Source organism: Kitasatospora sp. NPDC059408 (assembly GCF_042751525.1).
Classification (GTDB): domain Bacteria; phylum Actinomycetota; class Actinomycetes; order Streptomycetales; family Streptomycetaceae; genus Kitasatospora.
This window is the reverse complement of the sequence record NZ_JBHYWI010000075.1, coordinates 1-46,509: the sequence shown is the minus strand read 5'-3', so window position 1 is coordinate 46,509 and position 46,509 is coordinate 1. Positions and strand designations below refer to the sequence as shown.

Annotated in this window: 46 protein-coding genes, 1 pseudogene and 1 riboswitch; of the genes and pseudogenes, 40 read left to right on the top strand and 7 right to left on the bottom strand. The window is 72.8% G+C overall.

What is annotated here, in order from left to right:
- A partial coding sequence (locus tag ACFXDE_RS34765) for a replication-associated recombination protein A (RefSeq protein ID WP_380498465.1) occupies window positions 1–905 on the top strand: 905 nt, incomplete at its 5' end.
- Window positions 906–1,227: 322 nt separating this feature from the next.
- A complete protein-coding gene (gene rpsD / locus ACFXDE_RS34760; RefSeq protein ID WP_030240707.1) occupies window positions 1,228–1,842 on the top strand; it encodes a 30S ribosomal protein S4 in 615 nt (204 codons plus the stop codon).
- Between the two features lie 107 nt (window positions 1,843–1,949).
- On the opposite strand, the gene ACFXDE_RS34755 is transcribed toward rpsD, so the two are convergent.
- Window positions 1,950–2,276, bottom strand: a complete 327-nt coding sequence (locus ACFXDE_RS34755) for a tetratricopeptide repeat protein (RefSeq protein WP_380437977.1) — start codon at window positions 2,274–2,276, stop codon at window positions 1,950–1,952.
- A gap of 49 nt (window positions 2,277–2,325) precedes the next feature.
- On the bottom strand, window positions 2,326–4,554 hold the full coding sequence (locus ACFXDE_RS34750; protein ID WP_380498464.1) for an ATP-binding protein: 2,229 nt from the start codon (window positions 4,552–4,554) through the stop codon (window positions 2,326–2,328).
- A 340-nt stretch (window positions 4,555–4,894) separates the two neighbouring features.
- Between ACFXDE_RS34750 and ACFXDE_RS34745 the strand changes: the two genes are divergently transcribed.
- The 14 genes from ACFXDE_RS34745 to ACFXDE_RS34680 all read left to right on the top strand — a co-directional run bounded on the left by ACFXDE_RS34745 (window position 4,895) and on the right by ACFXDE_RS34680 (window position 20,634).
- Window positions 4,895–5,374 (top strand): DUF948 domain-containing protein, encoded by a 480-nt coding sequence (locus tag ACFXDE_RS34745; RefSeq protein ID WP_359973189.1) that lies wholly within the window; start codon window positions 4,895–4,897, stop codon window positions 5,372–5,374.
- 4 nt (window positions 5,375–5,378) lie between these two features.
- The gene (locus ACFXDE_RS34740; RefSeq protein ID WP_380498463.1) at window positions 5,379–5,852 is read left to right on the top strand and encodes a DUF6167 family protein; all 474 of its coding nucleotides are present in this window, start codon (window positions 5,379–5,381) and stop codon (window positions 5,850–5,852) included.
- A complete protein-coding gene (gene alaS / locus ACFXDE_RS34735; RefSeq protein WP_380498462.1) occupies window positions 5,852–8,521 on the top strand; it encodes an alanine--tRNA ligase in 2,670 nt (889 codons plus the stop codon). Before ACFXDE_RS34740 ends, alaS begins: the two co-directional genes overlap by 1 nt.
- On the top strand, window positions 8,521–9,000 hold the full coding sequence (gene ruvX / locus ACFXDE_RS34730) for a Holliday junction resolvase RuvX (RefSeq protein ID WP_359973184.1): 480 nt from the start codon (window positions 8,521–8,523) through the stop codon (window positions 8,998–9,000). The genes alaS and ruvX overlap by 1 nt, the downstream gene beginning before the upstream one ends.
- A 94-nt stretch (window positions 9,001–9,094) precedes the next feature.
- Window positions 9,095–10,348 carry an endolytic transglycosylase MltG gene (gene mltG, locus ACFXDE_RS34725; protein ID WP_380498461.1) on the top strand — a complete coding sequence of 418 codons (1,254 nt, stop codon included), beginning with the start codon at window positions 9,095–9,097 and terminating at the stop codon, window positions 10,346–10,348.
- 150 nt (window positions 10,349–10,498) lie between these two features.
- Window positions 10,499–12,385 carry an endolytic transglycosylase MltG gene (gene mltG / locus ACFXDE_RS34720; RefSeq protein WP_380498460.1) on the top strand — a complete coding sequence of 629 codons (1,887 nt, stop codon included), beginning with the start codon at window positions 10,499–10,501 and terminating at the stop codon, window positions 12,383–12,385.
- Between the two features lie 34 nt (window positions 12,386–12,419).
- Window positions 12,420–13,250: a shikimate dehydrogenase gene (locus ACFXDE_RS34715; RefSeq protein ID WP_380498459.1), complete on the top strand. Its 831-nt coding sequence runs from the start codon at window positions 12,420–12,422 to the stop codon at window positions 13,248–13,250.
- A 210-nt stretch (window positions 13,251–13,460) separates the two neighbouring features.
- On the top strand, window positions 13,461–14,645 hold the full coding sequence (gene aroC, locus ACFXDE_RS34710; protein ID WP_380498458.1) for a chorismate synthase: 1,185 nt from the start codon (window positions 13,461–13,463) through the stop codon (window positions 14,643–14,645).
- Entirely contained in the window at window positions 14,642–15,163 is a 522-nt protein-coding gene (locus ACFXDE_RS34705) for a shikimate kinase (protein ID WP_380498457.1), read from the top strand. The genes aroC and ACFXDE_RS34705 overlap by 4 nt, the downstream gene beginning before the upstream one ends.
- Window positions 15,156–16,244, top strand: coding sequence for a 3-dehydroquinate synthase (gene aroB / locus ACFXDE_RS34700; protein ID WP_380448936.1), 1,089 nt, complete (start codon window positions 15,156–15,158; stop codon window positions 16,242–16,244). Before ACFXDE_RS34705 ends, aroB begins: the two co-directional genes overlap by 8 nt.
- A gap of 8 nt (window positions 16,245–16,252) precedes the next feature.
- On the top strand, window positions 16,253–16,681 hold the full coding sequence (gene aroQ, locus ACFXDE_RS34695) for a type II 3-dehydroquinate dehydratase (RefSeq protein ID WP_380498466.1): 429 nt from the start codon (window positions 16,253–16,255) through the stop codon (window positions 16,679–16,681).
- A gap of 325 nt (window positions 16,682–17,006) precedes the next feature.
- The gene (locus tag ACFXDE_RS34690; protein ID WP_380498456.1) at window positions 17,007–17,666 is read left to right on the top strand and encodes an AAA family ATPase; all 660 of its coding nucleotides are present in this window, start codon (window positions 17,007–17,009) and stop codon (window positions 17,664–17,666) included.
- A 96-nt stretch (window positions 17,667–17,762) separates the two neighbouring features.
- The gene (locus ACFXDE_RS34685; protein WP_380498455.1) at window positions 17,763–18,572 is read left to right on the top strand and encodes an Fpg/Nei family DNA glycosylase; all 810 of its coding nucleotides are present in this window, start codon (window positions 17,763–17,765) and stop codon (window positions 18,570–18,572) included.
- 67 nt (window positions 18,573–18,639) lie between these two features.
- Complete coding sequence (locus tag ACFXDE_RS34680; protein WP_380498454.1) at window positions 18,640–20,634, top strand: AAA family ATPase; 1,995 nt, start codon at window positions 18,640–18,642, stop codon at window positions 20,632–20,634.
- A gap of 23 nt (window positions 20,635–20,657) precedes the next feature.
- Here ACFXDE_RS34680 and ACFXDE_RS34675 read toward each other — a convergent pair whose 3' ends face one another.
- The gene (locus ACFXDE_RS34675) at window positions 20,658–22,331 is read right to left on the bottom strand and encodes a hypothetical protein (protein ID WP_380498453.1); all 1,674 of its coding nucleotides are present in this window, start codon (window positions 22,329–22,331) and stop codon (window positions 20,658–20,660) included.
- Window positions 22,332–22,384: 53 nt separating this feature from the next.
- Entirely contained in the window at window positions 22,385–22,768 is a 384-nt protein-coding gene (locus tag ACFXDE_RS34670) for an ArsR/SmtB family transcription factor (protein WP_380446292.1), read from the bottom strand.
- An 82-nt stretch (window positions 22,769–22,850) separates the two neighbouring features.
- Window positions 22,851–23,043: riboswitch (cobalamin riboswitch) on the top strand.
- Between the two features lie 32 nt (window positions 23,044–23,075).
- On the opposite strand from ACFXDE_RS34670, the gene ACFXDE_RS34665 reads away from it, so the two are divergent.
- Window positions 23,076–24,185, top strand: a complete 1,110-nt coding sequence (locus ACFXDE_RS34665; RefSeq protein WP_380446293.1) for a HoxN/HupN/NixA family nickel/cobalt transporter — start codon at window positions 23,076–23,078, stop codon at window positions 24,183–24,185.
- Window positions 24,186–24,281: 96 nt separating this feature from the next.
- On the opposite strand, the gene ACFXDE_RS34660 is transcribed toward ACFXDE_RS34665, so the two are convergent.
- Complete coding sequence (locus ACFXDE_RS34660; protein ID WP_380446294.1) at window positions 24,282–24,533, bottom strand: type B 50S ribosomal protein L31; 252 nt, start codon at window positions 24,531–24,533, stop codon at window positions 24,282–24,284.
- Window positions 24,534–24,600: 67 nt separating this feature from the next.
- Window positions 24,601–24,765, bottom strand: coding sequence for a 50S ribosomal protein L33 (gene rpmG, locus ACFXDE_RS34655; RefSeq protein ID WP_363648209.1), 165 nt, complete (start codon window positions 24,763–24,765; stop codon window positions 24,601–24,603).
- A gap of 134 nt (window positions 24,766–24,899) precedes the next feature.
- On the opposite strand from rpmG, the gene rpmB reads away from it, so the two are divergent.
- The 10 genes and pseudogenes from rpmB to ACFXDE_RS34605 all read left to right on the top strand — a co-directional run bounded on the left by rpmB (window position 24,900) and on the right by ACFXDE_RS34605 (window position 30,939).
- Window positions 24,900–25,136 (top strand): 50S ribosomal protein L28, encoded by a 237-nt coding sequence (gene rpmB / locus ACFXDE_RS34650; protein ID WP_380446295.1) that lies wholly within the window; start codon window positions 24,900–24,902, stop codon window positions 25,134–25,136.
- On the top strand, window positions 25,136–25,441 hold the full coding sequence (gene rpsN / locus ACFXDE_RS34645) for a 30S ribosomal protein S14 (protein ID WP_380498452.1): 306 nt from the start codon (window positions 25,136–25,138) through the stop codon (window positions 25,439–25,441). Before rpmB ends, rpsN begins: the two co-directional genes overlap by 1 nt.
- Window positions 25,438–26,090, top strand: a pseudogene (locus ACFXDE_RS34640) (hypothetical protein). Before rpsN ends, ACFXDE_RS34640 begins: the two are co-directional and overlap by 4 nt.
- A 5-nt stretch (window positions 26,091–26,095) precedes the next feature.
- The gene (rpsR, locus tag ACFXDE_RS34635) at window positions 26,096–26,329 is read left to right on the top strand and encodes a 30S ribosomal protein S18 (RefSeq protein ID WP_380446315.1); all 234 of its coding nucleotides are present in this window, start codon (window positions 26,096–26,098) and stop codon (window positions 26,327–26,329) included.
- Between the two features lie 9 nt (window positions 26,330–26,338).
- Window positions 26,339–26,512 (top strand): 50S ribosomal protein L32, encoded by a 174-nt coding sequence (gene rpmF / locus ACFXDE_RS34630; protein ID WP_380446297.1) that lies wholly within the window; start codon window positions 26,339–26,341, stop codon window positions 26,510–26,512.
- A gap of 92 nt (window positions 26,513–26,604) precedes the next feature.
- Window positions 26,605–27,711, top strand: a complete 1,107-nt coding sequence (locus ACFXDE_RS34625) for a M24 family metallopeptidase (RefSeq protein WP_380446298.1) — start codon at window positions 26,605–26,607, stop codon at window positions 27,709–27,711.
- A gap of 75 nt (window positions 27,712–27,786) precedes the next feature.
- A complete protein-coding gene (gene efp / locus ACFXDE_RS34620; protein ID WP_380446299.1) occupies window positions 27,787–28,350 on the top strand; it encodes an elongation factor P in 564 nt (187 codons plus the stop codon).
- A gap of 4 nt (window positions 28,351–28,354) precedes the next feature.
- A complete protein-coding gene (gene nusB, locus ACFXDE_RS34615; RefSeq protein ID WP_380446300.1) occupies window positions 28,355–28,792 on the top strand; it encodes a transcription antitermination factor NusB in 438 nt (145 codons plus the stop codon).
- 179 nt (window positions 28,793–28,971) lie between these two features.
- Window positions 28,972–29,799, top strand: coding sequence for a thioesterase family protein (locus ACFXDE_RS34610; protein ID WP_380498451.1), 828 nt, complete (start codon window positions 28,972–28,974; stop codon window positions 29,797–29,799).
- A gap of 222 nt (window positions 29,800–30,021) precedes the next feature.
- On the top strand, window positions 30,022–30,939 hold the full coding sequence (locus tag ACFXDE_RS34605) for a hypothetical protein (RefSeq protein ID WP_380446302.1): 918 nt from the start codon (window positions 30,022–30,024) through the stop codon (window positions 30,937–30,939).
- A gap of 204 nt (window positions 30,940–31,143) precedes the next feature.
- Here ACFXDE_RS34605 and ACFXDE_RS34600 read toward each other — a convergent pair whose 3' ends face one another.
- Entirely contained in the window at window positions 31,144–31,647 is a 504-nt protein-coding gene (locus ACFXDE_RS34600) for a transcriptional regulator (protein WP_031072501.1), read from the bottom strand.
- 329 nt (window positions 31,648–31,976) lie between these two features.
- Between ACFXDE_RS34600 and pyrR the strand changes: the two genes are divergently transcribed.
- The 13 genes from pyrR (at window position 31,977) to metK (ending at window position 46,402) form a co-directional block, all read left to right on the top strand.
- The gene (gene pyrR, locus ACFXDE_RS34595) at window positions 31,977–32,588 is read left to right on the top strand and encodes a bifunctional pyr operon transcriptional regulator/uracil phosphoribosyltransferase PyrR (RefSeq protein ID WP_380498450.1); all 612 of its coding nucleotides are present in this window, start codon (window positions 31,977–31,979) and stop codon (window positions 32,586–32,588) included.
- Window positions 32,589–32,593: 5 nt separating this feature from the next.
- On the top strand, window positions 32,594–33,583 hold the full coding sequence (locus ACFXDE_RS34590) for an aspartate carbamoyltransferase catalytic subunit (RefSeq protein WP_380446304.1): 990 nt from the start codon (window positions 32,594–32,596) through the stop codon (window positions 33,581–33,583).
- A complete protein-coding gene (locus tag ACFXDE_RS34585; RefSeq protein WP_380498449.1) occupies window positions 33,580–34,884 on the top strand; it encodes a dihydroorotase in 1,305 nt (434 codons plus the stop codon). The genes ACFXDE_RS34590 and ACFXDE_RS34585 overlap by 4 nt, the downstream gene beginning before the upstream one ends.
- Window positions 34,881–35,474 carry a hypothetical protein gene (locus tag ACFXDE_RS34580; RefSeq protein ID WP_380498448.1) on the top strand — a complete coding sequence of 198 codons (594 nt, stop codon included), beginning with the start codon at window positions 34,881–34,883 and terminating at the stop codon, window positions 35,472–35,474. The genes ACFXDE_RS34585 and ACFXDE_RS34580 overlap by 4 nt, the downstream gene beginning before the upstream one ends.
- Window positions 35,471–36,628: a glutamine-hydrolyzing carbamoyl-phosphate synthase small subunit gene (carA, locus tag ACFXDE_RS34575; protein ID WP_380446307.1), complete on the top strand. Its 1,158-nt coding sequence runs from the start codon at window positions 35,471–35,473 to the stop codon at window positions 36,626–36,628. The genes ACFXDE_RS34580 and carA overlap by 4 nt, the downstream gene beginning before the upstream one ends.
- Window positions 36,621–39,929: a carbamoyl-phosphate synthase large subunit gene (gene carB, locus ACFXDE_RS34570; protein WP_380498447.1), complete on the top strand. Its 3,309-nt coding sequence runs from the start codon at window positions 36,621–36,623 to the stop codon at window positions 39,927–39,929. Before carA ends, carB begins: the two co-directional genes overlap by 8 nt.
- A 111-nt stretch (window positions 39,930–40,040) precedes the next feature.
- Window positions 40,041–41,144, top strand: coding sequence for a quinone-dependent dihydroorotate dehydrogenase (locus ACFXDE_RS34565; protein WP_380498446.1), 1,104 nt, complete (start codon window positions 40,041–40,043; stop codon window positions 41,142–41,144).
- Window positions 41,145–41,179: 35 nt separating this feature from the next.
- On the top strand, window positions 41,180–42,013 hold the full coding sequence (pyrF, locus tag ACFXDE_RS34560; RefSeq protein WP_380446310.1) for an orotidine-5'-phosphate decarboxylase: 834 nt from the start codon (window positions 41,180–41,182) through the stop codon (window positions 42,011–42,013).
- Between the two features lie 376 nt (window positions 42,014–42,389).
- On the top strand, window positions 42,390–42,716 hold the full coding sequence (mihF, locus tag ACFXDE_RS34555; RefSeq protein ID WP_030056187.1) for an integration host factor, actinobacterial type: 327 nt from the start codon (window positions 42,390–42,392) through the stop codon (window positions 42,714–42,716).
- Window positions 42,717–42,765: 49 nt separating this feature from the next.
- On the top strand, window positions 42,766–43,323 hold the full coding sequence (gmk, locus tag ACFXDE_RS34550; RefSeq protein ID WP_380446311.1) for a guanylate kinase: 558 nt from the start codon (window positions 42,766–42,768) through the stop codon (window positions 43,321–43,323).
- A gap of 37 nt (window positions 43,324–43,360) precedes the next feature.
- Window positions 43,361–43,627 (top strand): DNA-directed RNA polymerase subunit omega, encoded by a 267-nt coding sequence (rpoZ, locus tag ACFXDE_RS34545; RefSeq protein ID WP_359967357.1) that lies wholly within the window; start codon window positions 43,361–43,363, stop codon window positions 43,625–43,627.
- 149 nt (window positions 43,628–43,776) lie between these two features.
- Window positions 43,777–45,036, top strand: a complete 1,260-nt coding sequence (coaBC, locus tag ACFXDE_RS34540; protein ID WP_380498445.1) for a bifunctional phosphopantothenoylcysteine decarboxylase/phosphopantothenate--cysteine ligase CoaBC — start codon at window positions 43,777–43,779, stop codon at window positions 45,034–45,036.
- Window positions 45,037–45,193: 157 nt separating this feature from the next.
- A complete protein-coding gene (metK, locus tag ACFXDE_RS34535; protein ID WP_380446313.1) occupies window positions 45,194–46,402 on the top strand; it encodes a methionine adenosyltransferase in 1,209 nt (402 codons plus the stop codon).
- Window positions 46,403–46,509 lie beyond the last annotated feature (107 nt).

The following is a 46,509-nucleotide window of genomic DNA, read 5'->3' as shown; positions in this document are numbered from 1 at the left end:
CCCTGATCGCGGCGACCACCGAGAACCCGTACTTCTCGGTGATCTCGCCACTGCTGTCGCGCTCGCTGCTGCTCACCCTGGAGTCGCTCACCGACGACGAAGTCCGCGCGCTGCTGCGCCGAGCGGTGGCCGACGAGCGCGGCCTGGAGGGTGCGCTGGAGCTGACCGAGGAGGCCGAGGACCACCTCGTGCGGCTGGCCGGCGGGGACGCCCGGCGGGCGCTCACGACGCTGGAGGCGGCGGCCGGGGCGGCGCTGGACAAGGGCGAGCCGAGCATCACGCTGGCCACCACCGAGACGGCCGTCAACCAGGCGGCGGTGCGCTACGACAAGGACGGCGACCAGCACTACGACGTGGCGAGCGCGCTGATCAAGTCGATCCGCGGCAGCGACGTGGACGCCACGCTGCACTACCTGGCCCGGATGATCGAGGCGGGGGAGGACCCGCGCTTCATCGCCCGGCGGCTGATGATCTCGGCCAGCGAGGACGTCGGCCTGGCGGACCCGACGGCGCTGGCGACGGCCGTCGCGGCGGCCCAGGCGGTGGCGCTGATCGGCTTCCCGGAGGCGCGGATCATCCTGTCCCAGGCGGCGATCGCGCTGGCCCTGGCGCCCAAGTCGAACGCGGCCTACCTGGCGATCGACGCGGCGCTGGCGGACGTCCGGCAGGGCCTCGCGGGCGCGGTGCCGCCGCACCTGCGGGACGCGCACTACGGCGGCGCGGGCAAGCTCGGCCACGGCCAGGGCTACCAGTACCCGCACGACCTGCCGGAGGGCATCGCGGCCCAGCAGTACGCGCCGGACGCGGTGCACGGCAAGGACTACTACCAGCCGACCCGGCGCGGCGGCGAGGCCCGCTACGCGGACGTCGTGGAGTGGACGAGGGGCCGGCTCAGGGGCGAGTGAACGGTATGCACGCGCCCCGGTATACTCGATCGGAGTGCCACGTCCCGGGACGGCGGCGGGGGAGACCCCACCGACCGGCCACACCAGCGGGACGCCGGCCGTAGGCCCCTTCCGAGGGGTCCGCACCAGGAGCGTCGCGCACCGTCTCGGTGTCGCGGGCGGCCCAGTCCACTGGATCGTCCGTGCGACAAGCACATCCGTGCCCGGCTCCGGAGAGCGGCTGATCCCACCGCGCAGGCGGCGGGGTTTTCTCCGGGTCGCGACTTGCGACCTCCGTCAACACCTGGTGAAGCCGTATTCGAAAGCAAGGAAGGTTTGGTTCATGGCGAACCAGAAGCGCCCCAAGGTCAAGATCGCGCGTGCGCTCGGCGTGCCGCTGACCCCGAAGTCCGTCAAGTACTTCGAGGCCCGCCCGTACCCGCCCGGCCAGCACGGCCGTGGTCGCAAGCAGAACTCGGACTACAAGGTCCGTCTGCTCGAGAAGCAGCGTCTGCGCGCCCAGTACGACCTGAGCGAGAAGCAGATGGCGCGCGCGTTCGACCGCGCGAAGAAGGCCGAGGGCAAGACCGGTGAGGCGCTCGTCGCCGACCTGGAGACCCGTCTGGACTCCCTGGTCCTGCGTTCGGGCATCGCCCGCACCATCTACCAGGCCCGCCAGATGGTCGTCCACGGCCACATCGAGGTCAACGGCGGCAAGGTCAACAAGCCGTCGTTCCAGATGAAGCCGGGCTTCGTGGTGACCGTCCGCGAGCGCTCCAAGGAGAAGGTCCCCTTCCAGGTCGCCCGTGAGGGTGGCTACGCGGGTGAGGGCCAGACCCCGAAGTACCTCGAGGTCAACCTGAAGGCCCTGGCCTTCCGCCTGGACCGTGCGCCGCAGCGCAAGGAGGTCCCGGTGATCTGTGACGAGCAGCTGGTCGTCGAGTACTACTCGCGCTGACCCGCGGCTGGTCCTGCACTTCGCGGAACCACAGCGAGCCCCCACCGCCCCTCGGGGTGGTGGGGGCTCGCCCCTTTTTCGGCGCCCGTCCGGAACCGGTGCCCGGCTCAGGCGCTCTCGCCGGCCATCGCGGCGGCCAGCCGCAGGTGCGGGCGGGCCTCCGCGGCGCGGCCCTGGCGCTCCAGGGTGCGGCCGAGCATCAGCCGGGCGTAGTCCTCGGCCGGGTCGGCCTCCAGGATCCGGATCAACTCGGCCTCGGCGTTGCGGAGTTGGGCGGAGTGGTAGTAGCTGCGGGCGAGCAGCAGGCGGACCGAGAGGTTGGCCGGCTCCTCGGCGAGCACGCCCGCCAGGATGTGGGCGGCCTCGCTGTACGCCTTGGACTCGAAGTGCAGCTTCGCCCGGCGGTACTCGTCGGCGGCGGTGTGGACGGCCACGGTGGCTCCTTCCGGCTTGGTACTTGCCTCCTCAAGCAATCCGCAAGCTTCAGCTATTCCGCACCGGCGCGGGCGCCGGGGCCGGCGGGACGGAGTACGGGCCCGGCCCCGGCCCGGGCCCGCCCGGGGAGCCGCCGGTGCCGAGGGCCCGGGACACCGCCGCGTCGAGGCCGAGCCGGGCGCCCGCCGCGTAGCAGTCCTCGTACTCCTGCTCGGTGAGCCCGGCGCGGGCCCGTTCGGCGCACTGCCGGTGCGGGCCGAAGAAGAACCGCGAGCCGAGGAAGGGCGTGCCGACCGTGCGCCAGATCCGGTGCGCCGCGCCCTGGAGCAGCCGGGCCTCGTGCAGGTCGCCCGGGACGTCCGGTCCTGCGGGCTCGGTCTCCAGCAGGGCCAGCAGGTCGATGCCGAGGACGATGCCCAGCAGGTCGTGGAACAGGTGGTTGAGCCGCACGCTCTCCCGGGCGAGGACCCGGGCCGGGCGGACGTCGCCGTCCATCCAGTGCGAGAAGGCCATCGCGTACAGCACGTACGCGTACGCCCACTGCTCGCCGTGCTCCTCGCACACCTCGCGGGCCTGGCCGAACCACAGCTCGCCGCTCTCCCGGTCGCCCTGGAAGACGTAGGCGAGGCCCAGTTCGAGCATGGCCATCAGGACGTTGCTGTTGAGCTCGCCGATCGTCCGGTAGTGCCACAGCGCCTCCTCGAACAGCTCGGCGGCGCGGTCGGGTTCGTCGCCGATCAGGGCCGCGCAGCCCTGCCGGTGGACGGCGTAGGCGAGCGCGCGGTCGTCGCCGGTGGCCAGGGCCTGGCGGCGGCACTCCTCCAGGGCCGGACGGGCGGCGGGCAGGTCGCCCTGGAGCGTCGCCATGTAGCCGGTCACCCAGAGCGCCTTGGCGCGCGCCTCGGTCGGCTCGCCGGCCAGGGCGAGGGCGCGGTCCAGCCAGTGCCGTCCCTCGCCGAGGTGGCCGCTGCCGACCCAGTAGAACCAGAGCGTGCCGGCCATCAGCAGGGCGAGCTGCTCCTCGCCGGGCTCGGAGAGGCAGAACTCCAGCGCGGCCCGGAGGTTGGTGTGGGCGAGCCCGGTGCGTTCGGCGGTCTCCGCCTGCCGGGGGCCGAACCACTCGACCTCGCCCCAGGTGGCGACCCCCAGGTACCAGTCCCGGTGGCGGCGCAGCAGCCGCTGCTCGTCGCCGGCGGCGCGCAGCCAGGTGCCGCCGTACTCGCGCAGGGTGTCGAGCAGCCGGAAGCGGACGCCGTAGGCGGTGTCCTCGCGCAGGACGACGGACTTGGCGACGAGTTCGGAGAGCAGGTCGAGGACGTCCTCGGCGTCGATGCCCTCGGCGGCGCACACGTACTCGGCGGCCTCCAGGTCGAAGCCGCCGGCGAAGACCGAGAGGCGGGCCCAGAGTAAACGTTCCTGCACCGTGCAGAGCTCGTGACTCCAGCCGATCGTCGTGCGCATCGTCTGGTGCCTGGGCAGGGCCGTTCTCGCACCGCCGGTCAGCAGCCGGAAGCGGTCGTCCAGCCGGGCCGTGATCTGCTCGACGGACAGCGCACGCAGCCGCCCGGCCGCCAGCTCGACGGCGAGCGGGATGCCGTCCAGCCGGCGGCACAGCAGGCCCACCGCCTCGGCGTTCGCCTCCGTCACGGCGAAGGAGGGCAGCACGGCGCGCGCCCGCTCGGCGAACAGCTGCACCGCGTCCGGCAGCGTGCCCGGCCCCGTCCGCCCGTCCGCCAGCGGGCCGACCGGCAGCGGCGCCACGGTGTACAGGTGCTCGCCGCCGGCCCGCAGCGGCGCCCGGCTGGTGGCCAGCACGCGCAGGCCGGGCACCGCCCGCAGGAGGGTGTCCGCCAGCTCCGCGCAGGCCTCCGCCAGGTGCTCGCAGCCGTCCAGGAGGAGCAGCGGCCGGCGGCCGGCCAGCTGCTCGGTCAGCACCTCCAGCGGCGGCCGGGCGGTGCCGTGCGGCAGCCGCAGCGCCTCCAGGACGGCGTGGCCGAGCAGGAGCGGGTCCTGCACGGGGGCGACGTCGACCAGCCAGGTGCCGTCCGGGAACGCGCCCGTCGCCCGCGCCGCCGCGCGCAGCGCCAGCCGGCTCTTGCCGACCCCGCCCGGCCCGGTGACCGTCACCAGCCGGGCGTTCGCCAGCAGCCCGGCCAGCTCGGTCAGCTCCCGCCGACGGCCGACGAAGCCGGTGACCTCGGCCGGCAGCCGACCGGGCTGCGCCGCGCGCCGGCGCGGACCGGCCTCCCGAGGCTGTGCTGTCCAGTCGCCGGCCAAGCGCTGCTCCCCGTGCTCCGGGCCCGGACCGTACCGGCCCGGACGTGCGTCGGGCCGTACGGGCGACGACCCGCCTGGCAGAACGAGGTGACCGGCCGGTAGGTTACGCGGGCGGTTCGCACACCCGACCGGATCACGGGCCCGTCTTCGGACGCCCGTCGTCCGCCCGGAGGGCGGGCGCGGCGCGTCCCCAGGCGACGGCACGCGGGAGGGAGCCTGGATACGGGCCCCCGGGCCCGCTGCGCCACCGCCCACCCGGTCCGGAAACCGGGCGTGGGCGCGATAGGGTTCCGTTTTGGAGAACAGCAAGGCGAACAGCAAGGCGAGGGAGCGCGCAAAGGTGTCCGTGGGAGAGCTGGCCGGGTTGCTCGTCGCCGTGTTCTGGGCGGTCCTGGTCACCCTGCTCGCCGTGGTGCTGGTCCGCCTCTCGCGGGTGCTCAAGGAGGCCACCGTCCTGGTCTCCGCCGTCACCGAGCAGGCCGTGCCGCTGCTGACCGAGGCGGGCGCCGCCGTGCGCAGCGCCAACGAGCAGCTGGAGCGGGTCGACGAGATCACCGCGAACGTCCAGGACGCCGCCGCCAACGCCAACGCGCTCTCCTCCACCGTCGCGGCCACCCTGGGCGGGCCGCTGGTGAAGGTCGCGGCCTTCAGCTACGGCGTCCGCAAGGCGGTCGCCAGGCAGCAGGGCGGCAACCCGTCCGTGCCCGCCCAGCCGGGCGAGCGCGAGGAGCTGGCCCGGCTGATCCGGGCCGAGGTGCGCGCCGCGACCGCCCCGCGCGGCGGCCTGCTGTCCCGGGTCCGGCGCGCGGTGAGGGGCTGACGCCGTGGTGCGACGCATCTTCTGGATGGCGGTCGGCGCCGGCGCCACCGTCTGGGCCATGAACAAGGCCAACGAGGCCGTGCACCGGCTCACCCCGGACAGCCTCTCCGGCACCGCCGCGCGCGGCGCGCTGCACCTGGGCGACCTGGCCAAGCAGTTCGCCCAGGACGTGAAGGCCGGCATGGCCGAGCGCGAGGACCAGCTGCGCGACGACCTCGGACTCCACGGCACCGCCGTCGTCGAGCCCCGGCGCGAGCGCCGGTCCCGCCCGTCGCCCGCCACCACCCTTCCAGGGAAGCGCTCCGCGCTACCCCCCTCAAGCGAACCGCAGTACCGAGCTATCTCGGCGGCGCCCGGCAGTCCGGCCGCCGCCCTGCCTCCGTCCAGCAGTGCCCGCAAGACCCCCAGAGCCATTGAAGAAACGCCCCGCCGCGCCCTGCCGCCGCGGGGTGGCACCCCGAACCGGAAGGACCACTAATGGAGTCGGCTGAGATCCGCCGCCGCTGGCTGCGCTTCTTCGAGGAGCGCGGCCACACCGTCGTTCCGTCGGCGTCCCTGGTCGCCGACGACCCCACCCTGCTGCTGGTCAACGCCGGCATGGTGCCGTTCAAGCCCTACTTCCTGGGCGAGGTCAAGCCGCAGTTCTCGCGCGCCACCAGCGTCCAGAAGTGCGTGCGCACCCTGGACATCGAGGAGGTCGGGAAGACCACCCGGCACGGCTCCTTCTTCCAGATGTGCGGCAACTTCTCCTTCGGCGACTACTTCAAGGAAGGAGCCATCAAGTTCGCGTGGGACCTGCTCACCACCCCCGTCGCGGACGGCGGCTACGGCCTGGAGAAGGAGAAGCTCTGGATCACCGTCTACAAGGACGACGACGAGGCCGAGCAGATCTGGCGTGACGTCATCGGCGTGCCCTCGGAGCGCATCCAGCGCCTGGGCATGAAGGACAACTTCTGGTCGATGGGCGTCCCCGGCCCGTGCGGCCCGTGCTCGGAGATCAACTACGACCGCGGCCCCGCGTACGGCGAGGAGGGCGGCCCGGCGGTCAACGGCGAGCGCTACCTGGAGATCTGGAACCTGGTCTTCATGCAGTACGAGCGCGGCCACGGCGACGGCAAGGACGGCTTCGAGATCCTCGGCGACCTGCCGAGCAAGAACATCGACACCGGCCTCGGCCTGGAGCGCCTCGCCGCCATCCTGCAGGACGTCGACAACCTCTTCGAGATCGACACCAGCCGGATGATCCTCGACCGCGCCGCCGAGCTCACCGGCCACACCTACGGCGCCGACCGCAAGTCGGACGTGTCGCTGCGCGTGGTCACCGACCACATCCGCACCGGCCTGATGCTGGTCGGCGACGGCGTCACCCCCGGCAACGAGGGCCGCGGCTACGTGCTGCGCCGCATCCTGCGCCGCGCCATCCGCAACATGCGCCTGCTGGGTGCCACCGGTCCGGTCGCCAAGGACCTGATCGACATCGCGATCAAGGCGATGGCCCCGCAGTACCCGGAGCTGGAGGCCGACCGCAAGCGCATCGAGACGGTCGTCGTCGGCGAGGAGTCGGCGTTCCTGCAGACCCTGAAGGCCGGCACCAGCCTGCTGGACGCCGCGGTCACCGAGACCAAGCAGGCCGGCGGCGCCGTCCTCTCCGGCGGCCAGGCCTTCAAGCTGCACGACACCTACGGCTTCCCGATCGACCTGACCCTGGAGATGGCCGAGGAGCAGGGCCTCCAGGTCGACGAGGCCGGCTTCCGCCGCCTGATGCAGGAGCAGCGGGACCGCGCCAAGGCGGACGCCAAGGCCAAGAAGATGGGCCACGCCGACGTCGCCGCGTACCGCGAGGTCGCCGACAAGTCCGGCGCGAGCCTGTTCACCGGCTACACCCTCACCGAGGGCGAGGCCACCGTGGTCGGCCTGCTGGTGGACGGCGTCCCGTCGCCGGCCGCCTCCGAGGGCGACGAGGTCGAGATCATCCTCGACCGCACCCCGTTCTACGCCGAGGGCGGCGGCCAGCTCGCCGACCACGGCCGGATCCGGCTGGAGTCCGGCGCGGTCGTCGAGATCCGCGACGTGCAGCAGCCCGTCCCGGGCGTGATCGTCCACTCCGGCGGGGTGCTGTTCGGCGAGGTCGTGCTCGGCGCGTCCGCGTACGCCACGATCGACACCGACCGCCGCCGCGCGATCGCCCGCGCCCACTCGGCCACCCACCTGACCCACCAGGCGCTGCGCGACGCGCTCGGCCCGACGGCCGCCCAGGCCGGCTCCGAGAACGCCCCGGGCCGCTTCCGCTTCGACTTCGGCTCGCCGGCCGCCGTGCCGGGCAGCGTGCTGACCGACGTCGAGCAGAAGATCAACGACGTGCTGACCCGCGAGCTGGAGGTCACCGCCGAGGTCATGACGATGGACCAGGCCCGCAAGGCCGGCGCCATCGCGATGTTCGGCGAGAAGTACGGCGACGAGGTCCGGGTCGTCACCATCGGCGACTTCTCCAAGGAGCTGTGCGGTGGCACCCACGTCGGCAACACCGCCCAGCTGGGCCTGGTGAAGCTGCTCGGCGAGTCCTCGATCGGCTCCGGCGTGCGCCGCGTCGAGGCGCTGGTCGGCGTCGACGCGTACAAGTTCCTGGCCCGCGAGCACACCGTGGTCTCCCAGCTCACCGAGCTGGTCAAGGGCCGCCCGGAGGAGCTGCCGGAGAAGATCTCGGGCATGCTCACCAAGCTCAAGGACGCCGAGAAGGAGATCGAGCGCTTCCGCGCCGAGAAGGTGCTGGCCGCCGCGGCGGGCCTGGCCGACTCGGCCGAGGACGTGCACGGCATCTCCGTGGTGGCCGCCCGGGTCGCCGACGGGGTCGGCGCGGACGAGCTGCGCAAGCTGGTCCTGGACGTGCGCGGCCGCCTCGGCTCGCGCCCGGCCGTGGTCGCCGCCTTCACCGTGGCGAACGACCGCCCGCTGACCGTGATCGCCACCAACGAGGACGCCCGCGGCCGCGGCATCAAGGCCGGCGAGCTCGTCCGCGTCGCCGCCAAGACCCTCGGCGGCGGCGGTGGCGGCAAGGACGACGTCGCCCAGGGCGGCGGGTCCAACCCGGCCGCGGTCGGCGAGGCCATCGCCGCGGTGCGCGGCCTGGTCGCGGAGCGCGCCTCCTGATGGAGTTCGAGGAGAGGCCCTTCAGGCGTGGGCGGCGGATCGCCGTCGACGTCGGTGACGCCCGGATCGGGGTCGCGTCCTGCGACCCCGACGGGGTGCTCGCCACCCCGGTGGAGACCGTCCCGGCCGGCGTGAAGTCGCAGGCCAGGATCGCCGCGATCGTCGACGAGTACGGCGCGATCGAGGTGGTCGTCGGGCTGCCGCGCTCGCTCAGCGGCAAGGAGGGCCCGGCGGCGGAGAAGGTCCGCGCGTACGCGGCGCGGCTGGCCAACCGGGTCTACCCGGTGCCGGTCCGGCTGGTCGACGAGCGGATGTCCACCGTCACCGCGACCCACGGGCTGCGGGCCTCCGGCGTCAAGGCGAAGAAGGGCCGCTCGGTGGTCGACCAGGCCGCCGCGGTGGTGATCCTCCAGTCCGCCCTTGAGTCCGAACGGGTGAGCGGACGCCCACCCGGTGAGAGCGTCGAGGCGGCGGGCTGACCGGCCTGCTCTAACGTCCCGGAAAGGGGTCCGTGCGGACGCGTCCGCCCGGACCCCTCTCGTTTCTTCCGGGACCGACGAGGGGGCGCGCGCCATGACCGACCAGGACTTCCACCCGGGTCTCACGCCCGGCCATCTCGGTGCGCCGGTGCTGGAACCGGAGGGCCGTCCGCCGGGCGCGCCCCGTCCGCGCCCCGATGCACCGGATCCCCACCGATGGCGTAACGGACTGGCCTGCGGGCTCACCGCGCTCGCCCTGGTCGCCGTCTTCGGCGGGGCCGGGCTCGCCGGGTGGACCTGGGTGCAGGGCCAGCGCAAGCCGCCGGCCGCCGCCGACTACGCGGGGCAGGGCGCCGGGGACGTCCAGGTCTCGGTGCCGGAGGGCGCGGGCCTGTCGCAGATCGCGTCGGCGCTGGTGCGCAACGGCGTCGTCGCCAGCTCGCTGGCCTTCACCCGGGCGGCCAAGGGCAGCGCGGCGGCGGCGGGGCGGATCCAGCCGGGCACGTACACGCTGAAGCAGAAGATGTCGGCCGCGGCGGCGCTGGCGATCCTGATCGACCCGGCCAACGCCAACGGCCTCACCATTCCCGAGGGCTGGCGCGGCTACCAGATCTTCACGGCGATCGACAAGAAGCTGAACCTCCCGGCCGGCACCACCCAGCGCACCGCGCAGGAGCAGGGCGCCGAGCTGGGCCTGCCGGACTTCGCCAACGGCAGCCCGGAGGGCTACCTCTTCCCCGCGACGTACAGCGTCACGGACGGGACCACCGCCGTCGACCTGCTGAAGCAGATGGTCGACCGGGCCGGCAAGGAGTACTCCCGGGACGACGCCAACGTTGTCGCCCAGACCCTCGGCCAGAGCCTGTACGGCCTGGTCACGGTGGCGAGCATGGTCCAGGGCGAGGCCGACAACTCCGAGGACATGAGCAAGGTCGCGCGGGTGATCTACAACCGGCTGGCCAGGAACATGCCGCTCCAGCTCGACTCGACGATCAACTACGCGCTCGGCCGCTCCACCCTGAACACCACGGTGACCGACACCCGGCTGGACTCGCCCTACAACACCTACCTGCACGCCGGGCTGCCGCCGTCGCCGATCTCCAACCCCGGGCGCCAGGCCGTCATGGCCGCGCTGGACCCGGCACCGGGCGACTGGCTGTACTTCGTCACCGTGAAGCCGGGCGACACCCGCTTCACCGACAGCTTCGACGTCCAGCAGCGCAACGTGGCGGACTTCAACGCCTACCGGGCGGCGCAGTCGAGCGCCTCGGCCGCGGCCTCCGGCACGCCCTCCCCGGCGACGGCCTCCCAGCCGGGCGGAGCCCCGGCAGGTCAGGGCGGGCACTGACGGAGGTTTCGCCTTTACGGCGGTATGTCTGCGGTACGGTAACGTCTCCTCCCAGGCGTTGCGCTAGCACGCCGGTTCGAGAATCAGCCGGGACGCCGTCCCGCGCGGCCGGTCCGATCCGCCGGTCGTCTCCGTCGGGTAAGGGGATCAATGACCGATCTGGGTCGGGGCTACGGCCCCCAGGGCGCCGAGCCGTGGCACCCCGGTGATCCCGCCTACGGCGGACAGCAGGACGGCCAGTGGCAGCAGACGGCCCAGCAGCACATGGGCCAGCAGGGCTACCCGCAGCAGGAGCAGTACCAGCAGCAGATGGCCCAGCAGGGCATGGGTCAGCAGGGCATGGGCCAGCAGGGTTTCCAGGACCCGCAGGGCTTCCAGCAGCAGGGGTACGGCCAGGGCTACCCGGGCGGCCAGGAGCAGTACCAGCAGCAGGGCCAGTACCCCCAGCAGGGGCAGTACCAGCAGCAGATGGGTCAGCAGGGCTTCCCGCAGCAGGGTGTCCCGCAACAGGGGCAGTATCCGCAGCAGCAGGGGCAGTATCCCCAGCAGGGCCAGCACCCCCAGCAGGGGCAGTACCAGCAGCAGATGCCGCAGGCCCCGATGCAGCAGGCCCCGGTGCAGCAGCAGACGCCCCCGCAGCAGATGCGGCCCCAGGCTCCGCAGCGGGCGGCGCAGCCCGTACCGCAGCAGGCCGAGCCCGTCTCCGGGCCCGGGCCGGACGGGATCGACTGGGAGGCCGAGGCCGCCGCGCTGGAGGCCGGTGCCGCTCCGGCGGCGGGGCACGAGCCCGCCGGGGAGGAGTGGGACGACCACTTCGAGGAGGGCCACTCCGACGACGGCCACCACGGGGACGGCGCGTACCCCGAGGAGGACGGCGAGATCGGGCAGGCCGGCTTCCTCGGCGAGGAGGACGTCTCCCGGGAGGCGCAGAAGAAGCGCAAGGAGAAGGGCAAGAAGTCGGGCCGCCGCAACAGCGGCGCCTGCCTGGTGGTGGCGCTGGTGCTGGTCGGCGCCATGGCCGGGGCCGGCTGGTGGGGCTACGGCTTCTACAAGGACCACTTCGGTCCGCCGCCGGACTTCACGGGCGACGGCACCGGCTCCGTCCAGGTGGAGGTCAAGCCCGGCGCGGTGGGTGCGCAGGTCGGCCTCGTGCTGAAGAACGCCGGCGTGGTCAAGAGCGTCGACGCGTACAGCAAGGCCTGTGACGCCGAGCCGAAGTGCACGACCGTGCAGCCGGGCTTCTACACGCTGAAGAAGGAGATGCCGGCCGCCGACGCGCTCAAGGAACTCCTCGCGCAGGCGGGCGGCGCGGCGATCGTGTTCCCGGAGGGCAAGAACTCCTCCGAGATCTACACCATGATCGACACCAAGCTGAAGCTGGCGCCGGGCACCACGGCGAACGTGGCCAAGGCCCAGGTCAACACCCTCGGGCTGCCCGCGTACGCGCAGGGCAACGTCGAGGGCTTCCTGTGGCCGACGCGCTACAACATCGCCGACGGCATGAAGCCCGAGGACCTGCTCAAGCAGATGGTGAAGACCGCCACCGACAAGTACGCCAACCTGGACGGCCAGGCCGCCTCGGTGGGGCTGAAGAACGGCTACGAGGTGCTCATCGAGGCGAGCATCCTGCAGCGCGAGGGCAACAACCCGGCGGACTTCGCGAAGATGGCCAAGACCATCCAGAACCGCCTGGCCAACGAGCCCGAGACGCACCACCGCCTCGGCATGGACACCACGCTGCAGTACTCGCTGGGCCGCAAGGACCTCGGCAAGGCGGACATGGACAACGCGTCCAACAAGTACAACACCTACCTCAACCCCGGCCTGCCGCCGACGCCGATCTCCAACCCAGGCGACGACGCGATCAACGCGGTGCTGCACCCGGCGGACGGCAAGTGGCTGTACTTCATCGCGATGTCCCCGACCGAGACCCGCTTCGCCGAGACGGCCAAGGAGCACTACGCCAACGTGAAGGAGTACTGCCAGTCGGCCGGCCAGAACTTCGACGAGGCCCGCGGCCACTGCACCACCAAGTAGCCCGCACCGGTAACCCGCCCACGGAGAAGCTGCGTTGACCACCAAGCACCGGGCCGCCGTCCTCGGCTCGCCGATCGCCCACTCGCTCTCGCCGGACCTGCACCGGGCCGCCTTCGCGGCGCTCGGGCTGGACGGCTGGCGCTACGACCGGTTCGAGCTGGACGAGGCCGCCCTGCCCGGCTTCGTCGCCGGGCTGGACGAGGCCGAGTGGGCGGGCCTGTCGCTGACCATGCCGCTGAAGCGGGCGGTCATCCCGCTGCTCGACGAGGTCAGCGCGACGGCGCGCGCGGTAGACGCGGTGAACACGGTGGTGTTCACCGCCGACGGACGGCGCACCGGCGACAACACCGACGTCCGCGGCCTGGTGAACGCGCTGCGCGAGCGCGGCATCACCGAGGTGCCCGGCGCGGCGGTGCTGGGCGCGGGGGCCACGGCGTCCTCCGCGCTGGCCGCGCTGGCGCAGATCTGCACCGGCGAGGTGACGGTCTACGTGCGCAGTGCCGAGCGGGCCCGGGAGATGGCCGAGCTCGGCGAGCGGCTCGGCGTCGTCGTGCGCACGGCCGACTGGGAGCGCGGTGCCGAGGCGCTGGCGCAGCCGCTCACCGTCTCCACGACGCCGGCCGGCGCCACGGACGGGTTCGCGGCGGCCCTGCCCGCCGAGCCCGGGGCGCTGTTCGACGTGCTGTACCACCCCTGGCCGACGGCGCTGGCGGCCGCGTGCGCCGGACGCGGGGCCACCGTCCTGGGCGGGCTCGACCTGCTCGTGCACCAGGCGGTGCTGCAGAGCGAGGCGTTCACGGGGCGGACGCCCGGCCCGCTCGCGGCGATGCGCGAGGCGGGGGAGAAGGCGCTCGCCGGGCGCTGAGGCGGCGGGTACGAGGCCGCCGCCCGGCTTGTCCCGGCCTGATCCGAAAGACACGCCCTCGTCCCGGTCGGTCCCGTCCGTCCCGCTGGGCGGCCGGTCGCCGTCCGTCACGCGGACCGCGCCCCCGGGTGACCTCGGGACATGAAAGGATTCGGTCAGAAGGCACGCCCGGGGCGGCCCGTGGGCCGGCCCGCTGATGAAGGAGCTCCGTTGGGTACGTTGCGCTGGCTGACGGCGGGGGAGTCGCACGGCCCCGCACTGGTCGCGACGCTGGAGGGCCTGCCCGCTGGTGTACCGGTCACCACCGCCGTGGTGGCCGACGCGCTGGCGCGCCGCCGGCTCGGTTACGGTCGCGGCGCGCGCATGAAGTTCGAGCAGGACGAGGTGACCTTCCTCGGCGGTGTCCGACACGGCCTGACCATGGGCAGCCCGGTGGCGGTCATGGTCGGCAACACGGAGTGGCCGAAGTGGGAGCAGGTCATGTCGGCCGACCCGGTCGACCCCGAGGTGCTGGCGGGGCTGGCCCGCAACGAGGCGCTGACCCGTCCGCGTCCGGGCCACGCCGACCTGGCGGGCATGCAGAAGTACTCGATCGAGGAGGCCCGTCCGATCCTGGAGCGGGCGAGCGCCCGTGAGACGGCGGCCCGGGTCGCGCTGGGCGCCGTCGCCCGCGCGTACCTGAAGGAGACCTGCGGGATCGAGATCGTCAGCCACGTCGTGGAGCTGGCCGCCGCGAAGGCGCCCGCCGGCGTGCTGCCGCTGCCCTCGGACGAGGCCCGGCTGGACGCGGACCCGGTGCGGTGCCTGGACGCGGATGCGTCGAAGGCGATGGTCGCGGAGATCGACCAGGCGCACAAGGACGGCGACACGCTCGGCGGCGTCGTCGAGGTGCTGGCGTACGGGGTGCCGGTGGGCCTGGGCTCGCACGTGCACTGGGACCGGCGGCTGGACGCGCGGCTCGCGGCTGCGCTGATGGGGATCCAGGCGATCAAGGGCGTCGAGGTCGGGGACGGCTTCGAGCTGGCCCGGGTGCCGGGCTCGAAGGCGCACGACGAGATCGTCCCGACCGCCGACGGCGTGAAGCGCACCTCCGGCCGCTCCGGCGGCACGGAGGGCGGGTTGTCGACGGGTGAGCTGTTGCGGGTCCGTGCGGCGATGAAGCCGATCGCGACGGTGCCGCGGGCGTTGCAGACGCTGGACGTGCGTACGGGCGAGCCGGCCAAGGCGCATCACCAGCGTTCCGACGTCTGCGCGGTGCCCGCCGCGGGGATCGTGGCGGAGGCGATGGTGGCGCTGGTGCTGGCCGACGCGGTCAACGAGAAGTTCGGCGGCGACCACGTCTCCGAGACGCGCCGCAACGTGCAGGGCTACCTCGACCACCTGATCATCAAATGAGCAGGCCCGTGGTTGTGCTGGTGGGCCCGCCCGGCAGCGGCAAGTCCACGGTCGGGCGGGCCCTGGCCGAGCGCCTGGGCGTCGGCTTCCGCGACACCGACGCCGACATCGAGGTGCTGGCCGGCAAGCCGATCCCCGAGATCTTCATCGACGAGGGCGAGCCGCATTTCCGCGAGCTGGAGGGCCGCGCGGTGCGCGCGGCCGCCGAGGGCCACGACGGGGTGCTCGCGCTCGGCGGCGGCGCGGTGATGGCCGAGGCCACCCGCGCGCTGCTGCGCGAGCTGCCCGTGGTGTTCCTGGAGGTCCCGCTGGGCGACGCCGTCAAGCGGGTCGGGCTGGACGCCCCGCGGCCGCTGCTGGCCGTCAACCCGCGGGCCCGCTGGCGCGAGCTGATGGACGCCCGCCGCCCCCTCTACCTGGAGGTGGCCACCGCGGTCGTCGACACCGCGGGCCGCACCCCCGAGCAAGTCGCGGACGCCGTACTGGAAGCACTGGAGCTGAAGACCACCCATGACTGACATCGTCAGGATTCACGTCGGCGGCAGCGCCGGCCACGACCCGTACGACGTGCTGATCGGGCACCAGCTGCTCGGCGAGCTGGCGCCGCTGATCGGACCCCGGGCCAAGCGGGTCGCGCTCATCCACCCCGAGGCGCTGGCCGCCACCGCCGACGCCGTCCGCGAGGACCTGGCGGCCGAGGGCTACGAGGCGATCGCGCTCCAGGTGCCCAACGCCGAGGAGGCGAAGAGCGCCGAGGTCGCCGCGTACTGCTGGTCGGTGCTCGGACAGACCGGGTTCACCCGCAGCGACGTCGTCGTCGGCCTCGGCGGCGGCGCCACCACCGACCTGGCCGGCTTCGTCGCCGCGACCTGGCTGCGCGGCGTGCGCTGGGTGTCGATGCCGACCACGCTGCTCGGCATGGTCGACGCGGCCGTCGGCGGCAAGACCGGCATCAACATCGCCGAGGGCAAGAACATGGTCGGCGCCTTCCACCCGCCGGTGGGCGTCCTGGCCGACCTCGGCACGCTGGAGACCGTGCCCAAGCACGACTACGTCTCCGGCCTCGCCGAGGTCATCAAGTGCGGCTTCATCGCGGACCCGGCGATCCTCGACCTGATCGAGGCCGACCCGGAGGGCGCCAAGACGCCGGCCGGACCGCACACCGTCGAGCTGATCCGGCGCGCCATCCAGGTCAAGGCCGACGTGGTCTCCGGCGACCTCAAGGAGTCCGGTCAGCGGGAGATCCTCAACTACGGCCACACCCTCGGCCACGCCATCGAGCGCAACGAGCGCTACAAGTGGCGGCACGGCGCCGCGATCTCCATCGGCATGGTCTACGCCGCCGAACTCGGCCGCCTGGCCGGGCGGCTGGACGACGAGACGGCCGACCGGCACCGCGCCGTGCTGGCCTCCGTCGGCCTGCCGCTGACCTACCGGGCGGACGCCTGGCCGAAGCTGCTGGACGCCATGAAGATCGACAAGAAGTCGCGCGGCGACCTGATCCGCTTCATCGTCCTGGACGGCCTCGGCAAGACCTCCGTCCTGGAGGGCCCCGACCCGTCCCTGCTCGTCGCCGCCTACGCGGAGGTCTCGGCGTGACCAGGGTCATGGTGCTCAACGGCCCCAACCTCGGACGCCTCGGCAGCCGTGAGCCGGACGTCTACGGTGCCACCTCGTACGCCGGGCTGGTCGAGCGCTGCACGGCGCTCGGCGCGGAGTTCGGCTTCGAGGTCGAGGTCCACGAGACCAACTCCGAGCAGCGGATGGTCGAGTGGCTGCACGAGGCGGCCGACGGCAAGGTGCCCGTGGTGATCAACCCGGGCGCGTTCACGCACTACTCGTACGCCATGCGGGACGCGGCCGCGCAGCGCACCGCGCCGCTCATCGAGGTGCACATCTCCAACCCGTACGCGCGCGAGACCTTCCGGCACACCTCGGTCATCGCCGCCGTCGCCTCCGGCACCATCGCCGGGTTCGGGCTCGGCTCGTACGAACTCGCCCTGCGCGCCCTGGCGGAGCAGCTCACCACGCGCTGACGGCCGGTCGGACGGGCCGGGCCGGTGCCGTGCGTTCCGGCCGGCCCGAGGGCGGGCGGCGGCCCGGCGGCGGACTGTGCCCGTCGCCGGGCCGCCGTGTAGTGTCCCCGCTGGGAGAAGTCGGGAGGTGACCGTGACGCAGTACGCCGGGGGCGGGCAGGTGCCCCCTCATCCCGTCGCTCCGCCGGTCCGGCCGGCCGCCGGGGCCGTGACGGCCGTTTCGTCCCCCGGACCGGTGCCGTTCGGCGGGCGCGTCCCGCCACCGATTCCGCCCGCGCCGGTGCCCGCGGCTCCCGCGCCAGCCCCGGCCCCGGCGCCGGCTCCCATGCCCACCGCGCCGATGCCGGCCGGGGCCACCGGGCACTTCGTCCTGCCCTCCGGCGCGCCCGTCCAGCTCCCGGCCCACCCGCCGCAGCGGCACGCGCCCGCCGGGCCGATCGCGGTCCTGCTGATCGGACCCGCCGGCGCCGGCAAGACCACCGTCGCCCGGTACTGGGCCGAGCGGCGGCACACCCCGACCGCGCACATCAGCCTGGACGACGTCCGGGAGTGGGTGCAGTCCGGCTTCGCCAACCCGCAGTCCGGCTGGAACAACGCCTCCGAGGCCCAGTACCGGCTGGCCCGCCGCACCTGCGGCTTCGCCTGCCGCAACTACCTCGCCAACGGCATCTCCTGCATCATCGACGACGCCGTCTTCCCCGACCGCCCGGCCATCGGCCTCGGCGGCTGGAAGCGGCACATCGGCCCCGGCATGCTGCCCGTCGTGCTGCTGCCCAGCCTCGACTCGGTGCTCGGCCGCAACGCCCGGCGCAGCGGCAACCGCCGGCTGGGCGACGAGGAGGTCGCCCGCATCCACGGGCGGATGGCCGGCTGGTACAACTCCGGGCTGCCGATCATCGACAACTCGCACCTGGACGTCGCCGCGACGGCCGCCGAGCTGGACCGGGTGATCCTGGCCCGGCTCACGGGGATGCCGGTCCGCTGAGCCGGCCGGGCCGCCGACCTGCGGGATCGCGGGGATGTCGGGGGCGGCTGCGATGATGGACGGGTCGAGTTGATCCGTCCCAGGGGAGCCGAGCCCGTGCCGGAAGGCCACATCATCCACCGCCTCGCGGCCGAGAACACCACGGCCTTCGGCGGCCGTCCCGTCCGGGTGTCCAGCCCGCAGGGCCGCTTCGCCGACGACGCCAAGCTGATCGACGGGCAGGTCCTGGTCGGGGCGGAGGCCGTCGGCAAGCACCTCTTCCTCGGCTTCGAGGAGGGCGCGTGGGTCCACGTGCACCTCGGCCTCTACGGCGGCTTCGCCTTCGGCGCCGGGCCCGCCCCGGAGCCCGTCGGGCTGATCCGGCTGCGCCTGGAGAACGACGACGCCCACGCCGACCTGCGCGGCCCCAACACCTGCGCGCTGGTCACCGGCGCGGAGAAGGCCGCCGTCGCCGCGCGCCTCGGCCCGGACCCGCTGCGCGCCGACGCCGATCCGGACGCCGCCTGGCGCCGGATATCGGCCAGCCGGACGACGGTCGCGGCCCTGCTGATGGACCAGAAGGTGCTGGCCGGGGTGGGCAACGTCTACCGCGCCGAGGTGCTCTTCCGGCACGGCATCGCCCCGCACCGGGCCGGCCGGGACCTCACCCGGGCCGAGTGGGACGCGATCTGGGCGGACCTCGTCGGGCTGATGCGCGAGGGCGTCGGCGCGGGCCGCATCGACACCGTCCGGCCCGAGCACACCCCCGAGGCGATGGGCCGGCCGCCGCGCGTGGACGACCACGGCGGCGAGGTCTACGTCTACCGCCGCGCCGCGATGCCCTGCCTGGTCTGCGGCACGGACGTGCGGACGGAGTCGCACGCGGCGCGCAACCTGTTCTGGTGCCCGACCTGCCAGGCGGCCTGAGCCGGATTCAGGTGGCGGGGGCCGGCACGCCGTAGGCTGGGCCCGGGCCGGCGGAGGGAGCGGACGGGTGGACGGCTTCGAGGTGTCCAACAGGGTTTCGGGCACGGTGCACGGGAACGTGATCCAGGGCGGAAACGTCACGGTCCACCTGGAGCCGCAGCGCCGGATCCCGCATCAGGTGCGACCGCCCCGCCGGACCTTCGTCAACCGCGAGCGCGAACTCGCCGCTCTCACGGGTGCGCTGGGCCGGGCCGGGCGGGACGGGCCGGCGATCGTCGTCTTCACCGGGCTGGCCGGCGTCGGCAAGACGGAGCTGGTGGCGAAGTTCGCCACCGAACAGGCGGCGCAGTTCCCGGGCGGTGTCCTGTACGCCGACCTCAAGGCCTACCGGCACGGGGCCGCGGTGGACCTCGCCGGGGTGCTGGAGGGTTTCCTGCGGGCCCTCGGGGTCCGTGTGCCGGACGTGGAGGCGGAGCGGTTCGGGGAGTTCCGGACGGCCACCGCCGGGCAGCGCTGTCTGGTCTTCCTCGACAACGTCGAGCACGCCGCCGAGGTCCGCGCTCTGCTGCCGACGAGCGGGCTGCTGGTGGCGGCGGGCCGGCAACGCCTGGACGCGCTGCGGATGGACGGCGCCGAGGTGCTGCGGCTGGAGCGGCTGGACGAGACGGCGGCCGCCGCCCTGGTGCGCGGCTGGCTGAGCGCCGGGCGCGGCACCGACGGTGAGGTCGCGGCCCTGGTGGAGCGGTGCGCGGGGCTGCCGCTCGCCCTCAACGCGGTCGGGAGCCAGCTGCTGGGCCGGAGCCGCCTCTCGGTGGGCCAGGTGGTGGCCGAACTAGCGGACTGGGACAGCAAGTTGGCCATTCTGAACAACGACGAGGGGAACCTCCGCCGGACCTACGACCCGGTCTACGAGCGGCTCTCGGCGCCCGCCCGGGCGCTCTACCACCTGATCGGCGTGCATCCCGGCCCCTTCGTGTCGGCCGAACTGGCCGGGGCGACGGGCGTCGAGGACGCGGACGAGGCCCTGGACGAGCTGTGCGGCGCGCACCTGCTGGACGTCGTGGTCGACGACGGCCCGGAGGAGCGCTTCCAGGCGCACGACGTCGTCCGGACGCACGCCCACGCCCGTGCGCGCGAACTGCCCGGCCGGGCCGAGCTCCTGGCCCGGGTCGTCGCCTACTTCAGGGGCCGGGCGTCGGTGGCGGACCGGGCGATGGGGTCGCGGCTGCGGGTGCAGGAGCCGAGCGGCGACGACCTGCCGGGCTTCGGCTCGTACGCGGCGGCCCTGGAGTGGTTCCAGGCCGAACGGGCCGACCTGCGCGCGGTGGTGGAGGCGGCGGCCGGGCAGGGGTGGCACGGCGAGGTGTGGCGGCTCTGCGAGTCGCTGTGGCCGCTGTACCACGGCCGCAAGCACTACGAGGACCTGATCGCCACCCACCGGCTCGGCGTCGAGTCGGCGCAGTGGGACAACCAGCCCGACGCCGTCGTCCGGATGCGCAACCAGCTCGCCCGCGCCTACTACGAGCGGCGGGAGTTCCCGCTCGCGGCCGAGCAGTTGGCGCTCGCCGCGGAGCAGGTGCCGCTGGTGACCGACCGGCGGCTCGCGGGCGTGCTGTACGAGACGGACGGGCTGCTGTGCCTGGCCGACGGGCGGACGGCGCGGGCGGTGGAGCGGTTCACGCTGGCCCTGGAGGAGAACCAGGGCGACGACCACGGCGAGATCGTGCAGAGCTACAACGTCGCGCAGGCGCTGATCGCGGACGGCCGGGCGGAGGAGGCGCTGGCCGTCCTCGACGAGGCCCGCGCGAGGGCCGTCGACACCGAGGACACCGACATGCTGATGAAGCTCCCGCTGGTGCGCGCCCGCGCCCAGCACGCGCTGGGGCGGCTGGACCTCGCGGTCGCGGACGCCGCCGAGTGCGCGCGGCGGGCGGCCGGGCTGAGCCAGTACGCCAAAGAGGCGCAGGCGCACACGCTGCTCGTCGAGCTCGCGGAGGAGCAGGGGGACGCGGCGCTCGCGGCGCGCAGCCGGGAGCGGCTGCAGGAACTGCAGGCACGCTAGTGCCGTGGCACCAGGACGTCCTCTTACGGCCCGGTGGTGAACGCGACCCGGGTGCGGTGTTCGCCGGTGCGGATGGTGAGTCCGTGCTCGGGGAGGCCGGCCGGGTCGCCGCCGGTGGTGAGCCAGTGCGCCACGGCGGAGCCGAGGAGCAGCGGGTCGAGGCGGGGTTCGGCGCTGCCCCAGGTCCGTTCGGCGCAGGCTTCCAGCAGCAGGCCGGTGCGCAGCCGGACGAGGTGGCGGGCCGGGCCGAGGGCGGCCACCGCGACGGCGAGGCCGGGGAGCGCGGCGGCGGTGTCGGCGAGCCAGCGTCCGGCGGGGAGTTCGGCGCGCGTCTCGGTCCGGGCGAGGACCTCGGCGGTGTAGCGCAGGGCGTCGCCCGGGTGTTCGTCGGTGAGGGCGTGGAAGCCGCGCGGAGTGTGGTCGCCGGGGTCGAAGGGGTAGCGCCGCAGGCTGACCTCGGTGCCCTCGCTCGCGGCCTCGACGTCGTAGGCCGTCGGGCCTTCGGGGGTGCCGGGGCGGGGGACCGGCTTGGGGTAGGGCGGCAGGAGCGGTTCGTCGTCCGGTTCGTCCAGTCCGTCCAGGAAGGAGTAGAGCAGTGGGCGCAGCACCTCGGCGGAGCGGCCGCGGCGGGCGAGGGAGCGGTCGGTGATCGGGCGCAGGGCGGCCGGGTCCTGCTTCTGCAGGGCCTGTTCGAGCTGGGCGGCGAGGTCGCCGTCCGGGTCGAGCGCGGGGGCGGCCTGGCCGAAGGCGTGGCTGGGGGAGTGCGGGTCGAGTTCGGCGGCGCCGGTGGCGACGAGCAGGGTGGGGCGTTCCAGGGCGGCGCCGTAGACGGACACCGAGCCGTGGTCGCCGATCAGGCAGTCGGCGGCGACGAGGGCGGCCTGCCAGCCCTGGTGGGGCGGGACGAGGCGCAGGCCCATCCGCCGGGCGTCGTCGAGCAGGGCCTCGGGGTCGTGCCGGTTCCAGATGTTGGGGTGGAGGACGACGGCGACCGCGTACTCGTCGGCGGGGAGCCGGCGGACGAGGCGCCGGGGCAGGTCGGGGCGGCGGCCGAATAACGAGTGCTCGCTCCAGGTGGAGTTGACGACGACGAGCCGCCGGCCGTCGACGGCGCCGAGGGCGGCCCGGTAGGAGTCGCGCAGGCGCAGGCTGCGGAGCATGCGGTCGAAGCACGGGTCGCCGACGACCTGGGCGACGTCCAGCGCCTCGGGGCAGGAGACCCGCAGCCGGTCGAGCTGTTCCGGGTGGGAGAGGCCGAGGACGTCGACGAAGACCCGGCCGTGGTGGGTAAGTTCGTTGCGGGAGAGGCCGGCTGCGCTGACGGTGTCGCCGGTGGACTCGGTCACCAGGCGGTTGTAGCCGGCGCCGTGCGGGAGGACGACGAGCCGGGCGTCGAGGCGGTGCATCGAGGAGTGGACGGCGCAGGCGACGGCCAGGTCGAAGCGGTGCCGGACGGCCTCCTCCCAGTCCAGCAGGGTGATGCCGGGCAGGCCGCGCAGGTAGTCGTCGAGGCCGTCGGCGAAGGCGGAGCCGGGGTTGACGGTGGCGTAGCGCTCGATGCCGTCGCGGTTCAGGAGGGTGAGGACGTCGAGGACCCGGGTGGCGGAGGTGAGGGTGCGGGCGACCGCCAGCACGCGCGCCCTGACCGGCCGGGTGTTCCAGCGGTCGGCGGGCCAGGCGTGGGGGTGGGTCGGCACGCCATGATCGTACTCATCGGGTCGGCTCCCCGCGGTGATTCAGGCCCGGGAGGTCAGCCCGCCGCGGCGGCGGGCTCCTCGTGGTCGGCCGCGGCGCACTCGTCGAGGAGGGGGCGCATGCTCTCGTCGACGAGCCGGTAGCGCACGACGCGTCCGTCCTTGTCCCCGGTGACCACGCCGGCCGTCCGCAGCAGCCGCAGGGCCTGCGAGACGGCCGGGTCGCGCATGCCGGTGGCGACGGCGAGGTCGGTGACGGCGAGCGGTCCGGCGCGGTGCAGGGCGAGCAGGATCGCGAGCCGCCCGGGGTCGGCGAGCAGGGAGAACCGCTCGGACCACGAGCGGACGTGCGCGGCGTCGCCGATCGCGGCGATGGCCTCGCAGACCCGGTGTCCGTCGATGGTGCGGTGGCCCGCGCGGTCGGCCGGTACGAGATGCATGCGGACATTCTGGCAGCTCACGACCTGTGATCCTGGACACCTGCGTAGGTGCGCAGCCTTGCAAGGGTCGGCCCGGGACCCCTACGGTGTTCCCCGCCGTGGTGCTCGGGAAGACCGGTGACGGACCCTCAGGGGTCCCATTCCGGAGCGGCCCTCGCCACTGTGATCGGGGGAGTCCGCCCGTACCCAGACGCCACTGGGCGCTTCGCGCGCCTGGGAAGGCGGGTACGGGAGCCCCGTCAGCCAGGAGACCGGCCACGGCATCTCACGAACGTCTTTCCACGAGGTGCTGGAGCGTGATCCGAAGATGACCCTGCCCGAAACCGCCGCCCCCGAGGCCGCGCCCGCCGTGCTGCCCACCTTCCGGTGGAGGAGAGAGGACACCGTCCGCACCGCCGGGCTGATGGGGGTGATCCTGGCCATGCACGTCGTGGCGTTCGGGACCCTCGTCTTCCTGGTGGCGCCGCACAACTACGCCGTCGGCACCCAGGTCTTCGGGGTGGGCCTCGGCATCACGGCGTACACGCTCGGCATGCGGCACGCGTTCGACGCCGACCACATCGCGGTGATCGACAACACCACCCGCAAGCTGATGGCCGACGGCAAGCGGCCGGTCTCGGTGGGCTTCTGGTTCGCCCTCGGGCACTCGTCGATGGTGGTCGTCATGGCCGCCCTGGTCGCGGGCGGCGCGCAGCTGGCGAACACGCTGATGGACGACGAGTCGACCACCCACCAGTGGCTCGGCATGGTCGGCACGACGGCCTCCGGCGCGTTCCTCTACCTGATCGGCGCGCTCAACCTGGCGGCGCTGCTCGGCATCCTGAAGGTGTTCCGGGCGATGCGCGCCGGGCAGTACGACGAGGCCGAGCTGGAGCAGCACCTGAACTCGCGCGGCTTCATGGCCCGGGTGCTGAACCGGGCGACCCGCTCGATCACCCGGCCCGGCCAGATGTTCCCGGTGGGCATGGTGCTCGGCCTCGGCTTCGACACCGCGACCGAGGTGACCCTGATGGTGATGGCCGGTTCGGGCGCGGCCGCCGGGCTGCCCTGGTACGCGATCGTCTGCCTGCCGCTGCTGTTCGCGGCGGGGATGAGCCTGTTCGACACGCTGGACGGGACGTTCATGAACTTCGCGTACCAGTGGGCGTTCTCCAACCCGGTGCGCAAGGTGTACTACAACCTGACGATCACCGGTCTGTCGATCGCGGTGGCGTTCATCATCGGCACGATCGAGCTGGTCGGCGTGCTGCACGAGAAGCTGGACCTGACCGATCCGGTCACCGGCTGGATCGCGGACATCTCGCTCGACAACGTCGGCTACGCGATCGCCGGGCTGTTCGTCGTCGTCTGGGCCGCGGCGATCGCGTACTGGAAGCTGGCCGGGGTCGAGAAGCGCTGGGGCGCCGAACGCTCCTGAGCACGCCTGCCGCACGCCTGCCGCACGCCTGCCGCGACGGCGCCTCCCCACGGTGGGGAGGCGCCGTCGCGCGCGTTCCGGGCCGGCTGCGCCGGGTCAGCTGTGCCGGTCGCCGTAGCGCTGGCGGAAACGCTCGACGCGGCCCGCGGTGTCGAGCACGCGGGACTGGCCGGTGTAGAAGGGGTGGCTCGCCGAGGAGATCTCGACGTCGATGACGGGGTAGGTGTTGCCGTCCTCCCACTCGACCGTGCGGTCGCTGGTGACCGTCGAGCGGGTGAGGAAGGAGAGGCCGCCGACCTTGTCGCGGAAGACGACGGGCCGGTAGGCGGGGTGGATTCCGGGCTTCATGGGGGGTGCCTCCTCGGCGGGGGATCAGCGCTCTTCGTTCGACGTTCTTCGTTCCGGCGCTCTTCGGTCAGCGCTCTTCGCGGAAGTCGACGTGCTCGCGCGCGACCGGGTCGTACTTGCGCAGCACCATCCGGTCCGGGTCGTTCCGGCGGTTCTTGCGGGTCACGTACGTGTAGCCGGTGCCGGCGGTGGAGCGGAGCTTGATGACGGGGCGCAGTTCGCTGCGGGCCATGAGGTCCTCCGGAGGGGTCGGGTGGTGCGGCGCTTCGGGGCCGGGTTGGAACCGTACACCGAAATGGATGTCATTTTCATCTGGTGTAACGTGACCTCCGTCCCGCCCATTCCCGGACCGTTTTGGGAGCCCCCATGTCCGCCCACTGCCAGCTCACCGGCCGCCGGCCGGGCTTCGGCAACGCGATCTCGCACTCGCACCGCCGCACCCCGCGGCGCTTCGACCCCAACATCCAGCGCAAGCGCTACTGGCTGCCGGGCGAGGGCCGGTACGTCCGGCTCACGCTCAGCGCCAAGGGGATCCGCACGATCGACGCGATCGGGGTCGAGGCCGCCGTCGCCCGGATCCGGGCCCGGGGGGAGAAGGTCTGATGGCGAAGCAGAGCAAGATCGCCAAGAACGAACGGCGGCGCGAGACCGTCGCCCGCTACGCGGGGCGCCGCGCCGAGCTCAAGCGGATCATCGCCCAGCCCGGCACCGCCCCCGCCGAGCGCGCCGCCGCCCAGGCCGAACTCGCCCGCCAGCCGCGCGACGCCAGCGCCACCCGGATCCGCAACCGCGACGCCGTCGACGGCCGCCCGCGCGGTTACGTCGGCGCCTTCGGCCTCTCCCGGATCAATCTGCGCACCCTCGCCCACGCGGGCCACCTGCCCGGCGTCCGCAAGGCCGGCTGGTGAGCGGCGCGGACGGGACCAGGCTGCCCGTCGTGGTCGTCGCCGGGCTGCACGCCGACCACCGCCGCAGTGCCGTCGAGGAGTTGGCGCGCGGCGCGGTCGACGCCGTGGTCCTCCACCACGACCTGCGGGACGCCTCCCGGGGCGTCGTCCACCGCCGACTGCGCGACGCGGGCGGCGAGTTCGACCCGGCCGACGTACCGCTGCTCAACGACTGCCCGTGCTGCGCCCTGCGGTAGGACCTGCTGCCCCTCGTCCCGGCGGCCCAGCGCAGCCGCGGCCGCTTCTGGCTGGCCAACCGGCCCGACCATGGGCCCCTCCTGCCCGCTGGCAGGCAAGGAGGGAGCTCGCGTGGGACGCGGCCGGGGCGAACCTCGCGGTGGAGGAGTGCGGGCCGTGGCTCTCCGCGCTGCCCGACGCGGCCTGGGACCTCTACCCGCCCGCGCGCCGGGCCGCCGCCGCCCTCGACTGGCACCCGGCCCACGGTGACCGCGTGCAGCAGCTCAGCTTCACGGCCGAGGGCCTGGACACGGACGGGATCACCCACCTCCTCGACTCCTGCCTGCTCACCGACGCCGAACTCGCCGCCGGCGAATCCGGCTGGAAGGCGCTGCCCGACGCCTTCCACGACCTGCTCGACCCCGTCGCCTGAGGATCATCACTGTGCGTAAACGACTCAACCCGCCGAGGCCCAAGCCCAACCCGCTGGTCACAGCCGGTATCGAGTACATCGACTACAAGGACACCGATCTCCTGCGGAAGTTCGTCTCCGACCGCGGCAAGATCCGCAGCCGCAGGGTCAGCCGGCTGACCGTCCGGCAGCAGCGGGCGATGGCCCGGGCGATCAAGAACGCCCGCGAGATGGCCCTGCTCCCGTACACCACCCGATAGGAGACCCTGATGGCCGTACCCAAGCGCAAGACGTCCCGCAGCAACACGCGGCACCGCCGGGCCCAGTGGAAGGCGAGCGCGCCGAAACTCGTCCCGATCACGGTGAACGGGCGGGAACTGCTCGTCCCGCAGCACCTCGTGCCCGCCTACCGGAGGGGGCTCATCGATCCGGAAGGGGGGTGACGGCGCCGCCGGGGGCGCGGGTAGGTAAAGGTCGCGCCCCCGTCGGGGGTTCTCGGCGGGCGGATCGGGGGCGGGCTTCGTAGGCTCGACGCATGTCTGATGCGTACGCGGGTCGGCGGGAGCGGCTGCGGGAGCACTGCAGTGCGGCCGGGGCCGATGCGGCGCTGATCACCCGGCCGGCCAACGTGCGGTACCTGACCGGCTGCGCCCCCTGCGGCGCGACCCTGCTGCTCACCAGGGAACGGGTGCTGCTGACGCTGCCGGACGACCTGCCGCCGGACGACACCGGGGAGCACCTGATCGCCGCCGACGTCACCCAGGTCCCGGTGCCGGCCGGGGCGGACACCGCGCTGGCGGCCGCGGCCGAGGCCTCCCGGCTGCGGGTGCACGCCATGGCGGTGGAGGAGCACGACCTCACCGTCCTGCGCCACCGCGCGGTGGCGAGCCTGGCCGAGGGGGTCCGGCTGGCCGAGCTGGGGCAGGTCGTCGAACGGCTGCGGGTGATCAAGGACGAGCACGAGATCGCCGACCTGCGGATCGCCGCCGAGATCGCCGACCAGGCGCTCGGCGAGCTGCTGGAGTCGATCCTGGTCGGCCGCACCGAGCGGCACCTGGCGATGGAGCTGGAGCGCCGGATGATCGACCACGGTGCCGACCGGGCGGCCTTCCCGGTCTCGGTCGGCACCGGCAGCCACTCCGGCCAGCCCGCCCACCAGCCGACCGACCGCCGGGTCGAGGAGGGCGACTTCCTGACCGTGGTGCTCGGCGCCCAGTACCGCGGGTACGGCGTGTCGACCGCCCGGACCTTCGTGATCGGCGCCGCCCCCGCGCCCTGGCAGGTGGAGCTGCACCGGCTGGTGTTCCGGGCGCAGCGGGCCGGGCGGGAGGCGCTCGGACCCGGCGTGGAGCAGTGCGTACCCGACCGGGCGGCGCGGCAGATCCTGGACGCGGCCGGCCACTCCGAGGCCTCCCCGCACCCGGTGGGCCACGGCATCGGGCTGGAGATGCGGGAGGCGCCGCGCCTCGGTCCGGCGGACATGGGTAAACTGGACAGCCGCGTACCGGTCACCGTCGGTCCGGGGGTACACATCCCGGGCAAGGGCGGGGTCCGGATCGAGGACACGCTCGTCGTGCGCCCCCTCGAAGAGGGCGGGCCCGAGCTGCTCACCATCACCACCAAGGAGCTCCTCGCCCTGTGACGGCGGCCCCGGGCCGCCGGTGGCAGGACGCGACCCTTGGTTCCTTGACAGCTATATCCAGGAGTAAGTGCGCCCGTGGCTTCCACGAACGATCTCAAGAACGGCATGGTCCTCAAGCTGGAGGGCGGCAAGCTCTGGTCCGTCGTCGAGTTCCAGCACGTCAAGCCCGGCAAGGGCCCGGCCTTCGTGCGTACGAAGCTCAAGGAGGTCCTGACGGGCAAGGTCGTCGACAAGACCTTCAACGCCGGCACCAAGGTCGAGACCGCCAACGTCGACAAGCGCGGCATGCAGTTCTCGTACAAGGACGGCGAGAACTTCGTGTTCATGGACATGGACACCTACGACCAGCTCACCATCGAGCCGGCCGTCGTCGGTGACGCCGCCAACTACCTGCTGGAGGGCTTCGAGGCCCTCGTCGCGACCAACGAGGGCGCGGTGCTCTACATCGAGCTCCCGACCTCCGTCGAGCTGCTCATCGCGCACACCGAGCCGGGCGTCCAGGGCGACCGCTCCACCGGTGGCACCAAGCCGGCCACCCTGGAGACCGGTGCCGAGATCCAGGTCCCGCTCTTCGTCGTCACCGGCGAGAAGGTCAAGGTCGACACCCGCGACGGCAGCTACCTCGGCCGGGTGAAGTAAGTCCGTGTCGGCCGCACGCAGCAAGGCCCGCACCCGGGCCTTCCAGATCCTCTTCGAGGCCGACCACCGCGGGGTCGACCCGCAGCAGGTCCTCGCCGACTGGGTGGCCCGCGCCCGCGAGCCCAAGCCCGACGAGGGCACCCCCCAGGTCGCCGAGTACACGATGGAGCTGATCGAGGGTTACGTCCGGCACGCGCGCCGGATCGACGACCTGATCTCCCAGTACTCGGTGGGCTGGACGCTCGACCGGATGCCGATCGTGGACCGCAACGTCCTGCGGCTCGGCGCCTACGAGCTGATCTGGGAGGACGGCGTCCCGGACGCCGTCGTCCTGGACGAGGCCGTGGAGATCGCCAAGGAGTTCTCCACGGACGACTCCCCGTCCTTCGTCAACGGCCTGCTCGCCCGCTTCCTGGAGCTGAAGCCGAGCATCCGCCGCTAGGCACGGACGGGCCCCGCCCCGCGAACGGCCGCCGGACCCGCACGAGGGTCCGGCGGCCGTCGCGCGTTTCACCCGGGTGGCGTATGTTGGGAGCCTACTGGCCGGTAACTTATCGGTCGCACCATGAGAGATCCCCAGGTATCCCCACGCACGTCCGCAGTGAAGGGCAGGCCACCCCCATGACCACGGCGATCCGCAGCGAGTTCGACCAGGGCATCGCGCTGAGCAGACACCCCGAGGAGCCCGGCCGTTACGACGGCGAGCTCGGCGCGGGCTGGCAGATCGGCGGCGGCGTCAACGGCGGGCTGCTGCTCGCCGTCGCCGGACACGCGCTGTCGCTGGAGCACGGCGACCACCCCGACCCGGTGTCGATCAGCGGTTACTACCTGTCCGCCTCGGTGCCGGGCCCGGCCACCGTCCGCACCGAGGTGCTGCGCTCCGGCCGCGGCCTGTCCACCGGCACCGCCTCGCTCAGCCAGGACGGCGTCGAACGGCTGCGCGTCGTGGCCAGCCACGGGGACCTCTCGACGGCCGTCGGCGAGGTGCGCACCAGCGCGCAGCCGCCGCAGCTGCCGCCGCCGGACCAGTGTGTCGGCGTCGAACACGCGCCCAAGGAACTCATCGCCCAGGCCGCCCTGCTGGAGCGCTTCGACCTGCGGCTCGACCCGGCCACGATCGGCTGGGCGCTCGGACAGCCGTCCGGCACCGGGCGGATCCAGGGCTGGTTCCGGCTCGCCGACGGCCGCGAGCCCGACCCGCTGCTGCTCCTGCTGGTCGCCGACGCGCTGCCGCCGGTCACCTTCGACCTGGGGATGCCGGGCTGGGCGCCGACCGTCGAACTGACCGTCCACCTGCGGGCCAGGCCGGTGCCCGGCTGGCTGCGGGTCACCCACGCCACCCGCAACCTGGCCGGCGGCTACTTCGAGGAGGACGCCGAGGTCTGGGACGAGGCCGGCCGTCTGGTCGCGCAGTCCCGCCAGCTCGCCCGGGTGCCGCGCCCGGCGTGAGGCCCGACGGCGCGAGAACCGGCGCATTACCGGTGGTTACATTCCTGTGACACGCCGTACGTGTGCGGCGCTCGGGACTGGGGAGTAACACGGTCAGCGGCGGGCCCCGCCGCCGACCGTGACCCTACTGAGCCGGGAGCCACACGTGAGCGAGCGTAGCGAGCGAGCCATTGGGAGGCGCGTGTGGGCGAATGCCCCTGCCGAGCGCAGCGAGGTGGGAGCATGAGTCGAAAAGGCCGCGCTCGCCGCATCTCCGACTGCACCGCCGGCGGCTTCCGCCCGAACGCCCGTGCCCCGCACCGGCGGAGCGACGGGGAGGGGGCCGACCAGGCCTTCGTCATCGGTGTGCTGACCAGCGCCGCGGACTTCGAACGGGCCCGCGCCTGGCGGGTGACCGACGCCCCCGACTACGAGCGCTACCTGGCCGACACGGCCGACCTGCTCGCCGAGGCGCTGCGGCGCTTCGACACCGTCCGGGCGCGGATGTTCCACCCGCAGGACTTCGCCGAGTTCTGCGTCCTGCACGGGCTGGACCCGGCCGAGCCGGCCGCCCGCGACCGCTACCTGCTCAACCCCGCGCTGCAGACCCAACTGCTCGCCTACCAGGGCGAGGAGCTCGCCGGGGACTTCGTGCCGCGCCTGGTCCGCGCCCGGGAGAACGGACTGACGCTCCGCCACGCCGACCTGATCCTCGACGGCGGGCTCTACGGCGCCACCGGCGAGGCGGACGAGGACCACGGCCGCTGGGTGCGCACCGCCCACCAGCGCGGCTCCGAGGTGCTGCGCCGGATGCTGGTCGGCGCGGGCGCCGGGGTGTACGAGCTGCGGGTGCGGGTGGACGCGCCGGGCGGGAGGCTGAGCGCCGCGGCGCGCGTCCTCCAGTGGGAGGACGGCGTCGTGCGGATCAACGACGAGGACCTGGAGCTGGTCTGCGCGGTGCTGTGCGCCGGGCTGGCCCTGGAGCTGCCGGGCGTGGCCGTGCTGCACGGCTCGCAGGGGTCGGCGGCGGCCTGCGGGGAGTACCGGCCGGCCGCGTGGGCCTGGTCGAGCGGCGGGCCGGACTGGGCCCCGGCGGCCCGGCCGGTGCGGCTGGACGGGGTGGCCGCGCAGCCCGGGTACAGCCTGGGCACGGTCTGCTGAGGCACTGCCGAGGCGCCGGGGAGACACAGGGGAAGGCACCGGGAAGGCACGGGAGAAGCGCCGGCCCCGGCTGCTGGAACCACCGCTGCTGGAAACACCACGGCGCGGCCCCCGGGTTCCGGGGTGCCGCGCCGTGACGTTTCTGCTTGCCCGAAAGGGCGGGGCGAGCCTCGTTTCCGCTGGCGGGAGCCGGTGCGGGGAGCGTCAGCTCGCCTCCTCCTCGCGCACCGCGCGGCGCGCGTCGGGGTTGAGCACGCCCCACGAGATCAGCTGCTCGGTGAGGATCGACGGCGACTGGTCGTAGATGACGGCCAGGGTGCGCAGGTCGTCCTGGCGGATCGACAACACCTTGCCGTTGTAGTCGCCGCGCTGGCTCTGGATGGTCGCCGCGTAGCGCTGCAGCGGGCCGGCCTTCTCGGACGGGACCTGGGTCAGTCTCTCCAGGTCGAGCACCAGGCGCGGCGGCGGCTCGGCCGCGCCGCCCGGGGTGCCGCCGGGCAGCAGCTCCTGGACCGGGACGCCGTAGAACTCCGCCAGCTCGGCCAGCCGCTGCACGGTGACCGCACGGTCGCCGCGCTCGTACGAACCGACGACGACTGCCTTCCAGCGCCCCTGGGACTTCTCCTCGACACCGTGCAGGGAGAGACCCTGCTGAGTGCGGATCGCTCGGAGTTTGCCTCCGAGCTGCTTCGCGTAGTCGCTGGACATTGATCTCCCCGGACGAGATTGCTTCGCGTTCAGTGGTGGGTCACGGGCGATTGCCGACGCCGTTACCGGTGGGTTCGACGTCCGTCTCGTAACTCACTGTGAGGTTACGTAGAGTAAGGTGTTGCGTCAAGCCGAATGGGGCAGTCGTGCGAATGGCCTGCGTCCGGGGTGCGTCGGGCGCGTTAACCCGGTGAAGCGGAATGGTGCAGGTCCGTTTGCCCGCTTGCGCGCTGGTAGGATTGCCCGAAGCCCGCGCCCGGTCGGCGGGGGCCGTCCCAGACATCCTTTAAGGCCCGTCCAGTGAGGCGGGGAAGGAGGTCCGCTTCGGCATGACCACACACCAGGATCCGTCACCCCGAGCACCGCACCAGGTGCTGGACGGCGCGGACATCGCCCGGGTCGTCACCCGGATAGCGCACGAGATCGTCGAGCGCGCCAAGGGCGCGGAGGACGTCGTGCTGCTCGGCATCCACACCCGCGGCGTCCACCTCGCCCGCCGCCTGCGTGACCGGCTGGCCCAGATCACCGGCCGCGAGATCCCGCTCGGCACCCTGGACATCACGATGTACCGGGACGACCTGCGGCTCAAGCCCGCCCGCGCCCTGGAGCACACCGAGATCCCGGCCGGCGGCATCGACGGCAAGCTCGTGATCCTCGTCGACGACGTGCTGTTCTCCGGCCGCACCATCCGCGCCGCGCTCGACGCGCTCGGCGACATCGGCCGCCCGCGCGCCGTCCAGCTGGCCGTCCTGGTCGACCGCGGCCACCGCGAGCTGCCGATCCGCGCCGACTACGTGGGCAAGAACCTGCCCACCTCGCTGCGCGAGGCCGTGCAGGTGCGCCTGGCCGACACCGACGGCGTGGACGCCGTCCTGGTCGGCGACCGCGACCACAACCAGCGCTCGTCGCAGGCCCTGACCGAACCGCACCTTCCGGAGTAGCCCGCGTGATGCGCCACCTCGTCTCCGCCGCCGATCTCACCCGCGACGACGCGCTGCTGATCCTGGACACCGCCGAGGAGCTGGCCCAGCTCTCCGGGCGGGCCGTGAAGAAGCTGCCCACGCTGCGCGGCCGGACCGTCGTCAACCTCTTCTTCGAGGACTCGACCCGCACCAAGACCTCCTTCGAGGTCGCCGAGAAGCGCCTCTCGGCGGACGTCATCAACTTCTCCGCCAAGGGCTCGTCCGTCTCCAAGGGCGAGAGCCTCAAGGACACCGCGCTGACCCTGCAGGCCATGGGTGCCGACGCGGTCGTCATCCGCCACCACGCCTCCGGCGCGCCGGCCCGCCTGGCACAGTCCGACTGGCTGCACGGCAGTGTCATCAACGCCGGTGACGGCACCCACGAGCACCCCACCCAGGCGCTGCTCGACGCCTTCACCATGCGCCGCCACCTCAACCCGGGCAGTGGCAAGGACCTCGCAGGGCGCCGGGTGACGATCGTCGGCGACGTCCTGCACAGCCGGGTCGCCCGCTCCAACGTCCACCTGCTGACCACCCTCGGCGCCCAGGTTACCTTCGTCGCCCCGCCGACGCTGCTGCCCATCGGCATCGAGAACTGGCCCTGCGAGATCAGCTACGACCTGGAGAGCGTGCTCCCCAAGACGGACGCGCTGATGATGCTCCGGGTGCAGCGCGAGCGGATGAACGCCGCGTTCTTCCCGACCGAGCGGGAGTACAGCCGCCGCTACGGCATGAACGGCCCGCGGATGACCCAGCTGCCCGAGCACGCGATCGTCATGCACCCCGGCCCGATGGTCCGCGGCATGGAGATCACCGCCGAGGTCGCCGACTCGCCGCGCTGCACCGCGGTCGAGCAGGTCGCCAACGGCGTGTCGGTCCGCATGGCCGTGCTGTACCTGCTCCTCGGCGGGGCCGTCTTCGCCGACGGCCCGAACGACGCCGCCCGCACCGAATCCGTGGAGACCGCCAAGTGACCACCTACCTGATCCGCAACGCCCAGATCGCCGGCGGCGCCCCGCAGGACCTCCACCTCGCCGACGGCGTGATCAAGGCGATCGGCACCGGCCTGGCCGTCGAGGCCGACATCGAGATCGACGCCACCGGCCTGATCGTGCTGCCCGGCCTGGTCGACCTGCACACCCACCTGCGCGAGCCCGGCCGCGAGGACGCCGAGACCGTCCTCACCGGCACCCAGGCCGCCGCGATGGGCGGCTTCACCGCCGTGCACGCGATGGCCAACACCACCCCGGTGGCCGACACCGCCGGCGTCGTCGAGCAGGTCTGGCGGCTCGGCCAGGAGGCCAGCTACTGCGACGTGCAGCCGGTCGGCGCCGTCACCGTCGGCCTGGAGGGCAAGAAGCTCGCCGAGCTCGGCGCCATGCACGAGTCCGCCGCCGGTGTCCGGGTCTTCTCCGACGACGGCAAGTGCGTCGACGACGCCGTGCTGATGCGCCGCGCGCTGGAGTACGTCAAGGCCTTCGACGGCGTCGTCGCCCAGCACGCCCAGGAGCCGCGGCTCACCGAGGGCGCGCAGATGAACGAGGGCCAGGTCTCCGGCGAGCTCGGGCTCGGCGGCTGGCCGGCCGTCGCCGAGGAGTCGATCATCGCCCGCGACGTGCTGCTCGCCGCGCACGTCGGCTCCCGGCTGCACGTCTGCCACGTCTCCACGGCCGGCTCGGTCGAGATCATCCGCTGGGCCAAGGCCAAGGGCTGGGACGTCACCGCCGAGGTCACCCCGCACCACCTGCTGCTCACCGACGAGCTGGTCCGCTCGTACGACCCGGTCTACAAGGTGAACCCGCCGCTGCGCACCGCCGCGGACGTCCAGGCGCTGCGCAAGGCGCTGGCCGACGGCACCATCGACGCCGTCGCCACCGACCACGCGCCGCACCCGGCCGAGGACAAGGACTGCGAGTGGGCCGTCGCCGCGATGGGCATGGTCGGCCTGGAGACCGCGCTGTCGGTCGTGCAGCAGACCATGGTCGACACCGGCCTGCTGAACTGGGCGGGCGTCGCCGACCGCATGTCGCACCGCCCGGCCCGGATCGGCCGTCTCGCCGGGCACGGCCGGCCCGTCTCGGTCGGTGAGCCGGCCAACCTGGTGCTGTTCGATCCCGCGTACCGTGGTGCCGTGAACCCGGACAGCTTCGCCACCCGCAGCCGCAACACCCCCTACAAGGGCCTCGACCTGCCCGGACGGGTGCACGCCACCTTCCTGCGCGGCCGGGCGACCGTCCTGGCCGGGGAGCTCGTCGAGCAGGGCGTCGACGCGTGAGTTTCCACCGCACGCCCGCCCCGCTCGCCCCGTTCACCCCGCTGGCCCAGGAACAGGCCAAGGTCCACGACTGGCCCGGGTACATCGGCTGGGCCGTCGGCCTGCTGATCGTGATCGGGCTCGTCTACTGGCTGATGCGCCAGGGCTGGAACTGGCGGCGCACGCTGCAGTCCGGAATCCCGCCGCTGCCCGCCGTGCCGGCCGGCGCCGGCCGGACCATCCTGGAGACCAGCGGCCGGTACCACGGCACCACCACCGCCGGGAACTGGCTCGACCGGGTCGTCGCGCACGGCCTGGGCAACCGCAGCCGCGCCGACCTCATCCTCGGCGAGGACGGCCTGCTGGTGCGCCGCCCCGGCGACGTCGACCTCTGGATCCCGGCCGGGCACCTGACCGGTGCCCGCACGGACTCCGGAATCGCCGGCAAGGTCGTCCCGGCCGGGATCCTCGTCGTCACCTGGACGCACGAGGGCACCGAGCTGGACTCCGGCTTCCGGGCCGACCACCCCGACGAGCACGCCGCCTGGGTCGAGGCGGTCGCTCACCTCGCAACACGTACGAAGACGAAGACGGAAGAGGCCGCGCAATGACCGCACCTGCCCCCACCACGCAGCGCCAACGGCGGGAACGCGTCCCGGCCGTGCTCGTCCTGGAGGACGGCCGGACCTTCCGCGGCCAGGCCTACGGCGCCGTCGGCGAGACCTTCGGCGAGGCGGTCTTCAACACCGGCATGTCCGGCTACCAGGAGACCCTCACCGACCCGTCGTACCACCGCCAGGTGGTCGTGATGACGGCCCCGCAGATCGGCAACACCGGCTGGAACGACGAGGACGACGAGTCCAAGCGGATCTGGGTCGCCGGGTACGTCGTGCGCGACCCCGCCCGGGTCGCCTCCAACTGGCGCTCGCGCCGCTCGCTGGACGACGAGCTCGTCCGCCAGGGCGTCGTCGGCATCAGCGGCATCGACACCCGCGCGCTCACCCGGCACCTGCGCGACCGCGGCGCCATGCGCTGCGGCATCTTCTCCGGCCCGGCGCTCGCCGACCCGGCCGCCCTGCTCGCCCGGGTGCAGCAGTCGCCCGAGATGAAGGGCGCCGACCTGTGCGCCGAGGTGGCCACCACCGAGCCGTACATCGTCCCGGCCATCGGTGAGAAGAGGTTCACCGTCGCCGCGCTGGACCTCGGCATCAAGGCGATGACCCCGCAGCGGATGGCCGAGCGCGGCATCGAGGTCCACGTGCTGCCGGCCGACGCCTCCCTGGAGGACGTCTACGCCGTCAACCCGGACGGCGTCTTCTTCTCCAACGGCCCGGGCGACCCGGCCACCGCCGACCAGCAGGTCGCCGTGGCGCAGGGCGTGCTGGAGCGGAAGACCCCGTTCTTCGGGATCTGCTTCGGCAACCAGATCCTGGGCCGCGCCCTCGGCTTCGGCACCTACAAGCTCAAGTACGGCCACCGCGGCATCAACCAGCCGGTGCAGGACCGCACCACCGGCAAGGTCGAGGTGACCGCCCACAACCACGGCTTCGCCGTGAACGCGCCGCTGGACAAGGTGAGCGACACCCCCTACGGGCGGGTCGAGGTCTCCCACGTCTGCCTCAACGACGACGTGGTCGAGGGCCTGCAGGCGCTCGACGTGCCCGCCTTCAGCGTGCAGTACCACCCCGAAGCGGCCGCCGGCCCGCACGACGCCGCCTACCTGTTCGACCGCTTCGTGAAGCTCATGGAGGGCCAGCGTGCCTAAGCGCACTGACATCAAGTCCGTCCTGGTGATCGGGTCCGGCCCGATCGTGATCGGCCAGGCCGCCGAGTTCGACTACTCGGGCACGCAGGCCTGCCGGGTCCTCAAGGCCGAGGGCCTGCGGGTCGTGCTGGTCAACTCCAACCCGGCCACGATCATGACCGACCCGGAGATCGCCGACGCCACCTACGTCGAGCCGATCACCCCGGAGTTCGTCGAGAAGATCATCGCCAAGGAGCGCCCCGACGCGCTGCTGCCGACCCTGGGCGGCCAGACCGCGCTCAACACGGCGATCTCGCTGGACGCCAACGGCGTGCTCGCCAAGTACAACGTCGAGCTGATCGGCGCCAAGGTCGAGTCGATCCACAAGGGCGAGGACCGCGAGCTCTTCAAGGGCGTGGTCGAGGCCGTCAACGCCAAGATCGGTTACGGCGAGTCCGCCCGCTCGGTCATCTGCCACACCATGGACGAGGTGCTGGCCGGCGTCGACACCCTCGGTGGCTACCCCGTCGTCGTGCGCCCCTCCTTCACCATGGGCGGCGCCGGCTCCGGCTTCGCCCACAACGAGGAGGACCTGCGCCGCATCGCCGGCCAGGGCCTGACCCTCTCGCCGACCACCGAGGTGCTCCTGGAGGAGTCCATCCTCGGCTGGAAGGAGTACGAGCTGGAGCTGATGCGCGACAAGAACGACAACGTCGTGGTCGTCTGCTCCATCGAGAACTTCGACCCGATGGGCGTGCACACCGGTGACTCGATCACCGTCGCCCCGTCGATGACGCTCACCGACCGCGAGTACCAGATCCTGCGCGACATCGGCATCGCCGTCATCCGCGAGGTCGGCGTCGACACCGGCGGCTGCAACATCCAGTTCGCGGTCAACCCCGAGGACGGCCGGGTCATCGTCATCGAGATGAACCCGCGCGTGTCCCGCTCCTCGGCGCTCGCCTCCAAGGCCACCGGCTTCCCGATCGCCAAGATCGCCGCCAAGCTGGCCGTCGGCTACACGCTCGACGAGATCCCCAACGACATCACCGAGGAGACCCCGGCCTCCTTCGAGCCGACCCTCGACTACGTCGTCGTCAAGGTGCCGCGCTTCGCGTTCGAGAAGTTCCCGAGCGCCGACGCCACCCTCACCACGACCATGAAGTCCGTCGGCGAGGCCATGGCCCTCGGCCGCAACTTCCCCGAGGCGCTGCAGAAGGCGCTGCGCTCGCTGGAGAAGAAGGGCTCCCAGTTCAGCTGGACCGGCCCCGTGGGCGACAAGGCCGCGCTGCTGGCCAAGGCGGTCGTGCCGACCGACGGCCGGATCAACACCGTGATGGACGCCATCCGGGCCGGCGCCACCGCGGAGGAGGTGTTCGAGGCCACCAAGATCGACCCGTGGTTCGTCGACCAGCTCTTCCTGCTCGACGAGATCGCCGGCGAGCTCGCCGACGCCGCCGAGCTCACCCCGGACCTGCTGCGCCACGCCAAGCGGCACGGCTTCTCCGACCAGCAGATCGGCGAGATCCGCGGCCTGAAGCCGGACGTCGTCCGCGAGGTGCGCCACGCGCTCGGCATCCGCCCGGTGTTCAAGACCGTCGACACCTGCGCCGCCGAGTTCGCCGCCAAGACCCCGTACTTCTACTCGTCCTACGACGAGGAGAACGAGGTCGCCCCGCGCACCAAGCCCGCGGTGATCATCCTCGGCTCCGGCCCGAACCGCATCGGCCAGGGCATCGAGTTCGACTACTCCTGCGTCCACGCCTCCTTCGCGCTGGCCGAGGCCGGGTACGAGACCGTCATGGTCAACTGCAACCCGGAGACCGTCTCCACCGACTACGACACCTCCGACCGGCTCTACTTCGAGCCGCTCACCCTGGAGGACGTCCTGGAGATCGTCCACGCCGAGCAGCAGGCCGGTCCGCTCGCGGGCGTCATCGTCCAGCTCGGCGGCCAGACCCCGCTCGGCCTCGCCCAGGCGCTCAAGGACAACGGCGTGCCGATCGTCGGCACCCAGCCCGAGGCGATCGACCTCGCCGAGGAGCGCGGCGCCTTCGGCCGCGTCCTGCGCGACGCCGGCCTGCCGGCGCCCAAGCACGGCACCGCCTTCTCCTTCGAGGAGGCCAAGGCGATCGCCGACGAGATCGGCTACCCGGTGCTCGCCCGCCCGTCCTACGTGCTCGGCGGCCGCGGCATGGAGATCGTCTACGACGAGGCCTCCCTCGCCTCCTACCTGGAGCGGCACGCCGGCCTGATCTCCGAGCACCCGGTGCTCATCGACCGCTTCCTCGACGACGCGGTGGAGATCGACGTCGACGCGCTCTACGACGGCACCGAGCTCTACCTCGGCGGCGTCATGGAGCACATCGAGGAGGCCGGCATCCACTCCGGCGACTCCGCCTGCGCGCTGCCCCCGATCACCCTCGGTGGCTACGACATCAAGCGCCTGCGCACCTCCACCGAGGCCATCGCGCGCGGCGTCGGCGTCCGCGGCCTGATCAACATCCAGTTCGCGATGGCCGGCGACATCCTCTACGTCCTGGAGGCCAACCCGCGCGCCTCCCGGACCGTCCCGTTCACCTCCAAGGCCACCGCGGTGCCGCTGGCCAAGGCTGCCGCCCGGGTCTCGCTCGGCGCCACCATCGCCGAGCTGCGCGCCGAGGGTATGCTCCCGGCCGAGGGCGACGGCGGCACGCTGCCCGCCGACGCGCCGATCGCGGTCAAGGAGGCCGTGATGCCGTGGAGCCGCTTCCGCGACGTCCACGGCCGCGGGGTGGACACCGTCCTCGGCCCGGAGATGCGCTCGACCGGTGAGGTCATGGGCATCGACAAGGTCTTCGGCACGGCCTACGCCAAGGCCCAGGCCGGCGCCTACGGCGCGCTGCCGACCAAGGGCAAGGTCTTCGTCTCCGTCGCCAACCGCGACAAGCGCAACCTCGTCTTCCCGGCGCGCGCCCTGGTCAGCCTCGGCTTCGAGGTGCTCGCCACGGCCGGCACCGCCGAGGTGCTCCAGCGCGGCGGCATCCCGTCCACGCTGGTGCGCAAGCACAGCGAGGGCGAGGGCCCGAACGGCGAGAAGACCATCGTCCAGCTGATCCACGACGGCGAGGTCGACCTCATCATCAACACGCCGTACGGCACCGGCGGGCGCCTGGACGGCTACGAGATCCGCACCGCGGCCGTCGCCCGCGCCGTGCCCTGCCTGACCACCGTCCAGGCGATGGGCGCGGCCGTCCAGGGCATCGACCGGCTGCTGCGCGACGAGGTCGGGGTGATGTCGCTCCAGGAGCACGCCGAGCTGATCAACGCCGGCCGCAAGTAGCACCACCGCAGTGGGGGGCACCGAAGCCAGCCGGGTGCCCCCCACTTCCATGCCCGCGATTCGACCTGCCGCGCTGTGAACACCGCTGCTCGCTCCGGGAGTTGACCCCCCTTGTACAAGCTTCTGTTCGACCTCGTCTTCAAGAAGATGGACCCGGAGAAGGCCCACCACCTCGCCTTCTTCTGGATCCGCCTCGCCTCCTCCGTGCCGGGCCTGCGCCCCCTCGTCCGGCTGCTGCTCGCCCCGCAGGACCGGGCGCTGCGCACCCGCGCCCTCGGCCTCGACCTGCCCGGCCCGTTCGGGCTCGCGGCCGGCTTCGACAAGAACGGCGTCGGCATCGACGGCCTCGCGATGCTCGGCTTCGACTACGTCGAGATCGGCACCATCACCGGCGAGGCCCAGCCCGGCAACCCGGCGCCGCGGCTGTTCCGCCTGGTCGAGGACCGCGCGCTGATCAACCGGATGGGCTTCAACAACCAGGGCTCGGCCCGGGTCGCCGCCCGCCTCGCCGCCCGCCCGCACACCAGCTCCACCCCGGTGATCGGCGTCAACATCGGCAAGACCAAGGTCGTCGAGGAGGCCGACGCCGTCGCCGACTACGTCAAGTCGACCGAGCGGCTGGCCCGTTACGCCGACTACCTGGTCGTCAACGTCAGCTCGCCGAACACCCCCGGACTGCGCAACCTGCAGGCCGTCGACCACCTGCGCCCGCTGCTCTCCGCCGTCCGCGAGGCCGCCGACCGCACCACCGCGCACCACGTGCCGCTGCTGGTGAAGATCGCCCCGGACCTCGCCGACGAGGACGTCGACGCCGTCGCCGACCTCGCCCTGGAGCTGGGCCTGGACGGCATCATCGCCACCAACACCACGATCGGCCGCGAGGGCCTGCGGGCCGACGCCGCGCGGGTCGAGGAGATCGGCATGGGCGGCCTGTCCGGCGCCCCGCTCAAGGCCCGCGCCCTGGAGGTCCTCCAGCGGCTGCGCGCCCGCACCGGCGGCCGGCTGACGCTCGTGTCGGTCGGCGGCGTGGAGAGCGCCGAGGACGCCTGGCAGCGGATCATCCACGGCGCCGACCTCGTCCAGGGCTACAGCGCCTTCATCTACGAGGGCCCGTTCTGGTGCCGCCGCATCCACAAGGGCCTGTCCGCCCGCGTCCGGGACGCGGGCTTCCGCAACCTGGCCGCGGCGGTCGGCAGCGCCGTGCGCCCCTCGTGACCCCCCGTACCGCCACTGGAAACCCCGGAGACGACATGACCCTCGCCCCGTTCGGCGCCCGGCTGCGCCAGGCCATGGACACCCGCGGCCAGCTCTGCGTCGGCATCGACCCGCACGCCTCCCTGCTCGCCGCCTGGGGACTCGGCGACGACGTCGCCGGCCTGGAGACCTTCAGCCGCACCGTCGTCGAGGCGCTGGCCGACCGGGTCGCCGTGCTCAAGCCGCAGGCCGCCTTCTTCGAGCGCTTCGGCAGCAAGGGCGTCGCGGTGCTGGAGAGGACCGTCGAGGAGGCCCGCGCGGCCGGTGCGCTGGTCCTGATGGACGCCAAGCGCGGCGACATCGGCTCCACCATGGCCGCCTACGCCGAGGCCTTCCTCGCGCCCGGCAGCCCGCTGTTCTCCGACGCCCTCACCGTCAGCCCCTACCTCGGCTTCGGCTCGCTGCGCCCGGCGCTCGACCTCGCGCGCGAGCACGGCTGCGGGGCGTTCGCGCTGGCGCTCACCTCCAACCCGGAGGGCGCCGAGGTGCAGCGCGCCGTCGGCGCCGGGGGCGAGCCGGTCGCCGCCTCGGTGCTGCGCCAGCTGGCGGCCGAGAACGCCGGGGCCGAGCCGCTCGGCTCGTTCGGCGCGGTGGTCGGCGCGACGCTCGCCGACGCGGGCGTGGACCTCGCGATCAACGGCCCGCTGCTGGCCCCCGGCATCGGCGCCCAGGGCGCGACGATGGCGGACCTGCCGCGGGTGTTCGGCGCCTCGGTGCGCAACGTCGTGCCGAGCGTCAGCCGGGACGTCCTCAAGCACGGTCCGTCGGTGCCGGCGCTGCGCGAGGCGGCCGAGCGGTTCGTGGGGGAGTACGCGGACGCCGTGAAGTAGCGCGGCGCGAAGTGCCGTCCGGGGGCCGGGTGGTAGCCGGCCGGTGACCCTGCGCAGTGTGCGCAGGACCGGGCGGTGCCGCTCCGCAGGGCCTCCGCTTGACGTGAGCGCCGTCACATCGGCGGTGCCAAAGTCTCGCAATCGCGGTCATTTTGCCCCGGAAAGTCCTGGTCGGCCTTGGCTGACCAGGACTTTTCGTGTTCTTTTCCTGACGCGGCGCCGCAATCCGGGTAGTGTCCGGCGATAGGTCATCGAAGAGCCGCGATTCTCGTAGCTCCCGCAGGTCAGGGCCCTGGGGTTCCACTTGCGGAGGTGTCCTGGAGAACCAAACCAGTCATAGCTCAATCCCTTCCTTCCACACCCTGAGGTGAACGGCGTGGCTCTTCCGCCCCTTACCCCTGAACAGCGCACCGCCGCGCTCGCCAAGGCCGCCGAGGCTCGCCGGGAGCGCGCCGAGGTCAAGAACCGGCTCAAGCACTCCGGCGCCTCCCTGCACGAGGTGATCAAGGCCGGCAAGGCCGACAACGACGTCATCGGCAAGATGAAGGTCTCGGCCCTGCTGGAGTCGCTCCCGGGCGTCGGCAAGGTCCGGGCCAAGCAGATCATGGAGCGCCTCGGCATCAGCGAGAGCCGTCGTGTCCGCGGTCTCGGCACGAACCAGATCGCCTCCCTGGAGCGGGAGTTCGGCGGCGGTGCCGCCTGACCGTGCCCCCGTGGTCCCGGGATCGTCCGCGATCCGGGATAATCGGTGCATGAGTGAGCGTCCGCGGCTGACCGTGCTCTCCGGCCCTTCGGGGGTCGGCAAGAGCACGGTCGTCGCTCATATGAGGAAGCAGCACCCCGAGGTCTGGCTCTCGGTGTCGGCGACGACCCGCCACCCGAGGCCCGGCGAGCAGAACGGGGTCCAGTACCACTTCGTCGACAACGACGAGTTCGACAAGCTGATCGCCAACGGCGAGCTCCTGGAGTGGGCCGTCTTCGCCGGCAACCGCTACGGCACCCCGCGCGCGGCGGTGCAGGAGAAGCTGGAGCGCGGCGAGCCCGTCCTGCTGGAGATCGACCTGCAGGGCGCCCGCCAGGTGCGCGAGTCGATGCCGGAGGCCCAGCTGGTGTTCCTGGCTCCGCCGAGCTGGGACGAGCTGGTCCGCCGGCTGACCGGCCGGGGCACCGAGCCGCAGGACGTCATCGAGAAGCGGCTGGAGGCCGCCAAGGTCGAGCTGGCGGCGGAGCCGGAGTTCGACACGACTCTTGTCAACACCTCCGTCGAGCAGGTAGCGGCCGAACTGCTAGCCTTGCTCGGTGTAGGCTGACCTGTCTGTCTTTTCCACCCTTTCGGAAGGTTTTCGCGTGTCCTCTTCCATGACCGCGCCCGAGGGCATCATCAACCCGCCGATCGACGAGCTGCTTGAGGCCACCGACTCCAAGTACAGCCTGGTGATCTACGCCGCCAAGCGGGCGCGCCAGATCAACGCGTACTACTCCCAGCTCGGCGAGGGCCTGCTGGAGTACGTCGGCCCGCTGGTCGACACCCACGTGCACGAGAAGCCGCTGTCGATCGCGCTCCGCGAGATCAACGCCGGCATGCTGACCGCCGAGGCGGTCGAGGGCGCCTGATCCGGTCGACCTCGTAACTCTCCGGAAGGGCCTGGCGGAATCGTTTCCGCCGGGCCCTTCGGCGTTGTGGAGCGGACGGGGCCACGGTGCGGGTGATCGTCGCGGGGCCGTAGGGTGTGCACGTCCCTGGAGTGGAGGAGAGCGGGATCATGAGCGCGACTTCGGACCGGACCGGCGCGGACGCCCCGCGCGTCGTCCTCGGCGTCAGCGGCGGCATCGCGGCCTACAAGGCCTGTGAGCTGCTCCGCCGGTTCACCGAGTCCGGCCACCTGGTCACCGTGGTGCCCACCGCCGCCGCGCTGCACTTCGTCGGCGAGGCCACCTGGGCCGCCCTGTCCGGCCGCCCGGCCGCCACCGAGACCTGGGAGAACGTCCACGAGGTGCCGCACGTGCGGATCGGCCAGCAGGCCGACCTCGTCGTCGTCGCCCCCGCCACCGCGGACCTGATCGCCAAGGCCGCCCACGGCCTCGCCGACGACCTGCTCACCAACACCCTGCTCACCGCGCGCTGTCCGGTCGTGATCGCGCCCGCCATGCACACCGAGATGTGGGAGCACCCGGCCACCCGGGAGAACGTCGCCACGCTGCGCCGCCGCGGTGTCATCGTGCTGGAGCCCGCCGTCGGGCGGCTCACCGGCAAGGACACCGGCAAGGGGCGGCTGCCCGAGCCGGCCGCGGTCTTCGAGGCCTGCCGGGCCGTGCTGCGCCGCGGCGGCGCCGTGCCGACCGACCTGGCCGGGCGCCACGTGGTGGTCTCGGCCGGCGGCACCCGGGAGCCGCTGGACCCGGTGCGCTACCTCGGGAACCGCTCCTCCGGCAAGCAGGGCTACGCGCTGGCCGTGACGGCGGCGGCCCGTGGGGCGCGGGTGACGCTGGTCTCGGCCAACGCGGAACTGCCCGATCCGGCGGGGGTGGACGTCGTGCACGTCTCGACCGCGCTGGAGCTGCGCGAGGCCGCGCTGAAGGCGGCGGAGGACGCGGACGCCGTGGTCATGGCCGCGGCGGTGGCCGACTTCCGGCCCGCCGAGTACGTCACCGGCAAGATCAAGAAGGTCGAGGGGGTCGAGCCGGCGCCGGTCGCGCTGGTCCGCAATCCGGACGTCCTGGCCGAGTTGTCCGCCCACCGGACCCGTTCGGGCCAACTGGTCGTGGGTTTCGCGGCGGAGACCGACGACGTGCTCGCGTACGGCCGCGCCAAGCTCGCCCGCAAGGGCTGCGACCTGCTCGTCGTCAACGAGGTCGGCAACGGCAAGGCCTTCGGGACGGACGTCAACGAGGCCGTGGTGCTGGGCTCCGACGGCAGTGAGACGGCCGTTCCGGTGGGCCCCAAGGAGGTGCTCGCGGACGTGGTCTGGGACTTGGTCGTGGAACGGCTGGAAACGGTCGGCGACCGGACAGAAGGCGCTTGAGTCCGGTCGGAGAGCCACTTGATAACGGTCTCGTTTTCCGGAAGCGGGTGACGTTCGACGGAACCTGACCGTTAGACTCCAGGAATCAAGTCTTTCCGGATGTCCCCGGTCCGCCGGGGGCCTTCAGTCAGCAGCCGCTGCAACCCCAGGGAGCGCTGTGTCTCGCCGCCTGTTCACCTCGGAGTCCGTGACCGAGGGACACCCCGACAAGATCGCTGACCAGATCAGCGACACCATCCTCGATGCTCTCCTGCGGGAGGACCCGACCTCCCGGGTCGCCGTGGAGACGCTCATCACCACCGGCCAGGTGCACGTGGCCGGCGAGGTGACGACGAAGGCGTACGCGCCGATCGCCCAGCTCGTCCGGGACAAGATCCTGGAGATCGGTTACGACAGCTCCAAGAAGGGCTTCGACGGCGCCTCCTGCGGCGTGTCGGTGTCCATCGGTGCTCAGTCGCCCGACATCGCGCAGGGCGTCGACACCGCGTACGAGGCTCGGGTCGAGGGCGATGAGGATGACCTCGACAAGCAGGGTGCCGGCGACCAGGGCCTGATGTTCGGCTACGCGTCGGACGAGACCCCCGAGCTCATGCCGCTGCCGATCACCCTGGCGCACCGCCTGTCGCGCCGCCTGACCGAGGTCCGCAAGAACGGGACCATCCCGTACCTGCGCCCCGACGGCAAGACCCAGGTCACCATCGAGTACGACGGCGACAAGGCCGTCCGCCTCGACACCGTGGTCGTCTCCACGCAGCACGCCTCGGACATCGACCTGGAGTCGCTGCTCACCCCGGACATCCGCGAGTTCGTCGTGGAGCCGGAGCTCAAGGCGCTCGCCGAGCAGGGCATCAAGCTCGTGACCGACGGCTACCGGCTGCTGGTCAACCCGACCGGCCGCTTCGAGATCGGCGGCCCGATGGGCGACGCCGGCCTGACCGGCCGCAAGATCATCATCGACACGTACGGCGGCATGGCCCGCCACGGCGGCGGCGCCTTCTCGGGCAAGGACCCGTCCAAGGTGGACCGCTCGGCCGCGTACGCGATGCGCTGGGTCGCCAAGAACATCGTCGCCGCCGGCCTCGCCCGCCGCGCCGAGGTCCAGGTCGCCTACGCGATCGGCAAGGCCGAGCCGGTCGGCCTGTTCGTCGAGACCTTCGGCACCGAGACCGTCCCGGTCCTCGACATCCAGAAGGCCGTCAGCGAGGTCTTCGACCTGCGCCCCGCCGCGATCATCCGCGACCTCGACCTGCTGCGCCCGATCTACTCGCAGACCGCCGCGTACGGCCACTTCGGCCGTGAGCTGCCGGACTTCACCTGGGAGCGCACCGACCGCGTGGACCAGCTGAAGGCCGCCATCGCCGGCTGATCCGTCCGGATTCCCGGAAGCGGGCCGCCCGCCACCGCCCCGGGGTGGGCGGCGCCGCCGCCCGGGGGGGGGGTGTTCTACTATTCTGCGAGCAAAAAAAACAACAA

Excerpts from the sequence above, each read along its gene's own strand:
- rpsD (WP_030240707.1), top strand. The coding sequence starts at position 1,228 with ATGGCGAACCAGAAGCGCCCCAAGGTCAAGATCGCGCGTGCGCTCGGC.
- alaS (WP_380498462.1), top strand. The coding sequence starts at position 5,852 with ATGGAGTCGGCTGAGATCCGCCGCCGCTGGCTGCGCTTCTTCGAGGAG.
- ruvX (WP_359973184.1), top strand. The coding sequence starts at position 8,521 with ATGGAGTTCGAGGAGAGGCCCTTCAGGCGTGGGCGGCGGATCGCCGTC.
- mltG (WP_380498461.1), top strand. The coding sequence starts at position 9,095 with ATGACCGACCAGGACTTCCACCCGGGTCTCACGCCCGGCCATCTCGGT.
- mltG (WP_380498460.1), top strand. The coding sequence starts at position 10,499 with ATGACCGATCTGGGTCGGGGCTACGGCCCCCAGGGCGCCGAGCCGTGG.
- ACFXDE_RS34705 (WP_380498457.1), top strand. The coding sequence starts at position 14,642 with ATGAGCAGGCCCGTGGTTGTGCTGGTGGGCCCGCCCGGCAGCGGCAAG.
- aroB (WP_380448936.1), top strand. The coding sequence starts at position 15,156 with ATGACTGACATCGTCAGGATTCACGTCGGCGGCAGCGCCGGCCACGAC.
- aroQ (WP_380498466.1), top strand. The coding sequence starts at position 16,253 with ATGGTGCTCAACGGCCCCAACCTCGGACGCCTCGGCAGCCGTGAGCCG.
- ACFXDE_RS34690 (WP_380498456.1), top strand. The coding sequence starts at position 17,007 with ATGCCCACCGCGCCGATGCCGGCCGGGGCCACCGGGCACTTCGTCCTG.
- ACFXDE_RS34670 (WP_380446292.1), bottom strand. The coding sequence starts at position 22,768 with ATGCATCTCGTACCGGCCGACCGCGCGGGCCACCGCACCATCGACGGA.
- ACFXDE_RS34665 (WP_380446293.1), top strand. The coding sequence starts at position 23,076 with ATGACCCTGCCCGAAACCGCCGCCCCCGAGGCCGCGCCCGCCGTGCTG.
- ACFXDE_RS34660 (WP_380446294.1), bottom strand. The coding sequence starts at position 24,533 with ATGAAGCCCGGAATCCACCCCGCCTACCGGCCCGTCGTCTTCCGCGAC.
- rpmG (WP_363648209.1), bottom strand. The coding sequence starts at position 24,765 with ATGGCCCGCAGCGAACTGCGCCCCGTCATCAAGCTCCGCTCCACCGCC.
- rpmB (WP_380446295.1), top strand. The coding sequence starts at position 24,900 with ATGTCCGCCCACTGCCAGCTCACCGGCCGCCGGCCGGGCTTCGGCAAC.
- rpsN (WP_380498452.1), top strand. The coding sequence starts at position 25,136 with ATGGCGAAGCAGAGCAAGATCGCCAAGAACGAACGGCGGCGCGAGACC.
- rpmF (WP_380446297.1), top strand. The coding sequence starts at position 26,339 with ATGGCCGTACCCAAGCGCAAGACGTCCCGCAGCAACACGCGGCACCGC.
- ACFXDE_RS34625 (WP_380446298.1), top strand. The coding sequence starts at position 26,605 with ATGTCTGATGCGTACGCGGGTCGGCGGGAGCGGCTGCGGGAGCACTGC.
- ACFXDE_RS34610 (WP_380498451.1), top strand. The coding sequence starts at position 28,972 with ATGACCACGGCGATCCGCAGCGAGTTCGACCAGGGCATCGCGCTGAGC.
- ACFXDE_RS34605 (WP_380446302.1), top strand. The coding sequence starts at position 30,022 with ATGAGTCGAAAAGGCCGCGCTCGCCGCATCTCCGACTGCACCGCCGGC.
- ACFXDE_RS34600 (WP_031072501.1), bottom strand. The coding sequence starts at position 31,647 with ATGTCCAGCGACTACGCGAAGCAGCTCGGAGGCAAACTCCGAGCGATC.
- pyrR (WP_380498450.1), top strand. The coding sequence starts at position 31,977 with ATGACCACACACCAGGATCCGTCACCCCGAGCACCGCACCAGGTGCTG.
- carA (WP_380446307.1), top strand. The coding sequence starts at position 35,471 with ATGACCGCACCTGCCCCCACCACGCAGCGCCAACGGCGGGAACGCGTC.
- pyrF (WP_380446310.1), top strand. The coding sequence starts at position 41,180 with ATGACCCTCGCCCCGTTCGGCGCCCGGCTGCGCCAGGCCATGGACACC.
- gmk (WP_380446311.1), top strand. The coding sequence starts at position 42,766 with ATGAGTGAGCGTCCGCGGCTGACCGTGCTCTCCGGCCCTTCGGGGGTC.
- coaBC (WP_380498445.1), top strand. The coding sequence starts at position 43,777 with ATGAGCGCGACTTCGGACCGGACCGGCGCGGACGCCCCGCGCGTCGTC.